The following is a 57671-nucleotide window of genomic DNA, read 5'->3' as shown; positions in this document are numbered from 1 at the left end:
TCGGTTTTGACTTGAGAAGCATTATGTTGATGATTCTATTTTCCATATCACGAAGATATTAATATATTGACTGGTTCTCAGCCTGGAGGCGGAACTTCCAAACCCTTTACCAGAGGCAGCAGCCCTCTCGTAATACATTCCCATTCTTAAGACTGGAAACGAGGCGATTAGTCAGGCTGTATTGCTTTACCCCACCAAACTTTTTTAAACGGTTTGCCTGTTTGCTCATCTAATATTTCGTAATGTTTTAGCTCTACATCTTTCCAGTCAGATAAAAGGTCTAGCAAATATTCTTTAGAGAAAAAATGCATAGTTTGTCCATCATGTTCTAGAAAGTAATTTGGCTCGATTTCGCGTATAGGTGGGTGGCGTTCTGCCCGAACTAAAGCGTCTTCTGTAGAATTAACGTGGAAAACAAATAATCCGTTGGGGCGTACTATTCGGCGAATTTCTTTAAACAACTCGCGTGTAATCTGATCTGAAAACATGTGGATGGCAACATTGGACATGACAGCATCCAATGTTGCACTATCAAAAGGCAAACGTTTTGCCATATCCGCAACTACAAACTGTGCGCTTAGTCCTAGCTTTTTTGCTTTCTCGCGTCCTTGTTGCACTGCTTCATCTGAAAAATCCACACCAATTACTGTGAAACCTTGCCTTACAAGACGTAACACGTCGTTCCCTGTCCCGCAACCAAGGTCAAGCACAGTTTTAACATTGGCGGACTTGAGGAACGGAAGGTGAACTTTCGTCCATTGGGTTCCCCAATCTAGATCGGTGCCAGCATCCTTCCATTTAGCGAAGACTTGATTCCAGTGATCAGATGGTGCGTAAGACATAATCCATTAGACAACTACAGAAATTTCACGACGGTTTTGGGAAATTAGCCACTGCTGTAACTTCGGATCGCCGTATACTTCATCTGCAATAAAATGATCGCCTTCAGGTAGCACTGTCAAATCGACTTTCCCCCCGACTTTGCGTAAGCGCTCAACAAAATTCTCTGTATCCTCAATCGGCAGATTTTTATCCTGTCCACCTTGGAATATTTGAACGGGAATGTTTTTGAGTGCAGCTAGTTCGCTTTCTGCTAATGTTTTTGGTACACGTCCAGACACAGGTACTAAACCTGCGAAGCGATCGGGATGCAAAGCAGCGAGATGCCAGATCCCCGCCGAGCCTAAGCTGAACCCAGCCAATATCACCCGTGCTGGATCGACAGGCTGAGAAACAATCAATTCATCAAGCAAAGTAAGCACATCATCTGCTCGATCTGCCCAAGTCTGTTCAGCCAGAATTTGGGGTGCAGCAAAGACATAAGGCAATGAGTCGGATAAATCTACGAAACGAGGTAAACCCCATTTCAGTAGCACATTCAAATCCGTCCCGCGATCGCGTCCTCCGTGCAGAAAAAGTACTAAGGGCGCAGGTTTGTTGGCATTGTCAGCAACAGGCGAGAACAGATAAGGCAAGGAACCATTGTTGGTGTCGTGACGTTGTTCGACAGGCATTGTTGTGACTCCTAATTTGATTTTGGGATTGGGTACAAGAGGCAGAGGGGCAGAGGAGCAGAGGGGCAGAGGAGAAAAATATTACTGCAATCTCTTCTGCTCCCTCATCTCGCCTTTTACCCTACTCAGTGCTAGTCCTAAGTGAATTAAGAAGTACTCAGCACGGGCTAAACGCCCCGCTACCGCTAACGGAACTCAGCACTCAGCACTCTTCATGCCACTACTAGGTTTTTATCCACTTGTTTAAATTCGGTGTTACTTACCTTGGATTCGATCGCTGTACCCTTGAAGAAATCGGGGTTAGCTTGGGTGTAAAACTTGTAGGGATTGGCGAATACATAGGATTTGAAGTCGGCTTCGGAAATAACGCCTTCTTGAACCAAATCCCAGCTTTCAGCCAAGGGGGAAGTTAAGTCTGGCACATCCCAGTGACCAACATCGGAGGAATAGATGGCGTTGATCTTGACTCCCAGGGGATTGGCTTTGTCATTGAATGCCGTAGCGATCGTGCGATCGTCGGACTCGGAACCAAAGAAGAAACTATTCACCCAGCGATCGCGGATGTCTTCAATTGTTTCAATGCCTGCTGCTGCAAAATCATCCAATTCGCTACCAATCGGCGCACGGCTATGACGGCTGAATGAAGCTCCCAGTACAGTCTTGGTCAATTCATCCTTATCGAGGGAATGTCCTTGAGTAACTTCTGCACCGTAGCGCTCAAATATTTCAAACAACTCATCGGCATTTGTCAACGCTGGATTGTAGTTTTCCAGTGCCTTGATATTGCGCTTCAAGAACCGATCTACCAAATGGATGTAGACGCGGGCACCCCAATCTGCACCACCTTCCAGCATCGCTACGCGCAACTGTGGAAAACGCTTGGTAACACCGCCGAAGAACAGCGCCTTGGCAAATGCTTCCGAACCATCGGCAAAGTGACCAATATGGTTGTTCATGTAGTTACTGATGGAGGAGCGGCCAGTCCAACCCTGACTGCCGTAATGGGTGGTGACAGGTACGCCAAGTTCCACGACCTTGGCCCAGAAAGGATCGTAGTCGTATTCACTATCTAATCCGTAGAAGTCGATATAAGAAGCATACTTGGCGATTTCGGGGAATTTATCGGCTGGATATTTATCAGCGATCGCCTTAATCGGCCGTTTCACCCCACCAGTGATATTAATCACTTTTAAGCCCAGTGTTTTAACTGCAAACTCTAGCTCCTCAATGCCTTCTTGGGGAGTAGTTAAGGGAATGCCAGCAACCGGTGTCAAGCGATCGCTATATTTCCGGTAAATATCAGCATGATAGTGATTAACCGCACGTTGCAGGGCTTGACGGTTCTCTGCACTGGCTCCAGCTGGTGCTAAGACATTGTTGGGAAACAGCACCGAATAGTCCGATCCTTGCTCTGCCTGACGCTCATAGAGGAGTCCGGGGAGGGTGTAAGTAGCGAGATCCAGTGTATTTTTGGTAACTCTAGCCCACCAAGGCGATCGGATTGTGCGGTTGTATTGACGTTCTTCAGGAGTTTGTTGATACCAGTCTTTACCGTTGCTCTTAGAGTTAAGACGAGAAGCTTCAGTCTTGCGTAACTCATCTACAAGTTTCACACCACCGTACTTAGCGATGTAATCCTCAAAAGCTGGCGTGAAATCATTGGTATGAACGTCGGTGTCGATTACTGGATAATCAAGAGTTGCTCTGATTGCAGCAGAGCGTGAGGTCTTCAATCGGCTATATTCAGTCATGTTTTTTCCTTACCTACAGCACAAAAATTACAGGTTTTTTCAGCATCCAATGCTGCTATTGACAAATACATTTCTTGTAGAGACGGCGATTTATCGCGTCTCTCCACAATCGCGTCTCCCTACGATTTTCCGTAAGGCGGCGATCTACAAAAAGTACGCTTTAAAAGGTATGGCATAAGCATCCGTGAAAAATTCATTTATCCTACAGCACTATAAACACAGTGCAGATATGAAAAGTCATTTACGCCAACACCAATCTTTCATCTAGTTGTTTAGCGGTAAAACGATTGGCCGGACGACGCAATCCCAGGTTTTCACGCAAGGTACTGCCTTCGTATTCAGTACGAAACAGTCCCCGTTTCTGTAGAACGGGAACGACTAAGTTAACGAATTCATCCAATCCTGTGGGAAGGATTGGCGGCATGATATTAAAGCCATCTGCTGCACCGTTGTTGAACCATTCTTCTAGCTGGTCAGCAATAGTTTCGGGAGTACCAAGTATGGTGCGATGACCTCTTGCAGTAGCAAGAGAGAGATACAACTGACGCAGCGTAAGACTGCCACGAGTAGCTAAATCTTTGACTAGTTTGAGACGACTTTTGTTAGTGTTGGTGTCGCTGGGTAGTTCGGGAGCTACATCATCTAAAGAATATTTCGACAAATCCACACCCTTGTAATAGTTCTTTAAAATCCCCCAGGCGACATCGGGATGGATTAACGATTGCAAGAATTCGTATTTTTCTTGAGCTTCTGATTCGGTACGGCCAATGATTGGGAAAGCACCAGGCATGATTTTTAGATCGTCTGGCGATCGCCCATATTGTGCTAGCCTACCTTTGACATCAGCATAAAATTCTTGGGCATCGGCTAGGGTTTGATTGGCGGTGAAAATCACCTCAGCAGTGCGTGCAGCTAAGTCCCGTCCCGATTCGGAGGCTCCAGCCTGAACAATCACTGGATAACCTTGGGGCGGACGACCAACGTTTAGAGGCCCTTTTACAGAGAAATATTTGCCTTTGTGATTCAATGTATGCAGTTTATCCGGGTCGAAATAGACACCAGACTCTTTGTCACGGATGAAAGCATCGTCTTCCCAACTATCCCATAGACCTTTCACCACTTCCACAAACTCTTCAGCTCGTTCATAACGCTGGCTGTGTTCTGGGTGATGCTCAAGTCCGAAATTACGTGCGGCATTCTCATTGCCTGTCGTGACTACATTCCACCCTGCCCGGCCCTTACTCAAATAGTCCAACGAAGCAAACTTACGTGCCAGGGTATAGGGTTCTTCATAAGTGGTCGAGGCGGTGGAAATGAAGCCGATTTTTTGGGTTACAGAGGATAAGGCCGAGAAGAGGGTTACAGGCTCAAAATGGGCAATTTTACCATTGCGATGCTGAGTTTCTGGAGCGCTGCCCCAGACTCCTGGACTGTCTGCCAAGAAAACTGCATCGAATAAGCCGCGTTCGGCAGTTTGGGTGATTTCTTTGTAATGCTCGAAATTCAATCCAGCATCTGCTTGTGAATCGGGGTGTCGCCAAGCAGAGACATGGTGTCCGGTAGCTTGAATGAATGCACCTAAACGAATTTTGCGTGTTGTACTCATGCTTTTTTCTTTTCTTAAAATTGCCTTAGCAGTAGCTCTATGGTTGGTATCGCTGATTTGTATATAGCTGGCACGAAGAAAAAGTGAAACCTCGCCTTTGTCAGGATGTTGGTGTAGTGCTAAGAGACATTGCATTTGAGAGTATGAAACCTAGCTCTACTCTTCTTAATTTCCTACACCCCAAAAGCAGTCATCTCAAGGGTTAGCACTTTTCTTCGTGTCATTCGTACATAGCTACGTCAGTAATGAATGTAATTATGGAATGCTCTCTAGCAACCAAGCTTACCGTTCAGTTACCAAATAATTGCTCAAAAATCAAATAACCGAATTGTAAGCAAGTTTAATAGCACAGCAGAATTAAGGATGCTGCTGCTTGGTGCTCGAATTACCATAAATTTATCAAGTAATTTTACTCAGCAGATATGAGCCTACACGATCAATACAAAAAAAGATGTGCTGACAATCACAATCTCATGGAATACTAATTATTAGTTTTACGAATATTAAGTATTGCGAACTATTAGTTTGCAGAGTATATAGTTATGTATGATCCCCAAAGCTTGTTAGATAATACTCTAGTAGTCTGCCAAGGTAACTTTGCTAAGTAAAACCTCTAATTGGTAAAATAGCCAAAAATGGGGTGTAACATGGCGAAAAAGTACATTGTTGACTTGGATGAAGATGAAGTTTCTCAACTGCAATCGATAATTAAGAAAGGTAAGCATAAGGCAAGAACCATAACCCGTGCAAACATTCTTCTGATGGCTTCTGAAGGAGAAACGGATCAAGCGATCGCTAGCACAGTTAGAGCGCATGTTGCGACAGTACAACGGATACGGGAAAAATTTGTCATTGGTGGGTTAGATTTTGCTTTAAAGGATGAAGTTCATCCACCAAAACCTAAAAAATTAGATGAAAAGCAAGAAGCATTTTTAATCGCCACTGCTTGTTCTAATCCACCAGTTGGAAGAGTACGTTGGACAATGCAATTATTAGCGGATCATTTAGTGAACGTTGGTATCATAGATTCAATTTCGGACGAAACAGTGCGTCAAACTTTAAAAAAAATGAAATCAAACCGTGGTTAAAAGAACAGTGGTGCATTCCTGAAATTAATGCAGAATATGTTTTCCGAATGGAAGATGTCTTGGATTTATACAATGAGCCTTATGATCCTAAACGCCCTGTAGTCTGCTTTGATGAACGTCCCTACCAATTAGTAGAAGAAGTAAGACTTCCTTTGCCACCAGAGCCGGAGCAACCTGAACGTTATGATTTCGAGTATAAACGTAACGGGACAGTAAATTTATTCGCGTGTTTTCAACCCTTGGCTGGATGGCAGCATATTGAAGTTACACAGCGCCGTACAAAAGTAGACTTTGCTCTTCAAATGAAAAAGTTAGTAGATATTGATTACCAAGATGCTGATATTATTCGTTTAGTAGTTGATAACCTAAATATTCATACTCCCAGCGCGTTATATGAAGTTTTTCCACCACAAGAAGCACGTCGAATTATTCAAAAGTTAGAGTTCCACTATACTCCTAAACACGCTTCTTGGTGAGCCAGTGCGTTGGGCGGGTTCCCCGACTTGAAGCAACTGGCGAACCCGAAGGGCTGAATCAAGTAGAAATTGAATTATCTGTTTTATCTCGCCAATGTTTAGAACGGCGTATTCCTAATGCAGAAACATTAACTTCTGAGATTGCCGCTTGGGAGAAACAACGTAATCAACAAAAAGCCAGTGTCTATTGGGGTTTTCAAACCAAAGATGCTCGCCGAAAAATGCAGCGTTTATATCCAAGTATAACCTAGCAAAATTGCCTTGGCAGACTACTAGTCAGTGGATGATACTTTTTATCAATCCACTCTTTTGCCACTTTGTCAATGTGTAAGTCCTAAAGTTTTATTTCTGCTTCTAGCTTTGTATCTACGCTAAAATTCTCAAATAACGATTTGGCGTGAGCGATCGCAGTTGTTGCGAGCTGTGAATAGCGTGTATCGGTTTGAGTTTATTGCCTCAAGCCTTATTTGTCCAAATTTGGGTAGAGTCGGTCAACTTCATCCCATGCCTGATTCGCCAAACATTCCAGAGTCATAGCTAGAAAGAGTGGATGGTCATACTTTCCAGCTTCAAAAGACTCAAGGAAGATTTCGATTTGGAGGAATAGGAGTTTGGCGTTCATAGAGTTGCGATCGCGCCTCTTCTCTCATCCGTTTCGATTTCAAAGTAGGGGTCAAGCCCTTTATTGTCGTGGTATCCGGTGAAGGTGCGAATAGTTTCCTTTGGGATTCCATTCTTTCTCAATCGGTTAACAAAGCTCCGTCTCATAGTATGAGTAGAAATACCCTTAGCTTCATACCCTGCCTTCTCCACCGCAGCCATCAAAATGTTGTAAGCGTTTTCCAAACGATTGGTTTAGTGCCACACCTTGAGGGAAATAACCATTCACTATTTGTTTGTGGTTTGTATCGCTCCAAAGACTCCTTCAATATTGGATGTACTGGAATTTCTGTGGTATCGGCTGTCCCGTCTGGTCTATGCTTTCTGATGATTGCAGGAAAGATTTATTCACTTCATTAAATCCGTTTTTATAACAATACCTTAGCCAATTTGCGAGGGTGAGTTAATGTATTAACTCACTTCTCTCGAAGGCTTGGCAAAAACCATAAGTCCTAAAAATTCCTTCCAGGTTTCCTACAAAGTTTTTTAACATATTGCCTGTAGTATAAAGGGTTTGAGCGCCCAAGGTGCCTTGTAAGCTAAACGCTCATGTATAGGTCATTTTGCCATTTTTGTCAAAATTTTTGTAGACTCTTATTTTGGCAAAGGTATTGTATAACCAACTTTGATGCAAACACTGACCAAAGTTTAATTGTTGGCGATTTAGAGCAAGAAATACCCTCAATAAAAAACACGCTCAATGGTGTGGCATCTGACGCGGAGCTAGCCAAAGGATTATCTAATCAAGCTGTCACAAGATCGGGACAAGCCGTAACAGAATCAGCTAATGCTGCAAGAGCGGCTTTGAACGCATCATTGGATGCTAATGGACTAAAACAAATAGTCAATGGTATTCGCTCAAGGGTTAATAACATAGGTCTTGCAATTGGGAGGCTAGAAGCTTCCGTTGAGAACGCGGTCACTAACGCTGCAAAAGCTGTAGGCATACAGCAGTTTTCAATTGAGTAGACTACAAATCTAGTAAACTAAAGATGTAGTAAAAATACTCACGAGTAAATGGCTGCCCCCTACTCAACAGATCTACGCCAACGTGTGATTAATGCTTATAAAGCAAAACAAGGGTGGCAACAACAACTAGCCGATCGCTTCAAAGTGAGCTTATCGTTTATTCAGCGGTTAATACGTCGCTATCGGAACACAGGAAAAGTGGATGCCAAAGTTGATGGAGGTGGAGCGATGTTTACGACGGGTGGTTCCTGAGCGCAGCCGTTGGCGTAGCCTCTCGTAGAGAAGGGCTACGCCTACGCCAAAATAAAAGTTGAGAACTTACCTGCTTTGCAGCAATTAGTAGATGAACAACCGGATGCCATACTAGGAGAATTATGTGAGCGCTATTGCATTCAAAGTGGTATTAGTGTCAGCGTAGCGACGATGCACCGTGCAGTTCAACGATTGAAATTGACAGTTGGCATATCATCTCCAACGAGTAGCCTTGCAAGACTGGGCAATGCTTCAGCGTAAGTTGGGTGAATGTGAACCGATTGTTCGAGTACCTGCCACGTTGCTTTAGCTTCCATCAGCGACAAAAAGACATGCACGAGTTCAGCCGTTTCGTACCCAACCAGCGTTGCTCCTAAAATCAAATTTGTGTGGGTGTCGATGACCATGCGGTAGAAACCCAGATCGTGCCCCCATTCAATGCTGCGAGCGATATGAGCCATCGGCAGAGTGACTTCACGAGCAACAATGCCCTGTTTCTGAGCCTGCTCTAGCGTCATGCCTACCCGGCCCACTTGCGGCTCAGTATAAACGGCATAACCTAATACCCGATCGTTGCGTGTTCGATGTTCGCCACATAGAATGGCTTTCAAGCGACGATAGTCCTCCCAAGAAACATGGGTAAAAGCAGGCTGCTTGGCAGCGTCCCCGATCGCATAAATTCCGGCGCAAGTCGTCTGAAACCGATCGTCGATTTTAATAAAACCCTGTGCATCTAATTCAACGCCTGTCACCGCAGAATTTAATGCTTGAGTATTCGGTTTGCGCCCAGTCGCAATCAGCAATGCTTCTCCATCCAGTACTTCACCATTGTTCAGCGTTAGGGTAAACACACGGTTGGTATAAGCAACCTGCTGAACCGTCACATTGAAATGCAGTCCAATTCCGTCTTGCTCAAAGGCATCAGCAAGCACAGCACTGATATCGGATTCTTCTTGAGCCAGCAAGCGATCGCCCCGCACAATCAATTTGCTTTGGCTCCCTAAACGTGCCATTCCCTGCCCTAACTCCAGGGCAATATAGCCACCGCCGACCACGAGCAACCGGGGCGGAATTTGCTGCAAATCAAAGAAATTTCGGTTGGTTAGATAAGGCGTTCCAGCTAAACCAGGAATATCAGGAATAGTAGAGGATGTCCCTGTGTTGATAACAATGAGCGGAGCCTGCACCGTCACACCTCCTCCACTCACAGTTCGCTCTCCGGTGAAAGCAGCTTCAGCGCAGATGACTCGAACCCCTGCACTCTCTAATCGCCGCTTGGTACCCTGGTTAAACTGGCTGCGAATGCTACGCACACGCTCCATCACCGCAGAAAAATCGACTTCAACCTGCGCGTGTATGCCTAGCTTCGCGGCTTGTCGAGCGCGACCTGCGGCATGAGCAGCAGCTAAAAAGGCTTTAGAAGGTGTGCAACCATAGTTTATGCAACTGCCACCCAACGCATCGCGCTCAAACAAAACAACCTTTCGGCCTGCTTTGGCAAAGTCAGCCGCGAGTGGAACTCCGCCCTGACCACTTCCAATTACAATTACATCTGCTGTTTCCATTGTTACCTCTGTTGATAGCTGGTTATTACAGTTTGTCGAGTCCGACTGGCTTTGATTAAACCGGCTGCCTTCTCGCCAATCATGTTGGTAGTGCTATAAGGGACATCCAAGAATTAAATTACTCAATTCCTACATCAAACACTAGTATCTAATTTCTTCTCCCCCTGCTCTCCCTGCTCACCCAAGCGATTGATTATTTTTTTATTTGGAAGTCCCGTCAGACCAGTGGGTCGCTGCGGGCCGTCGGTGGAGATCGATGAGCGCCTCTTGCGGAACGGGCGGATTGCGTTGTCTTTGGTCGCGTCGCGATCGCCTTAGCCGCGACCTGAGCTTGTGCGCGGGTCTGGGCGGATTGCTGGGCAACCACGAGAGCGGGCGGTGTCAGGAACACTGTAGCCGCAAAGAGCGCGACGAGGAGTAGCGAGAGGAGGATGAAGAGACCTGCGGTGCGGGCTTTGGTTTTGTAATGAACTTTTTCAGTTTGGTCATGGTGTTTTCTCCTTGCTGCAAATTGTCTGTTTCACGACTCAGGCTAAACACGATCGGTAACCGTCAACTTCGACGATGGCCTTTGCAAACTCCTGTGGCGCTTCTTGCGGCAGGTTGTGCCCGACCCCGCCCCGAACGATTTGATGTGCGTATTTGCCCGAGAATTTCCTTGCATAGGAATTGGCATCCGGGTGCGGCGCACCGTTGGCATCACCTTCGAGAGTGATGGTGGGTACGGCGATCGCAGGGGCTGCGGCGAGCCGCTTCTCAAGATCGTCGTACTGCGGCTCGCCTTTGGCTAGGCCGAGCCGCCAGCGGTAGTTATGGATGACGATACCGACGCGATCTGGATTGTTAAAGGATGCGGCGCTACGCTCAAACGTCGCGTCATCGAAGTGCCATTGCGGCGAAGCAAGTTTCCAGATGAGCTTGTTAAAGTCATGCCAGTATTTTTCGTAGCCCGCGCGGCCCCGCTCCGTCGCGAAATAAAATTGATACCACCATTGGAGTTCGGCCTGCGGCGGCAGCGGTGTCTTGTTGGCTTCAGGGCTGCCGATCAAATAACCACTCACGGAGACGAGCGCCTTGCAGCGCTCCGGCCAGAGTGCCGCGATGATGTTCGCTGTTCGCGCTCCCCAATCATAACCAGCGAGGATCGCCCTCTCGATCTTGAGAGCATCCATCAAAGCAATGATATCGACAGCGATCGCCGACTGCTGGCCATTGCGGAACGTCTCGCTCGAAAGAAAGCGCGTTATGCCATAGCCGCGCAGATACGGGACGATCGCCCTGTACCCAGCCGACGCCAACAAAGGGGCGACATCGACATAGCTGTGAATGTCGTAGGGCCATCCGTGCAGGAGGATTACCGGACGACCATTCGCGGGACCAACCTCAGCATATCCGACATTTAAAACACCAGCATCGATCTGCTTCAGTGAGCCGAACGACGTGTTTGTCCCCGACTTCAGCATGGACAGAACTGCTGGTTTTGTTTTGCTCGATTGTGCGATCGCAGAACCGAATATGCCTAGCTGTGTAGTAGCAATGGTCATAGCCGCAGCGCCCAAAAAGCGGCGGCGTTGATGGTTAATTTTCTCGGACATTTATCTTTTTCCAATTGGATTTAACTCAACTTGCTTTAATTGAATCGGCTATCTGTTTATTGTTTTATAATTTAATGTTCATCCCAAGCGATCAAATTATCTCCGGTAACAGCCGATCTCCTCATCTGATACGGGGCAAAGGAACGCTGCCGACACATCTGGGCAAGTTTTGAAGTGAGGACGCGGACTCAGCGCAGCGACCTGAGCGCCGCCCTGAGTTCCTGAGCAAAAATCATTGGCTTTGTAAGCCTCTGCTGCTACCTAGTCGCCGACATACTCGGCGGGTGTGGCAAATCTGACCGCATCATCTGGAAAGAACATGAAAAACCTCCTCCATGTAACGGTCAGCGGCAGCGGTGGACTCTTCTGGACTGCTGCCATTCTGACGCGCACTCAGATAAGGCGCGTACCAGTCCCACCAATGATGCTCGGCGTGAGTTTTCTCGTAGCGATCGTGGTACTCTGCCGTCTCGCCAAGAAGGTTTGCAAGGGTTGCAACATCCATGTCTCGTACTCTCGTAGAGTTCCAAACGCGACCGGGAAGCCGCGCTTGGATTTCCTGGAGCAGCCAGAGGTTCCCATCTGGGTCCTCGAACGAGGCAAATGAGAAATAGGAACGACCTTGCGGGTCGCGCCCCAGGATGCGTGGGTTGTCCACGGCGTTGTTGAAGGGGCCGCCGGCGTAGTGGAAGACCTCGCTCACGTTGACACCACGAGCGATTAAGTCTTCGCGAGCGGCGTCGAGGTCGTCCACGGCGAGGACCAGGCTGTGCGCCGAGCCAGAATTGTTCGGAGTGACTCCCTTGCCGAAGATGATCGAGGCTTCCGAGTTGTACGGCGTCATCTGCACGCCACGGAAGTCGCCATCCACCACGTCGATGTCGAGCCGCCAGCCGAGATTCTCGTAGAATGCTTTCGCGCGGTCAACGTCGGAAACGCTGAACACTACGACTTCGAGTTTCATGTTTTGACTGTTTAGGGACTTGCTGCTCATCTTGTTCTCCTTTAGCTTGATGGGTTTGATGTTCAGATTGGTTAGTTTTCATTCTTCTGCGATCGCCTTTGGCGGGTTGGGCTACCTCCAATCTTCGATTGGAGGAACTCACGAAGTCACTAGTAGTTCGCCAAAGAAACTTTGCGGGGTAAAGGGGAAGGGGGAAAGGTTTTAAATCCCTTACCCTTTCCCCTTTACCCTTTCCCCAGCCCTCACAAGCGCATTTTTGGGTTGGCAGACTACTAGAGCGCAATCTGACCATCGCTCAATTTAGACCACTCAAGTTCTTTGAGTTAACACGCGACTTAGATGTGCGTCCGCCAATGAAAAGTGCGGTGGTTTTATTGCACGCTAGAGTCTGTTTTTACGGTGGTTTGCAGTTGGTGTTTGAGATGTAAAATTTCCGCTGCCCGCTCCCCGACGATCGCGCAGGGAGCCATCGTGTTACCGGTTGTTACTCGTGGCAGAATCGATCCATCAGCAATCCGGAGATTGTCGATTCCATAGACTCTCAGGTTGCTATCCACCATTGACATGGCATCCTGGCCCATCTTTGCGGTACAGGTTTCGTGCCAGAAACTCGTTGCAGCATCCCGAATAAAGCTTTCGAGTTCGGCCCCTTTCAAATTACCTGGCATGACTTCGCGCTTGACAAACGGACGAAGCGGAGCGGAATTACCGACTTCGCGGCAGAGTTCTACGCAGGCGATCGCAGTTTTGAGATCGTCCGCGTGAGACAGAGTGTTTGCATCAATTAGAATTGGGTCGGATGGATCGGCTCCCGTTAGGCGCAGGCGGCCTCGGCTTTTGGGATGGGCGATCGCCCCAAATAACGTCCAGCCTGCACTAGGCAGCCCAAACCGGACGGCATTCTCAGCACTGGTTTTTGGCACCTCGGCCTGACAGACAAATAAATCTGGACTTTTAAGCCCGGACTGGCTGGTTGAGAAAAAGATTGCCTCGGACAAGTTGTTTCTGGGTTCGAGAGCGGTTTCATATTCCCAGACACAATCAAATGCAACGTGGTCTTGAAAATTTTGCCCCACACCGGGAAGGTGCTGCACGACAGGAATTCCAAATCGTCGCAACTCGGACTCATCGCCGATACCGGATTGTATCAGCACTTTCGGCGTATGGATTGCACCACTTCAACTGCCGCACCAATGCGATAGATCGCGTCACGATAAGATATCTCCACGCCAGTAGCACGCTTGCCCTGGAACGTCAGCCGTATGACCAGTGCATGACTGAGAACCGTCAGGTTTGGCCGATCCATATAAGGGTAGACGTAGGAGCGGAATATCGATTCGCGCTTACCATTGCGGACTAGCACATCGCTGATAGAAGCGCCCTTCGCCGCTTCCATCATGCGTCCGTTCGGATTTTCAAAAGTAGGAATACCCACCACCCGCGCTCCTTCGACGGTCGCGGGTGCGATCGCGTTTGGATCTGGCGCAGGCTGGACAAATACTGGCCCTCCCGTTCCGCGATACATTGGGTCTGGCACACCATGTTCTCAAAAGTCGTCTTCATCGCGCCTACCTCGTTTTCAAAATCGAATTAACTCAGGTTGCTTCTTGTCCGTTTCCATCACCGCCTTATGAGCACGATCATTAGCCGCGATTCTGTATAAAGATGCGCCAAGTTATATAAGGAACGAACCGCAAAGGGGAGGCAGCGCGGTCTTCTCTACGAGACGCTGCGCGGTAGCGAGTCATCGAGCGTCTGGGGGTCTCCCCCATGAGCGACTGCCGTCACAAAGGACACAAAGGAAGAAAGAAAATTTGGCGCAGCCTCACAAAGAAATGGTATTAGCCCCGATTTGAGAAAAGGTTCTGCCTAGATCGCGTTTACAAATTGATGCTGAATTCACTGGGGTTACGTGTTGTCTGTGCGTATTGTTCAGTTGTAACGGTAAGGAGTCTGCATTGCCGGATGCTATAGGTTCGAGTTCTGCCGCTCACTTCACCGAGGAAAAGGTGGTCGGTGCCAGCAACTCGTTGCTGATATTCTGCACAAGTTGACCGTCCTTCTCGGTTTCGGTGCCGATCGCGATCCATTCAGGGTCAGCGAGGAATGCACCCCAGCGCTCCTCACGGTCAGCCAAGCTGTCCCAGGCAAGCAGGTAGGTGAGTTGCTGGTTGCTCTCGCCGATTAACGTTGTCCAGAATCCAGCCTGGCGGATGCCATGCTTTTCCCAAATCCGTAACGTGTGGTTCTGGAAGCGTGCAATCAGCGCTGGTAGTCGTCCGGGAATGGAGTGGTAGATGCGTAATTCGTAGATATTTCCTTTTTCAAGTTGGGTCATGGTAGGTGTTCCTTTGTATAGCAATTTGCCATTCGGGTGTGGGGTAAAAGCCGCTATAAGAAGGGTGGACGATCGCGCAATCTTGTTTGAGAGCGTCAGAGCCGTTCTTATGGACGCAAGGCGGTGTCAGTGACCCGCACTCTGGCCACCATCGACGTGAAGGATTTCGCCCGTCACAAAGTTGGCTGATTCGAGATAGAGGATTGCATCGACGACATCGGATATCTCGCCCATATGACCGATCGGGTGCAGAGCATCGAGCTGTGCATGGGTTTCGACAGGATGCATTGGCGTCTTGATAGTACCCAGCGCGATCGCGTTCACCCGGATACCGCCCTTGGCATACTCGATCGCCAGCGATTTGGTCGCGGCATTTAGTCCGCCCTTTGTCAGCGACGCGAGTACAGACGGTACGCCAGCAATCGCGTGGTCAACCAGGCTCGTCGATATCTGCACAACATGACCGCTGCCCTGCTTCTCCATTTCGGCGATCGCCAGTTGCGTCATGTGAAAGAAGCCAGTGACGTTAGTGCCCAGATATACCTCGTAGTCAGCCTCGGTGTATTGGGTAAATGGCTTGGCGATGAATATACCCGCGTTGTTGATGAGCGTGTCGATGCGCCCGAAGCGGGTCACGCCTTCGACGATCGCACGCTCGGCGGTTTTTCGATCGGCGATGTCGCCTGACACTGCGAGGATTGCATCATCATCCGATGGCTGAATTGAGCGTGAGATAGCGACCACTCGATAGTTGCGATCGCGGTACGCCTTGACAAGATCTGCGCCAATGCCCTGCGACGCGCCAGTAATCACAGCGACTTTCTGTTCAATACCCATAGTAAAACTCCTTTATGCGTTTGAGGGGTTAATGAAACAAAGAATGTCAAAAGATTTATGCACTGTGGAAAGTCGCTCCACCGATTGGAGAACCAACAATGCCACCATCAACAAAAAGTTCAACCGACTGGACGTAGGATGAGTCGTCTGAGGCAAGAAAGAGGACTGCTTTGGCAATCTCGTCTGCTTCTCCCAAACGACCTAGTGGAGTTGCTGCTGCCCATTCCGATGTCAGTTCGTCTGCCTTCTTAGGTGGAGTAGACCCACGGCTCCAGATGGGAGTTTTGATTGCTCCCGGTGCGACGACATTGACTCGAATGTTGCGGGGAGAAAGTTCAGATGCCATCGCTCTCGCCATGCCGCGAACACCCGCTTTGCTTGCTGCGTAGGCTGCCCTGCCGGGACTACCCAGCGAACCGATAACAGAACTGTTCAAGATAATTGAGGAGCCATCATTAAGCAGTGGCAGTGCGGCTTGGACTGTAAAGAAAACGCTGGTAAGATTGACGCGAATGATGTTCTCAAACACCCCTTCATCAGCGCTGCCTATGGGTGTAGCTCCAGCAATACCAGCGTTAGCGAAGATGATATCTAGACTGCCGAAGCGTTGACCAATTTTGCTGAAAAGGTCGGCACGGGCATTGGAGTCCGTCACGTCTGCACGATAGGCAACGGCTTTTAAACCCAGTTCTTTAACAGCAGCATCGAGCGTTTTCTGATCTCGACCCGTGATTGCGACTTCAGCCCCTTCGTGAATGAAGAGTCTCGCGGTGGCAAAGCCAATGCCACTGTTTCCCCCGGTAATCAGTGCCTTCTTACCTTCAAGTTTCATAACAATCTCCTTTGGAAAGTGAATGTGTGAATATTGCAAATTACCGTCCGGAAGTGCGGTCTTCCAATACTTGTCGGGTTTTGGGGAAAAGGGGAAGGGGAAAGAAAAAACCTTTAACCTTTACCCTTTAACCTTTTCCCCAAACCTAATGCCGAGTTAAAAATGCACAAAGCGAGCAGTATTGCACCCCGTCACAACAACTTTTGCACCTTCGTCGTCAAACGCTTGAGCCGTTGCCAGTCCACTTTGCAGTTTATGTTTATCGCATCAATCTGTTGTGGAGATTACGCCACAACTTTATCGTTTACAGCAAGTTGATACGCTTCCAGCAGTTTCACATTGTCGATCGATCCGTGATGATGAATCTGTCGCCATCCACCGTCATTTTCTGAGTACTGAAAACAGCGGCTCGTTCTGAATCTAAGTGGAATAATGCGATCTTTAGTTGTAAATTCACCGCGCTCTTCTCCAGCAAAGATGGCTGTCTTTCCACTGAAGTACTCTACAATATCCTCGAACTCAACCCAGACGTTTAACGATCCTGTGAAAAGTTTGGAGTAGAGATCGCGAATCGGTTCATAGCCTCGGAGCATTCCTCCCACCGGATTGTTTAGTTGAACCAGTGGACAGTTGAGCCATATCTGAGTAAGTGTCTCAATCGAGTGCTGATTGAAGGCATAATAGAACGTTTCAAGTGCCGCACGCGCCCCTGCTTCTGATGGCTGAGTCGCTTCATTAAGCAAGTTACGAGCCGTTTTGCCATAGCTCGTGGTGAAATGGTTTATTATAAAGGTCATTGATTTTGCTTTCCTGATAATAAGTTCAGTCAACGCTTCTAATGTTGCAGGTCAGGCTATGGTCGAAGCCATTATGCGGTGGTCATAGTCGGTGCTGGTAGCGACTGGCAGCCATGCTTGAATTTCCTGTGCCATTTTTGCGGCGTTGTTCTTGTACATTGCGATCGCGTCCTTCCCAACGGGCAAATGCAACGGCGGACGTTCTGTATTGGCGAGTTGAATAATCACAGCCGCAAACTTTTTCGGATCGCCAGGTTGGTTCCCGTGTAGCGCATCGGCTCCGCTACGCATCGATCCTACCGTTTCCTGGTAATCGTCGATAATGGTTTTAGCGGCGGTATATGATTTAGCGCTCAGGAAGTCAGTACTAAAAAGACCGGGAGCTACTGCCGTGACGTGGATGCCGAGCGGTGCTACTTCGAGGGCTAACCCTTTCGAGAGACCTTCGATCGCAAATTTAGTAGAGCCATACAATCCCCAGCCCGGAACTGCATCGTAGCCGAACAGCGACGTAATATTGATGACCCGCCCGGATTTTTGCTGGCGCAGGTACGGCAATATCGCACGAGTCACGTTCAGTAACCCAAACACGTTGGTATCATACTGTTTGCGGACTTCGGCATCCGTGGCTTCTTCGATCGCAGTAATCATGCCAAACCCGGCATTATTGACTAAGACATCAACCCGGCCGAAACGGGCAATGCTCTGCTTGACAGCCTCTTGTACCCGATCTTTCTGGGTGACATCCATCTGCACAACGTACAGATCCGGGTGGTTGTGCAGGGTAGCGGCGAGTTGTGCGGGCTGACTGCGAACCGTCGCTACTACTTGGTCGCCTGCTGCCAGGGCTGCTCTGGCAATTTCTAACCCAAAGCCCCTGGAGGCCCCGGTAATGAACCATACTTTCTGCGTTTTCATTGTGTATCCTCGTTTTAGGTGTTGTCTAGTAGTCTGCCGCATTAATTATGCTGGGTTGTAGAGACGCGTTAGCGTAGCTGGACGAAGTACAATTTCGCGTCTCTACAGGGTTTTGGTAAGAAACTAATTAATCAGAACTTATGAGACAGACTACTAGTTTGTTGGCTTTAGCTCTTTCGGTTAGTACATAACTGCTGCACTGATGGTGAGTATCAAAAGGAGCCAAAAGCCTAATATTTTTTGCTTTTTTTGATCCTTAATCGATTGATGTCCCGTTACCGTCCGGGAGCGCGTTTCTTCACTTCTTGGAGCAGCCAACCATTGCCGTTTGGATCGCTGAACGAGGCAAACGAGGCGTAGTCACGACGTTGTGGATCGGGACCAGGTACTCGTCCCTCGGTTCCGGCGTGGTGGAAGACCCCGCCCACGTCGTGGAACACCTCACTCACCTCAACACCCCGCTCAACGAGTTCGGCGCGGGCTGCCTCGATGTCGTAAACGATGAGGTATAGACCCTGAACTGAACCGGGCGCAGCTAATGTAACACCACTGCCGAAGATAATTGAAGCCTCCGAGCCAGGAGGGGTCAACTGCACCACTCGGAAGTCCTCATCGGTGACAAAATCGGCATCCAGCCGCCATCCCAACGTTTTATAGAAGTCCTTGGCTTTATCGACATCGGAGACGGGCAATACCACAACTTCGAGCTTCATGTTTTGACTGTTTAGGGAATTGCTACTCATTTTGTTCTCCTTTAGGTTGATGGGTTTGATGTTCAGATTGGTTAGTTTTGATTCTTGGGCGATCGCAATGCGACCATCGCTCAATTCAGAACACTCAAGTTCTTTGAGCAAAAACGCAACTTAATCGTTCTGCTTTGAATTGTGTGATTGAAGCTCAAAGCACTTCATTACTTGCAGCGATAATGGCTGCCGTCAACTGCTCCATGTCCCAGCGAGCGCGATACCGAATTCCATTAATAAATAAAGCTGGTGCAGTTACTACTCCACTTTGGCGACCACTTTCGATATCTTGATTAATGCGGTCAACATAGACTTTTTTGGAGATATGCTGCAAAAATTGGCAGATGTCGAGACTTAAATCATTGGCATACTCAACGAGATATCCGTTTCCCAATGCCTCTTGATGGGTGAGCAGCATCTCGTGCATCTCCCAAAACTGACCTTGCGCTGCTGCTGCTTCCGCCGCTTCTGCTGCCTTTTGTGCTTGAGGATAGATTGAATGTTCGATAAAGTGACGAAACACTACACAAATCGAATTTTTCTCAGTCAGCCCGGAATTGAAATCTTGCACAATTGCCTGAATCAACTGATGCATTTCCCTGAACTGAAGACATTGGTAATTCCCATATTCCACGAGTACTATCGGGGCATTGAGCATCCCTTGATAGCGATCGCGTTGAGAAGGCGGAACAAAAAGTTGATTAAAATTACTATCTTGATTCATGGGATACTGTATCAAAAAGGGTTGATCACAGCATCAAGGGATTGCCATGACTCCTATCTGTGATTCCTCCCAACTCCGTTTTTTCTATATATTTAGCTTATGAAACTAATTCAGCTTTGTCGCCAACTCAGAGTTGAGTAATTGAAGCGATGAAACAACAGTTGCTTACTATCTCTAAAACTAATCCTCAACCGAACTTAAGTTCAGTTCTCATTAGACATCTGGTGAAAATGAATGTAGAGACGCGAAGTTGTACTTCGTCCCGCTACGCTAACGCATCTCTACAAGGGTTTCAGATAACGCATAATTAATTTCTGGAGATGTCTATTGTTTTCACAACTTCGCAAGTCCCCGCTTCAGTGCGGTAATCACCGCTTGAGTACGATCGCTCACACCTAATTTGCTCAAAATTTTGTTGATGTGAAATTTGACAGTACTTTCAGTAATATTCAAAGCCGCGGCAATATCGTGATTACTCAAGCCAAGCACCATCTGACGAACAACCTCTTGTTCCCGATCGCTCAACTCTGGAATGTTCATCCGTTGCACCAGTTTGGCAGCGACTTCGGAAGGAATATATTGTTGTCCGCTGTGAACGATATGAATCGCATTCAGGAGTGCATCCGGTTCAGCGTCCTTCAGCAGATAGCCTTTGGCTCCGGCGCGTAATGCTCGATAAATATCTTCGTCCCCGTCATAAGTGGTCAGTACAATTATGCGGGCATGGGTGAATTCAGCACAGATGGCAACGATCGCATCAACGCCGCTTACCTGGGGCATCCGTAAGTCGATTAAGGTGACATCAGGCTGGAGTTGCCGATATTGAGCGATCGCTTCGTGCCCGTTGCCCCCTTGACCTACCACCGTCATATCTGGCTCATTCTCAATCATCGCGGCTAGTCCTTGCCGGACAATTGAGTGATCGTCAACAATCAAAACGCGGATTGCTGTAGACGGACTCATGCTGATGCCTCCCGATGTACAGATACGCTCGTTTCTGTTCCTTGCCCCAGTCGGCTCTCAATTGAGAGTTGTGCCCCAATGCGTTCCGCTCGTTCGGTAATCCCCAGTAAGCCAAACCCCCGATTTAGGGTTGTATGATTGGCTTCAAATCCTTGTCCATTGTCTCTAATTCGTAAGCAGAATTGCGTTGGTTCATAAACTAATTCAATCCGAATTTCGTTTGCATTAGCATATCTAATTGAATTTGTAAATGCTTCCTGTGCAATTCTCAGCAGATTATTATCTGTTTCAGGCGGTAACGTATACGGCGTGCCGATAATATCACAAATCAGGCTGGTTTCGGTTGAAGATTGCATTGTAGCTACAAATCGTTGCAGTGCCGTCCAGAGATTGCCATCTTCTAAGGATTGGGGACGCAGCGCTGCAACGGAGCGTCGAGCTTCCGTCAGCCCGGTGCGAGCCAAATCTCGCACGGTATTAATATGTGTTTGAATTGCTTGGGGGTTGGTTGCCACTAATCGAGAAACGGTTCCCATGTGAACCAGAATCCCGGTAAAGGCTTGCGCGAGAGTGTCATGGATTTCGCGTGCCATACGGTTGCGTTCCTCTAAAATTGAGGCTTCTTCGGCACGTTTGCGATCGCTGATATCTGTAATCAGACCATAGTATCCTTTTACTTGACCATTGTCATCGAAATCAGGGATGAGGGAATTACTGATATATTTCTTGCCAAACACACAGGGAATGTCTGCCTCATAGGTTGTGATTTGCCCTGCTAGTGCTTGATTGATGTACGGTTGTACAACTTGATAAGCCGCCTCACCCAAGTTGTCGCAAATATGCTTGCCCAGAATCTCACCTCGACTACGGTGAAACCATTCCTCGTATGTGCGGTTGGCAAACCGATAACGCTGGCCGGCATCTATATATGTAATACAAACAGGTAGAGCGTTCGTAATCACTCGTAATTCCTGTTCTCGCTCGCGCAGTTCTGCTTGGCTTTGCTGTAAAGCCGCCGTCCTTTCAGTTACCTGTTGCTCTAAGGTGCGGTTGTAATTGGCTAAGAGATGTTCTGCTTGTTTCCGCTCTGTGATGTCTTGAAAGGTGGCGATCGCATAAACCACATTGCCCTGTTCGTCAAATACTGGAGTTCCCCATGCCTCAACTGGAATGGTTGCGTTGTTTTGGTGAATTTCTACGTCGTCAACTCTGGTGCGTTCGCCGCTCAAGGCCCTGATGATTGGCAGTTGCTCAGTTGGATATATTCGATCCGTTCCCGCCACATAAAGTTGATAAACCTCTGCGATGTGCTCCGGTGCTACCAAAGGATCGATCTTTTTGCCCATTAACTGAATTCCCCGTTGATTAGCGTAGTGCGGGCGACCAGTCGCATCCACTATTCCAATTCCTACCGGAACCGCTTCTAGAAATTGAGCCATCTGACTTTCGCTAGTGCGTAGCTTTGAATAAAGTTTGGCATTTTCGATCGCAATGGCTGCCTGAGTAGATAGTAGACTTAGAAGTTGCGAGCGTTCTGCTGTAAATGCTCCAGTTACTAATCGATTTTCCAGATACAGCACACCAACAAGTTTACTTTGATTCAACAACGGCAAACAAAGAAGTGATTTCGTTTGGTTCTGCTGAATATATGGCTCATTGATGAAATTACCTTCACGAGTTGCATCATTTAAGATCGCAGATTCATGAGTCCGAATCACATAATTAATGATGGATTCGGGTAAGCGATTTACCATTGAAATCGATTGCAGTACTTGTGTAGTACAGAGATTCACACCACCATTGAGTTCACAAGCAGCTTCAATCGCCCATTCTCCTGCGTTTTCTAAAATCAAGCATCCAGTTTGTGCGCCAGCATTCTCAATTAATATCTGCATCAAAGAATTGAGTAACCGATCCAGTTCAATTTCACGAGAGATGGCTTGAGATGCTTTCATCACCGCCGCTAAGTCTAAAGCGATATCTGAGCTATTAGAAGTAGTTCCAACAGTGGTATGAACTAGTGCGCCAGCCACATTCAGCGATTGAGGAAAAAACTGTGGATAGCGAGTCTCTAAATCTTTGGCTTTTGCGGTTGCTCCCCACCGCTTATAGCAGTAATGGGCTTCCTTCATATAGAGTTGAGCAAACCTTTCTCGACCACGAGCCAAGTAATGTTTGGCAGCTAACTCATAGCTTAAAGCTTCTTCTTGAAGGTACTCGTTTTCTTTAGCACCAAAAATTGCTTGTTCGTAAAACTCCTCTGCCTCAAAAAACTGACCCAAAACTCGTGCTTTCTCTGCCTCAACTAACTGAAACTTATGCAAAAAATTCATGGGGGCATGGTGTGCCCATTTCTGCATTTTTTCCTGGTTGGCGTTAACGCGATTCAACCAAGCTGCTTTTTCAGAGTTTGAAGCATCGGCTAACAAGCTCAGAAATATTAGGGAGTCATAGAAATGAAATAGAGGTACAGAGATTATTGCTGTGGCTGCACTTAAATACTGTTCTGATAAAGTAGCCGTTTTTGCAGCTTGCTCATACTCCCCGAACAGATAGCATAAAATAAGCCTATTTAAGTAAAAGTAGTGAAGGCTAGTTCCATCCTTGACCGCGATCGCCCGTGATAGTGCTTGCTCTTCGTCATAGATACAACCCACTAAGCGACTTGGATTTTCAGATTGACCTCGCAGGTTAAGGATTGTTTGCTGCAACATTGCTAGCCAAATGGAAGCAGTCTCTCGTCTAATTTGATTGGTGGCTTTACGATAAATCGCTGTTTGTTGTTCCAGTTCTGTCAGTTCTTGTCCTGCAAAAAAGGGATAATAACATAGGCTGAATGCACAATAACTGGCAAATTCAAACTCTCCACTTTCTATCCCGCTTTGATAAGCCTCAGTTAAACTAGGGAACGTCTCTTTCAGGTGATCTTTCCAGTGAATGATATGAAAATTCACCATCAGCAATGCTTTGCAGTTACCTTTCTTATTACTTAATCTTTTCGCTAAATTTAAGGATAGTTTGCCAAATAGATAGCCCAGTTCAATGTCTTGTACAACTCCACATAGCATCATGCCATAGGCAGCATAACCGAGAAGCGACCAGATAGCGTTTCCATTGGCGATCGATAAATTCACCATCTTGCACACAATCAGCACCATCAAAGTGGGTGACACATTAAAAGCCGCACCCACTGTGCTGACTAAAATGTGGATTGCTGCCAGTGGCACAGGTTCAGTCATCTCTGGCAGATCGATCAAATCTTCGATTTCCCGCCCAGCGAATTGTGAGGCTGTTTCCTCTAATGCTGCTTGAACGTCTAACTGACTTGGAGCTTCCACTAAACTAATTCCCAAGAGTTGCAGCACTTCCAAGCCAGTTTTAAGTGCTTCTTTAGGGTCTCCCTGCGACAGCCATGCTTGAATTCTGCTATCGTAAGCTTTCACTTTATCGAGCGCCGTCCTCGCACGGTTGACCACTTCTTCTACAAGCCGCTCCATTTCGTCAAAGTGACCACTAAGGTATGCTGCCTCTGCTGCCTCCGAATGCAACGCCAAAGTCAGGTTATAGTTACTCTGCCAACTTTCCACATCAAGGAGTTTAAGCCCTGCATTGAAATACTTGAAAGCTGCTTCATAAGCCGTCGCTGCCAACGCTTTTTGACCTGCTTGCAAATTCAGTTTGGCAATTTCATTCCGTTCAGATTGCTCAGTGATTAACTCGGTTCCATAATTCAGCTGGTCAACAATTTCAAACAACCGCTCTGCTAGCTGCTGTGGCGAAGTCTTTTCAAGTAAATTGCGACCGATTTGCAGATGTACCCCAAGTTTTTCCGACTCATCGATTAAGGTGTATGCTGCTTGCTGAACGCGATCGTGCAAGAACTTATATTCTTGAACTAAGAGGTTTTCGTCTAATTCAGATATAGGTTGAATTAATCCAGCTTGAATGGCTACTAGTAAATCTAGAGAAATTGCTTTAGGAGATTGTTCGCAAACGATCGCTAATGTATTTAGATTAAATTCAGCACCAATACAAGCTGCTAACTGGAGAATTTGCTGTGTGTTTTCTGGTAATTTATTTAACTGGATGAGTAGCAACTCCACCACATTATCGGTAATATCCTGGGCTTGAATATCAGCAATGTTCCATTCCCAGCATAAGTGTTGTGTATCAAAGGTCAGTAAATTTTCGCTATGCAGCATTCTCAAAAATTCACCGGCAAAGAAAGGATTGCCCTCAGTTTTACGCAAAACTAACTCAGCTAAGGGACGAACGATGTCTGCATTCCGATGCAGCGTCTCGGCAATCAACTGATTCAACGGCTCGAGCATTAATGGTGCTAAGATGATTTCCTGAAGCACTGCCCCTTGTTTTCGCAGTCTTTCTAGCGTTAATATCAACGGATGAGTTGGATTTACCTCATTATCTCGATAGGCTCCAATTAAAAATAGGAATTGGGTTTGTTCATCAAGCAGCATCAGCTCGATTAACTTCAGCGTTGCTGAGTCTATCCATTGCAAATCATCTAAAAAGATCGCAAGCGGGTGTGACTCTAAACAAAACACCCGCACAAATTTCTGAAAAATTAGATTGAAGCGATTTTGAGCTTCAGTTGCTCCAACTTCTGATACAGGCGGCTGCTTGCCGATAATTAATTCAACTTCCGGGATGATATCAATGATAATTTGTCCGTTGGTTCCCAACGCTGTGAGCAAGCGCGATCGCCATTGTTGAAGTTGCTCGTCTGGTTCACCCAGTAGTTGTTGCACTAATTTTTGCAGGGCATCTGCAATCGCACTGTAGGGAATATTACGCCCAAATTGATCGAATTTACCCCAAATAAAATAGCCGCGCTTTGCGGTGATTGGTTTATAGAGTTCCTGCACTAATGCTGATTTTCCAATTCCCGCATAGCCAGAAACCAGCATCATTTCGACTTTGAAGGTTGAGTTGTCTGTTAGTTTCTGTTCTGAAGTTTGTTGTACAAGCTTTTCTGAAGCAACGCGACTGTCCTTCTCTGCGGGAGACTGCGCCAACGGACACGCTACGCGAACAAAAGCTGCTAGTAACATTGCAACTTCCCGATCCCGTCCATAAAGTTTTTGGGGAATTTGAAACTGATCCCAAACATCTAAGAGACCCAGTTGAATGCTATTAATTTGCCCGATTTTTTTTAATTGGTCAGCACAAATTTCTAAATCTGCTTTGATACCCCAAGCACTCTGATAGCGATCCTCCGCATTCTTTGCCATTAGTTTCAAAACGATATCTGAAACTGCTTTGGGAATCGTTGCCTTCAGTTCATGAGGCGGAACAGGTGATTTGGCAAGATGGCAATGGACAAGTTCAAGAATGTCTGTTGTGGCAAACGGTAACTGTCCAGTGAGCAGTTCGTAGAACGTTACGCCAAGGGAGTAAAAATCAGTGCGATAATCAAGCAAACGGTTCATGCGTCCGGTTTGCTCTGGAGATAGATATGCAAGAGTGCCTTCTAGAACATGAGGGTTTTTGAAGGTTGGATTGGTGCGGTTAAATCGAGTAGCAATTCCGAAATCAATAAATTTAACGACCCCAGTATCTAGATTGAAGACAATATTGCTAGGGTTGATATCTTTATGAATGACACCAGCAGCATGAATTCTGCCCAGAATACCTGTGAGTTTAATGGCAAGGGATAGAAAAGCTGATAAAGACATAGGGCAGAAATCTGGACGCTGCTGTATCCATCTCTCCAGAGACTCTCCGCCGAAATCTTCTAAAAAAATAATGAGTGTGCGCTGATATTCCTGCTGACTATATGCCTCGATCGCGCCTTCTAAGTTAAGCGATCGCGTAATTTCATATTCCTGCCTGTAGCGAGTGAGTTCCGATGCCGTAGGATAATCCTGTTTAAGAACTTTGAGAATAACAGGCGTGCGATCTGACAACTTGATGCCACGATACACCACAGAATTATTGCTGGAATATATCTGAGCATCAACCGCAACGTCAGGTAGCGTAATCATTCTTATCACCTTGTCAAAGCATAGAAAGAACCGCAAACCCAAATAGAATTAATGCTTATTATTCAAGTTCTACTTTGAGAAGTCAATCTACCTATCGTTCTTCTATCACTCTCAGAAAACAATAATCGAAGCATAAACCTAAAACTATGACTCAATAAAGGTTTGAGGCTTTATTTTCTAATATAAATTCAAAAATGTAGCCAAAACTCGGAAAGCGGAGTCTCCAAATGTTGAGCTTTATTTAGCCTTAGAGAAATTTTGGGCTGGCTGGGAATGCTAAAGAAAGCACCTGATTGTCCTTTTATTTGACAGTTGTGGATAACGTTCATTAGCATCATGCCCAGTTCATCGTACTACTTAGGCTTAGAAAAATGATACCTGTCCTTCCCGGTTACAACCTTATTGAAGCTCTGCATGAAGGTGTGAATACCGTTATTTATCGCGCTTCCAAGCAGTTAGATCAAAGCCTTGCGATCGTTAAAGCCCTGAAAGCTGAGTATCCCAGCCTCGAAGAACTAACCCGACTCAGACATGAATATAAAATCTCACAGAGATTAGTAGATATAGAAGGAATTGTCAAGTCCCTAGCTTTAGAAAATCATCATAACGGTCTAGCCCTAATTTTGGCAGACTTTGGTGCAGAATCTCTGAAAAAGTATATTAGCGATCGCCAATTACCATTAACCGAATTTCTCACAATAGCCATTCAGCTAGCATCCACTCTCACTCAACTGCATCAAGCCAAGATTATTCATAAAGATATTAAACCTGACAATATCGTTATTAACCCAAAAACCGGGCAAGTTAAAATTATCGACTTCAGTATTGCGTCGCGGTTAGAAAAAGAAAATCAAAGTATTAGCAATCCCAATTTATTAGAAGGCACTCTCGCCTATATGTCACCGGAGCAAACCGGACGAATGAATCGGTCAATTGATTACCGTACCGACTTCTATTCTTTAGGTGTTACCTTTTATGAAATGCTGACAGGTTCGCTACCATTTAATGCTGCTGACCCTCTGGAATTTGTTCATTGCCATATTGCCAAAACACCAATAACGCCTCAAGAGTTCAATCCCAAAATTCCTTCAGCGGTTTCTGACATTGTAATGAAATTGTTAGCTAAAACTGCTGAAGATAGATATCAAAGCTCTCTCGGACTAAAAGCCGATTTAGAAACCTGTCTGACTCAGTTGCAGACGGATGGCGAGATTTCCCACTTTATTGTCGGTCAACTAGATTCATACAGCCAATTTTCCATCCCGCAAAAACTCTACGGACGGGAAACAGAAGTTGCTACTTTATTAGAAGCATTCGATCGCGTCAGTTCTGGTACTACGGAAATGATGCTAGTTTCTGGTTACTCAGGCATCGGTAAATCTTGCTTAGTTTATGAAGTTCACAAACCGATTGTGCGCCAGCGGGGTTATTTTATCTCCGGTAAATTTGACCAGTTCAAGCGGAATATTCCTTTTGCTTCTCTAATTCAAGCATTCCAAGATTTGATGCGGCAGTTGCTAACAGAAACCGATGACCAAATAGCAGTTTGGAAATCAAAACTAATAGATGCCCTTGGCTCCAATGCTCAAGTGATCATAGACGTTATTCCCGAATTAGAAGGGATTATTGGCCCGCAGCTAGCAGTTCCTCAATTAGGGTCATCAGAATCACAAAACCGATTTAATCGGGTGTTTCAACAATTCATTCATGTATTTAGTCAACCCGAACACCCGCTGGTTTTGTTTCTGGATGACTTACAGTGGGCGGATTCAGCTTCCCTCAAGCTTATCCAGTTAATTATGACCGACCCAGATAGCCAATATCTATTGCTAATTGGTGCGTATCGAGATAACGAAGTAAGTGCCACTCATCCTTTGATTCAGACCTTGGAGGAGATTCAACAGACTGATGCGATCGTCAATAACATTATCCTCCAGCTTTTGGATATCGCTCACGTCAACCAGTTAGTAGCCGATACTCTTCGTAGTGAGATTTTAAAGGTAAAGCCGCTAGCTGAGTTAGTTTTTACAAAAACCCAAGGCAATCCTTTTTTCTTAACTCAGTTACTCAAATCTCTTTATCAAGATAACTTGTTATCCTTTGACTTTGAACGCGGTTTTTGGCAATGGAATATTGAGTTTATTCAGAGAGTAAATATAACTGATAATGTTGTTGAATTGATGGTCAGTCAAATTCAAAAATTGTCTGAAAAAACACAGAATGTGTTAAAGTTTGCCGCCTGTATTGGAGACAAGTTTACTTTAGATATGTTGGCGATTATTAATAAAACATCTCAGTCAGAAACAGCAGCAGATTTGTGGGAAGCTCTGCAATCAGGTTTGGTTCTACCCCTCAACAATTCCTACAAAACACCGCTCGTTTTCGACTCAGAACAAATGGAGACTGAAAACAAGCGATCCCCCATTACTCATCACCCATCACCCATTACCTATAAGTTCTTACACGACCGGGTACAGCAAGCGTCTTATTCTCTTATTCCAGATGACCAGAAAAAACAGACTCATCTAAAAATTGGTGAATTGCTACTAATACATACCTCGGAAACCGAAATTGAAGAAAACATCTTTGAGATTGTTAACCAACTAAATGTTGGTGCTGAATTCATTACCCAACAGCCTCAAAAAGATAGACTGGCTCAACTGAATCTTATAGCTGGGCAAAAAGCAAAAGCAGCAACAGCGTATGAATCATCTGTTAAATATTTAAATGTCGGTTTGGAACTTCTTGCAGCAGATAGTTGGCAGTGTCAGTATGACATGACACTCAACCTCTATGTAGAAACAGCAGCAGTAGAATTCCTCAACACTAATTTCGAGCGAGCAGAAATACTTTCTAATGTAGTTTTGGCACGGGCAAAAACCCTGCTCGATCGAGTCCAGGTGTATGAGACAAAAATGCAGTTTTATATTGCTAAAAACCAAATGCAAGCTGCCTTAAATACCGGACTACAAGTGCTAAAAATGCTAGGGTTGCCTTTATCAGAAACCCCCCCAACGAGACTGACTAGATTGAATTTAGGAGGAAAACGAATTGAGGATTTAACAGAATTACCAGAAATGACTGATGTTTATAAATTAGCCGCACTGCGAGTCTTGATCAATCTGATTCCTCCAGTTTATATTGCAGCTCCCGAACTTTATCCCCAGGTCGTTTTTAAAATGACCAATCTCTGTCTCAAATATGGGAACTCTCCTCTGTCAGCTTATACGTATGTACTTTATGGAATGTTCCTATGTGGCGCTTTTGAAGACATGGATTCTGGTTATCAATTCGGTCAGCTAGGCTTAAAGCTGTTAAATCAATTCAATGCTAAGGAGATGACGGCGAAAATATATGAAACATTTAATTATTTTATCAGGCATTGGAAAGAACCAGCTATTAATACTATAGAACCGTTAATTGAGGGTGTCCAAAAAGGGCTAGAAACAGGAGATTTAGAATATGCTTCTTATTCGGCTTGTTTTTATTGTACGCATTTGTTTTTTATCGGTGAAAATCTAGAAATAGCTCTCCAGAAACAGGCACATTATATTGCTTTGATGCAAAGAACTAAACAAGAATTTCAAATTATTTATGCTAAGATAGTCCGACAGACAGGTTTAAATTTAGTTAAAAAAACATCGGAACCATATAGATTAATTGGCGAAAGTTTTGATGAAAATAAAATGTTGCCAATTCTGATAAATAGCAATAATTATATGGCTATTTATCCTATCTATGTTTCTAAACTGATTCTGGGTTATTTATTTAAAAATTACGATCGCGCTGCTGAGGATGCCTTGCTGGCAGAAAAATACGAACAAGGTGGACGAGGGTTGATGTATAGAGCCGAACACAAATTTTACTCCTCTCTGACTCTCCTAGCTTTATATCCCAGTGCATCAAAAACCAATCGCCAACAATATTTCAGTCAAGTGATAGCGCAGCAGAAAAAAATGAAGCAATGGGCGTTGCATTCTCCTGCCAACTATCAGCATAAGTACGATTTAGTGGAAGCAGAAAAGGCGCGAGTATTGCAACAAGATGCCAAAGCGATCGCGTTTTACGATCGAGCAATAACTGGAGCCAAAGAACATGGATATATTCAAGAAGAAGCCCTAGCCTTGGAACTAGCAGCAGAGTTCTATTTTGCTTGTGGGAGAGAGAAAGTTGCTAATACCTATCTCAACGATGCCTACTATGGATATGGTTGCTGGGGAGCGAAGGCAAAAGTCAAAGACTTAGAAAAAAGATATCCTCAACTATTTCGGATATCAAAGCGAGAAACAGTTAGTACGGACATAACTCGGATAATTAGCTCTACGGCTGAAAGTGCTTCAGACTTGCTGGATTTAGCCACAGTTATAAAAGCATCTCAAGCTCTTTCTGGAGAAATACTTTTAGGTAATTTGCTAGCTAAATTAATGACAATTGTGTTAGAGAATGCTGGCGCTCAAATAGGCTACCTAATTTTAGAAAAATCAGGAGACTTGCTAATAGAAGCATCAGGAGCAGTAGACAAAAATGATGTAACTGTGCTACAAGGAATCTCAGTATCAACCAGTCAGCAGCTACCAATTTCACTGATTAACTATGTAGCCCGAACTAAAGAAAATGTTGTCCTCAGTAATGCAACTCGTGAAGGAACATTTACCACAGATACATACATCACTACTCATCAACCCAAATCGGTTTTATGTACACCGCTTATCCATCAAGGAAAACTTAATGGCGTCCTTTATTTAGAAAATAATCTCACCATTGGCGCATTTACATCAGATCGCTTAGAAGTATTACAACTGTTATCCTCTCAAGCGGCGATTTCCATTGAAAATGCTCGTCTTTATAAAGATTTAAAATTAGCCAATACTAACTTAGAAGCCAAAGTACAAGAGCGAACTTTAGAGTTACAAGAAAAAAATGTGCATCTGCAAAAAGCAGAAGAAATCGCCCAATCAGCCAACCGCGCTAAAAGTGATTTTCTTGCCAACATGAGCCATGAACTGAGAACACCACTTAATGGAATTTTGGGTTATGCCCAAATCCTCAAGCGTGAAAAAAGTTTAACTAACTCACAAAAAGATGGTGTGAATATTATTCATCAGTGTGGCGACCATCTCTTAAACCTGATCAATGATATTTTAGACCTCTCTAAAATTGAAGCGAGAAAAATGGAACTCCACCTAACGGATTTTCATTTTCCAGAATTTCTCGAAGGTATTGCCGAAATCTGCCGTATCCGCGCCGAACAAAAAGGTATTTGCTTAATTTTTGAACAGATTACTCAACTTCCTATAGGTATCAAGGCTGATGAAAAACGGTTACGGCAAGCTTTGATTAACTTACTTGGTAATGCCGTTAAGTTTACTGAAACTGGAGGCGTGGCTTTCAAAGTCGGCTATCAGGAAGGTAAAATTCGGTTTCAGGTAGAAGATACAGGAATTGGTATGGCACCAGAACAATTAGAAGAGATATTTTTGCCGTTCCAGCAGGTAGGAGATCACAATCGCAAAGCAGAAGGAACGGGATTGGGACTGGCAATTACCCGCCAATTAGTTCAGATGATGGGTGGCGAAATCCAGGTGAAGAGTAACTTAGGGAAAGGGAGTGTTTTCTTCTTTGATTTAGATTTGCCTGAAGTTTCTCAATACGCTGATGTTGTCAAAAAAGAGCAACGAAATATCCAAAGTTTTAAGGGCGAGAAGCGGAAAGTTATCGTGGCAGATGACAGACCAGAAAATCGTGCAATTTTGGTGAAGATGCTGTCGCCTTTAGGATTTGAAATGATAGAAGCAGTAGATGGTCAAGATTGTCTCAATAAGGCATTTGAATTAAATCCAAATTGTATCTTAATGGACTTGATGATGCCTCAAATGAATGGCTTTGAAACGACACGTCGCATTCGGCGATCGCCTGAACTAAAGAAGGTAATAATAATTGGCACTTCTGCCAGCGTTTTTGATTTCGATCTCAACAAAAGTAGAGAGGCGGGTTGCAATGATTTTCTACCCAAGCCTATCCGCATAACAGAGCTTTTAGAAAAATTACGGTATCACTTAGAACTGGAATGGATTTATGAAGATGGGGAAACTCAATTATCTAAAGGTAACAAAGAAGAAAATTCTCAGCAATCGTTGGTAGCTCCATCGGCAGAGGAAGTAGCCACTTTATTGAATTTAGCAATGAAAGGCGATCTCAAAGGTATTGTGGAGCGAGTTACTCACTTGGAAAAAATGGATGTTAAATATGCACCTTTTTCTTTAGAGTTGCGTCAATTAGCTAAAGGTTTTCAAGTTAAAAAAATTCGTGAAGTTTTAAAAAATATAGGAGTAAATTAATGAGTCTTTCCAACATCGAAAATGGCATTATCTTAATCGTTGATGACAACCCGACAAATTTAGGAGTGTTATTCGATTTTTTGGCTGATTCTGGCTTCCAAGTTTTAGTAGCGCAGGATGGCGAGGATGCAATCGAACAGGTCGAATATGCTCTCCCCGATCTAATTTTGTTAGATGTACTCATGCCTGGTATGGATGGGTTTGAAACTTGCCAGCATTTGAAAGCTCAAGAATCAACTAAAGACATTCCCGTAATTTTTATGACGGCGCTTTCTGAGACGGTGGATAAAGTCAGAGGTTTGAATCTGGGGGCGGTGGATTACATCACTAAGCCGCTTCAGCATGAAGAAGTTTTAGCCCGTGTCAAAATCCATTTAAGCATCCGAAATCTGACTAAAAGACTGCAAGAGCAAAATGTGCATCTAGAGCAGGAGATTCAAGAGCGAACTAAGGCAGAGAACGCCCTTTTAAAACTGACATCTGAGTTAGAAGAACGGGTGGAACAAAGGACATCTGCACTTGAGCAATCCAATCAGCTGCTGCAACAGGAAATCCAAGAGCGCATTTGTACAGAACAAGCATTGCAGGAATCAGAAGCACGCTATCGAGAACAAGCCAATCGGCTAGAACTTGCCTTTCGCCAACTTCAAGAAACTCAAAGCCAACTGGTTCATAGTGAAAAAATGTCCGGTCTGGGACAATTGGTGGCGGGTGTCGCCCATGAAATTAACAATCCCGTCAACTTTATCTATGGGAATCTGACTCACGCCTATGAATATACCCAAGGCTTGCTCGACCTCTTGAACCTTTATGCCAAGTACACTCCCTCATCGCTACCTGAAATTCAACAACTGGCTGAAGCGATAGATTTAGAATTTCTGAGTGAAGACCTACCCAAATTGCTGAGTTCGATGAAGGTTGGAGCTGACCGCATCCGCGAGATTATTCAGTCGTTACGGATTTTTTCACACGTGGATGAAGCCCAAATGAAGCCGGTGGATATTCACGCTGGGCTAGATAGCACGCTGCTGATTTTGCACAATCGGTTTAAAACCAGTTCTAACCAACTAGGTATTCAACTCGTTAAAGAGTATGGCGACCTACCCCTTGTAGAGTGTTATGCGGGACAACTCAACCAAGTGTTTATGAATCTATTGGCAAATGCAATTGATGCTTTGGAGGAGTATGATAAAGAGCGATCGCCCCAGGAAATTTACTTTTGCCGCAGTACGATTCGGATTCGCACCGAAGTGACTGACAATGAGTTTGTGACTATTTGGATTGGCGATACTGGCCCCGGTATAACAGAGGAAGTACGCGATCGCCTATTTGACCCCTTCTTTACAACAAAACCCTTAGGTAGAGGCACGGGTTTAGGCTTGTCGATTAGCCAGGAAATTGTTGTCTCCAAACATGGTGGTGAAATAATGTGTATCTCGGCACCTGGTCAGGGAACAGAGTTTATGATTAAAATTCCGATGCGATCGCACCCTTTAGAATTGACTGTGGCTGCACCGTCCTATTTTGCCTAAACCAAAAACTTTGGAAAACGAACGTAAAAACACTTTAGTTGCAAAGCGATCGCTTGTATGAACATTTTAATGCTATCTTCCACCTTTCCCTACCCACCAACGCGCGGAGGAACCCAAGTTAGGACATTTAATTTACTCAAGTACTTGAGTCAACGCCATAATGTCACCCTTGCGACTCAACGCGAGAGCGATGTTACAGACGCAGAAGTAGCAGGATTACGCGATTGTGTAGATCGTCTAGCTATTTTTGAACGCCCGCCAGATTCTCGAACCACCGGAATATTCAAGAAAATAGAGCGATTTGGCAGATTTTTGCAGCAGGGAACACCACCAAGTGTAGTTAACCGCTACTCAGTTGAGATGCAAACATGGGTTAATAACTGGGTGGAAACGGGAAAATGTGATGTCATTACCTGCGAACATAGCGTCAATGAAATTTATGTGCAGCCGCATTTTCAGAAACAGCTAAAAACCATCGTTAATGTTCATAGTTCTGTTTACGCTACCTGTCAGAACCAATTAGCAACAGGCATTTCCGAAAATTCACTCAGAGACAAAATCAATCTGCCACTTTTGTGGCGTTATGAGCAAAACTACTGCGCTAAATTTTCGGCAATTGTGGCGACAACACAAGAAGATAAAATTCAACTACAAGAATTTAACCCTAATAGTGAAATTACAGTTATTCCCAATGGTGTAGATTTAGTTTCTTTTCCTAAGCGTACCACCGATCCCGGAGGACATCGCCTAATTTTTATTGGAGCAATGGATAATTTAGCAAATATTGATGCTGTCTGCTTTTTCAGCAATGAAGTCTTACCAGAAATCCAAAAATTCTATCCCGATACAACTTTCGATATTGTCGGTTCTCACCCAGTGGCAGAAGTTTTAGCACTTGATAAAAAACCAGGAATTAATGTGCTGGGGCGTGTACCTTCGATGGCAGAATATTTACATCGAGCCACCATCTGCGTTGTACCGATGCGGACTGGGTTTGGTATTAAAAATAAAACTTTAGAAGCAATGGCAGCTGGTATACCTGTAGTAGCCAGCGATCGCGGCTTAGAGGGATTAGCTGTAGATGTTGCTAGTCATCTATTACGGGCATTACGAGCCAATAAACCAGCAGAGTACGTCACCGCTATTAGTCAACTATTCGAGCGTCCACATCTGCGTTCAGAATTGTCTCACAATGGCAGAGAACTGGTAGAAAAAGAATTCACTTGGGATATTGCTGGTAAAAGCTATGAACAAGTTTGTCTTGGGAAATAGTAATACTAATTCGTCATTAGTACATATATAAAAATGCTTACTCTGACAAAAATCCCATCACTAACTCTAGATAATTTCTAATTTTTCTTTCTTGTCTCTGTGGGATAAATATGTGTAGAGACGTTGCAATACAACGTCTCTACTCGGTTGTGCAAATGATCTTATCTAAATCGTATTGGTTTTTAGTTAGCGGGGAAATAAGCACGTCAATTATTTTCAAATCTAGTCGAACAACCTAACACAAGTAATTTCTTCTGCTTACGCTTCTTCTTATTTTTGAGAGTAATCAAATAATTATCAACGTAGCGAAAAGCAGCTGCACCGTCGTAATCAGCAATAGCTATAGCTTGTAAGAAAACCTTTGAGGGAATTTCAAACCCTAAAAATTTTTCTGTTAAGATTAATAAATCTTCATCTGTAGCAGGAAAAGTAGTTTCTTCTGCATCTTCGGAATCAGAAAATATATCATCGATTAATGCTTTATACACTTTGTACCTCCCCAAAAGCATAAGATGCAAAGCCTGTAATGAAGTTTAGCTGCTGATCGCGAGTTTGTAAGTTAACAGGGAGTTCAGTACCAGCACATCCGATTTCCCGTAAAATTTCCAAACAATAAGCACCGAGTTGAGTGTATGGAGCTTGCTCCAATTCTTGAGCTACTTCTAGAGCCATCTCCAGATTGACTTGGATAACCGTCTTTACAGGGTTGGTCATAAATCCGCCCTCATAAACTGGATGCTCTAAGTTTTGATCACAACCACAAATAGCGTAACGGTGTTTTTGCGGAATTTATGAAGAGGGGAAATTAAAGTATCAGCGCATTTGCGGTAATGTACCCAAAGTTATGCAAACTAGTCCCAGAGTAGGCAATTTCTATCTAAGTGCGATCGCTTGCCATAATACGTATAAATATCTACAAATATTCTCAGATTATTGCCAATATACTTACTTTGAGTGGGGTAAGCCACAAAGCCCACCCCACAATATTGGATAATTTATTTGTTATAAATCCCTAATATCTAGTTTTGCACAGTAGTTTAACAAGAGAGGCAAGAGGCAGTGTTTCGACTCCTGCTTTCTTCACGCTTTAACCTTAGCTTTAGACCAGACACCATTTTCATCTTCATCATATTGCTGGTGAATAGTCTCCCAAGCAGCTTGTTCGGCTGTGAACTCGTCACTTCTTTCATTGAGTACAGCATTATAGCGCTCAATGAATGTACTCTGAGCTTCATCAGAAAGATGAGCGCGAACTTCAGGAGACAAATCTGCTGGACTGTTGCACTGTCCAGAACAAGAACGAGCCAGAGTTTTCTCAATGGTGTTAATTTCTTCGCCACCAGCACTTTCGAGCAGCAATTGAAACTCGCCAGTGCGATCGCTCGGAACCTTCATCTTCTGGCATCCCCAAAGTAGTTAGAACCGATACTAGACCGGCACCTGCACTACCTGCGATCGCTCCACTAGCAGCCCCCAACAGCACTGCACCAATAGGCCCTGCTCCCACGATTGAGCCCACAAAGGGAATAAACAATACGCCTACACCCGTAAGTAAGCTGAGAAAGGAACCAAAAACTGCTCCTGTTCTCAAGCCTCCGAGAATCACATCTTTCTTACTAATGAAGCCAGCTATTCTCGTTTCCGACTAGAAATTTCTGCCCATGACCGAAATACGATCTCTAGGCACACCCCTGTCTAATAAACGTCGAATTACATCATCAATTTGCTTCTGCTCTTTGAATACAGCAGAAATAGTACGTTCTGCTTTATATACTTCTGGCACTTAAAAACTCCCTGTATTATGTTGCTTTTGCAATAAAGATGACCAATCAATTTTGGATTTTAGATTGACTGCACTCATAACGGGGAACCACGCGGTGGATGAGTTCCCCGACATAAAGGAGCTAGTCGCATAGATGCGTCTCCCAACTTGACGCTAGTCGCCTTAAGTTGTGTTGGCGCACGAACCAATTTCAATTCCAAAATCCAAAATTGGCATCCTAAAGAGGTAGATGCAGGCAGGTTAATTCTTTTACACCACTTAAAAGCAGGAATCAACCCTGCTTTTAACTAGTTTCACAGATAGTCATCCTCAACTCAGATGTTATCAGCTATACACCTACGGGAGTCTTAGCCCCTGCTGCTGGCTGTCTACCATCTGCGTCTATTGCCTCGCCTTCAATAAATGAACGGAGCATCCAAGCTATCTCTTCATGCTGTTCGAGCAGTCCAGTTAAAAAGTCAGCAGTTCCCTGATCGTGGAACTTTTCACCAGACTGATCCACATGGTCTCTCAAATTACGAATAACCTGCTCGTGATCGTCCACTAAATTAGCTACCATCCCTGTTGCTGTGGGCACACTCCCAGCATGTTCCTTGAGGGTAGCAATCTTGAGAAATCCCTCCAATGAGCCAACTGGATAACCGCCCAAAGCACGAACCCGCTCTGCCAAAGCATCAATATTTAGAGTCAGCTTTTGGTAGTGTTCTTCCCAAAGCTGGTGCAAAGAGCGGAACTGAGGGCCAACCACATCCCAGTGGTACTTTTTAGTTTTCACCAACAGTAAATAGGCATCTGCCAAATCTTGATTCAACAGATTAATTACACCTTGACGCTGTTCGTCTGTCAAACCAATGTTTATCGCACGCATTATTTTCCATCCCTAAGCAAACTTATCTATTAATTTGCCAAATTTTCCACCTAATCCACATCAACCAAAGGAAACATTATGAGTTTAGATTAATTATTACATTACATAATTATACCTATGCCTTAATAGGTAGTACTATTCAGTTGATAAAGAATTTAGCAATTAGCTACATTTCCTTATTTTTTATCCGCTAAAAAAATAGAGATATTAATACAATAATAAGTAGTGATGGGTAATTGCATAAATGCAATTACCCATCACTAGCAAAAAATTACCAAGGTATTAAATCTGTTATTTACCTGTAACTTTTTCCAACACTTTCTTTATATTTTCTTCTACAGAGGTAGCACCCTGTGAATTTTCTGGACGCTTCTGCTTGTCAATATCAGCCGCTCCCTGAACCTCATTAAGTCCTTCGTTAGTCTCCTTTTGAGTCTCTTTCAATCCTTCTGGTGGTTCTTTAGCGGCTTTGTCAGTTTTGCGCTGAATGTCAAGTAGTTGTGTAGTACCTTCGGTGGGATTACTTTGGTAGCTATCGATTGCAAAAGCAGGAAAAGCATTAGAGAATAAGACTAGGGCACAAGTAAAAGCCACTACTAAAAAACGTACTGGACGGAAAATAGATAAAACAGAAGTAATCATCTTCATTTGAAATCCTCGATAACAGCTTTAACAACGCAGAACTTTCACTGAAAGAGCGAAGCATATACCTTTACTTACTTAGCAATTTTAAGCAATAATAAAACTGGCAAGCTCCGCTTCAATTTAGAAGTTCTTGAAAAACGAACCTGACGAAGAGATTTTTTTGTATTTCTGCATCGGATTAGTAAGGGATAATAAGCAAATACCACCTTAATTCTTTAGCAAAATCATTAGATTTCATAATTGAAATCCTTCATTTCAGTTCCCTGTTTACACTTTTACTTTGAAAAAGCTAAGGTATGCATCAATCTCTAGAATGAAGTTTACTGCATCTTTAGTTGTAATAAAATCAGTCTCTAGGTATATCGACTTAATCTAGTTTTGTCAGGCTAATGGCTATACTATTTATGTTCAGTTAGCTGGACTTTATCAAATTAAAGGAGTTGAAAGAACATGCACCTTAGAGGACATTTGTAAAGTATCAATTTATATAAAGACTCTCCTTAATCCCCTTTAATAAAAGGAGAAAAATAAATCTTTTTTTTAAACTTGATAAGTCTGCCTTATGACCTCTTCTATTGAATTTACGTGATGGAACATTTCTATTAATTCATGGGATCTTGTTTTTCGCTTTGCCAGTAGTACTTTTAACGGGGTTAAATAATGAACATCTGGGTCATCTCCTAAAGCAACTTCGGCTGCTTGCAAGACTTTTGTCGCATTTTCAAAAATATCTTCGTTTTCAAACCCTTCTTTTGCAGAAAGTTGGTGTAACGCTGCATCGGGTACAGTTGCTCTACCCGACAAGGTTTCATCTAACACCAAACCTTTCAATAATATCAGCAAAGCCGCATAGATTAAAAAATCATCACAGCTATCACAAGCCTTAAATTCGATGCGTCCCACTTCCGCCGGAATGCGGGCGATTTTTGTTAAGGCAGGTATGCTATTAATCAGTTGTTTTTCTTTTTGAACAAAAACCAGAGTAGCTGGTCTTTTTCCAGTTCTGATAAATGTTCGTACCGATAGTCCATCCCATAAACCTCCATTATAAAAGGGAGAGCTATAACTAAAAGGAACGATATAGGGACTGTAATAAGTTAACTTTCTGCCAATATCAATCACATCTTCCGTTGACAAATCTGCCATTGAAATATTTAAATCTGGCCCATAAGATACCATGTGAATATTAGCAGTTTGTTCGTCAGGATAAGCTTCTAACTGTTTAATTTCATAATTGTTTAATGGGGGTTGAGGTTCAAAAGCTGGATTGTAGGGATTGAAACTAACCAAAACTGGTGATAAGCCAAAGTCAGCAGCAACCTTACGTAGCAAGTCAAAACTTTCTGATAATTCAGTAATAGCGCCTTGAATATTAGAATGGATAGTTGTTCTAATTTCAATACCTTTAACATGACAATCTATCACTTCATCAGAATCCGCAAATCTTTCAAATCCCTCGATGTACCATCTCTTCATCTTAATACCCGCATCGCCGACGCGGAGTTGAGGATAGTCACTGGGGTATGTAGGTAGCCTTGCAATAATTTGATTGAAATCAGCAAATTTTGTGTGGAAAAAATCAGCAAACTTTCCTTCTTTGTTAAGGAAAGCGACTTCATGTTCAATGCCAAAGAAAAACATTAATATATACCTTAATTTTTGAGAGTTAACCTAATTTAACTAATGCCAAGCGATCGCAATCCCATAGAGAAGCAAGTAACATCAGTCAACGATTCATTAGAGAAAAGCGTCGGCGATATTTAGCTGGCAGGTTCGCATACTTAGAAAACTCCATCACTCTGTAGCGCAAATTACAGTCTTTAACCTTATAAATATTTGAGATACTCCAATCGAATTTACTTTAAGTAGAAAAATTATCAATAACGGTACAAATGGATTTTACCTTAAGACCGACTGTTGCGATTTGAAAACTTCTCTGATTTATTTTTCTGTGTTGCTTCTACTATCTTCATAGTCACTGGGTAGGGTAGCGTAGTAGTGACTGAGGAAAGCTTGAGACGTGAGTTTATGACAAGTACCGTTCAATCCCCCTACAGCAGCGAACAGATTGCCGCTTGGTTGCGTGGACTGCTTACTATTGCTTGGGCTGATGGTAATTTTGATGACCAAGAACAGGAATTAATTGCTAGCATCACCGAAAATGAATTAGCTCCTAAGATTAAATTCGATTCACTAGAGGTAATTACCCCAGAGGAATTAGCCGCAGCGTTGGGTAAAGGTACACCAGCCGCAGAAAATTTCTTAAGGACAGCGATAATGGTAGCGATCGCAGATGGTACTTATTCTCCCAGCGAAGATGAGGTTCTGCAACTGTTTTGCCAAGCCTTAGAACAGCCAGAGAAGTTACTGGAAGCCCTTCGCCACACTCTGGAACACCCACAGCAAATTACCCCCACTATCGCCAGCACTGGGCTGACAAAGCGTCAAATCAATGCCCTACACCACCTGCAAGACTGGCTCGATGGGCTAGATATCCAAGACCCAAGAGTAGCCCGCTTTTTGTGTAAAATGATTCCCGCCCAGTGTCCCTTTGAGCGGGATGTCACCCTATTTGGACGGAAGATTGTGCATATACCACCGATGTGTAAAATAAACCCGTTATATGAACAACTGGTAGGCTTACGTTTTCGTGCCCTCTCCTATTTAGCAGATAAATGCGGTGAAGATGTTTCACCATACATTTGAGTGGGAGTAGGGAGCAGGGGATAAGAGGCAGGGGAGCAGGGGAGCAGGGGAGCAGGGGAGCAGGGGAGCAGGGGAGCAGCACTTCTCTACGAGAGGCTGCGCTCTGTTACCGAGGATAAGTTGCAGTAAGTTTTTCCCCTCTGCCCCTCTGCCCCTCTGCCCCTTATCCCCAATGCCTAATAAATAGTTCTGTAGTTGAGTGGAAAATCTGACTCTGCTTTTGGGAATACTTGATTTATTCACCTGACTAATCTAGAACTCAGGCATCATCAATATGAAAGGGATTAAACCATCTCTATATTTTGTACCCTTTTCCTTACCTTTGTATTTGCTTTCTGGTTTAACAGCACAGGTACAAGCTCAGTCGTACCATGCCAATAAAACTTGGCAAGTTAGTCAAACATTTAAGCCACCACAGCGGGGAAAACTTCCCGCAAGTGCTGGTGGTTCTACCCGTGGTAGCTCTTGCCTAAAAGGCAAACAACTAATAACTCCCTTAATGCCTCCAGATAAATTAGGGTTGACATTTGCTCAACATCCAACATTTTTCTGGTATATACCTCCATCTCAACTCAAAACCGCCAAGTTTCTGCTCTTGACTGAAGACCAGAATATATTTTATGAAACCTCTTTTACACTTCCAAATAAACCGGGAATTATTAGCTTTAAACTTCCTGATAGTGCCCCTGCACTTGCTGTAGGTAAAACTTATCATTGGTATCTAACAATTGCTTGTAATACTCAAGACTCTAGTGAAAATCCGACTGTAGATGGTTGGGTGGAACGCACTCAGCCAGAAGCAACCTTGTCGCAAGCGTTAGCAAAGGCAAATTTGTACAAGTTGCCCACCATCTATGCAGAAGCTGGGATTTGGCATGAAGCACTGACTAGTTTGGTGCAGCTACGCCAGACTGAGCCAAATAATTTCAAAGCAAAGCTGGATTGGAGACAATTTTTCAAGTCTGTAGGTTTGAATGCGATCGCTTCTGAACCATTGATTGATTGTTGCACACCTAAGAATCAACCACAAAATTAAAAAAGGGTATTGAGCATTGGAAAAACTCCAAACTCCAAACTCCAAACTCCTAACTCAGCACTCAGCACTCAGCACTCAGCACTAAATATTATGTGGGCAAAGCTGAAACCGCACATCTGGCAATGGCGGGGTGTTTTACTTGCTGTTCCCAATATTACAGCTCTGGTGATTGCAATACGCTTGACTGGATTACTGCAATTGTTGGAATTGGCAGCACTAGATCAATTTTTTCTCCTCCGTCCAGGAGAGCCGCCTGATACCCGCATTGTCATAGTTGAGATTAATGAGGCAGATGTCCGCAAGCAGGGACAATGGCCTATGCCTGATGGAAAACTTGCTAGTTTGTTAGAGAAAATCAAACAGCAAAAACCCAGAGCGATTGGTTTAGATATTTATCGTGATTTACCTGTAAATCCCGGTCATCAAGATTTACTTAAGGTTTTCAAATCTACTCCTAATTTGATTGGAGTCCAAAAAGTCTCTGATACGATTGATAGTTCGGCGGTTGATTCATCTCCAGAACTGAAGAAACTTAATCAAATTGGGTCGAATGATTTACCCATAGATGGAGATGGCAAAATTAGGCGAGCATTATTGTACGTAAATTTAAATAATGATGAGATTCTGGAAAGTTTTGGCTTAAAACTCGCATTGTTGTACTTGAAACCTGAAGGTATTACTGCCAAGCCATCGGCAACTAACTCTAATTACTTGCAGTTAAATCGGGGTGTTTTCCCAATTTTTGAAGCTAATGATGGAGGTTACGTCCGAGCTGATGCGGGGAGTTATCAAGTGCTGTTGAATTACCGAGGACGGATACAGCAGTTTACTAAAGTCTCTCTTACCGAAGTGCAAAAGAACCTCATCCCACGAGATTTAATGCGAGATAAGGTGGTATTAATTGGTGCTACTGCTGAGAGTTTGAAAGATTTATTCTATACGCCTTATAGCAGTAATGTCTTGACTGACCCGGAACGAATGGCGGGTGTAACAATTCATGCTAATTTGATTAGTCAAATTTTAAGTGCGGCAATGGAAGGTCGTCCACCGATTAAGTGTTTACCTGAGCCGTTAGAATGGCTATCAATTTTGATTTGGTCAATTATTGGTGCTAGCTTGTGTTGGCTGCAACGCCACAGTAGCAACCAGAAAAACCTCATGGCTGTTAGTGTTTTGTTGGTAGGTGGCGGTTTAATTGGCGGCAGCTTTTTGGCTTTTTTGGCTGGTTGGTGGATTCCCGTGATCCCTTCGATGCTGGCTTTTGGAGGTTCTGCGATCGCACTTACTCAGTATATTGCCCAAAGTGCTACCGAGATGCGAAAAACCCTCGGCCGCTATCTAACTGATGAAATCGTCGCCAATATCCTCGAAACTCCTTCTGGGTTAAAGCTAGGGGGAGAACGCCGAAAAGTTACAGTTCTCGTGTCTGATTTAAGAGGATTCTCAGCTTTTTCCGAACAATTGCCCCCGGAAGAAGTAGTAAAGATTTTGAATCTTTATCTGGGAATAATGACAGATGTAATTAACCAGTATAAAGGCACAATTAATGAGTTTATGGGTGATGGTATTTTTGTGGTGTTTGGTGCGCCAATTAGTCGCAATGATGATTCTCAACGAGCCATCGCCTGTGCTATTGCCATGCAATTAGCAATGGAGCAAGTTAATGAACAAAATCAGCAAATGAATTTCCCAATTCTGGAAATGGGAATTGGGATTAATACAGGCGAGGCTGTAGCGGGAAATGTTGGTTCTCAAAAACGCGCTCAATATACAGTTGTTGGCAGTCATGTTAATTTGGCTGCTCGAATTGAATCTTATACAGTGGGAGGACAAATTTTAATTTCCGAAAATACCTGTAAGGATGCCAATATTGACCTACAAATTGCTGGGCAATTACAAATAGAACCCAAGGGCATAAAACACCCTGTGACAATTTGTGAAATTCGTGGCATTGGTGGTAAATATAATTTATTCTTGCCTAAATATGATGAAGAAATGATCGTTCTTACTCAAAAAGTACCTGTAAAATACTCCATTTTGCAGGGAAAACATGCAGTAGGAACAGTATTTATGGGGGAATTGATTAGCCTCTCAGAAAAAGGAGCGCAACTGCGATCGACACATTCTTTAGAACTTTTGAGTAATCTCAAACTCAAGTTATTGATTGAAGCAGAAATGGCTACAGAAGAAGATATCTATGCCAAGACGATCGAACAGTCTAATATTGACGAGCATCTTTTTCTGCTTAGGTTTACAGCAGTTCCCCCAAAAGCGATCGCAATTCTCAAGGCACTGCGTCAGCTAGGGTGAGATTAAGGTATCAATCTTGAAATGGTAACAAATGGAGGTGTATGTAAATAGGGTAAACCGAAAAAGTAGGTAATCTAGCTTTTTCTAAAACAGTAACAATTGTTGCTGATACAACCAAGCGATCGCGGTAAGATTTTGGACTTAAGCCCGATCTAACTCCAATAACTCATAATTTTCAACGAATAATTAATAATTCGTAATTTCTGCTATGTAGCAACTCACTTGAGTTCTGGAGTTAAAAATATGATTTATTCTAAAACTGAGATTCAATTACATCCTAAGAACAAATGACAAACGGAAACAAATTTCAAAGGTTAGTAGAACTTGCAAATGATTATGGAATTATTTGCGAACCGACACCAGAAGAATGTTTGATTGCATCCTTGCCTGGAGACGATGATTTCTTATTAGCTTTTACTTGGTCTGGTACTGTTGAGGGAGAGCCGCCAGAGCATGAATTAATCGCAATTAGTGTACAAGATATAGTCAAAGAAGTTACCGTTGCAGCTTGGCAAATTCCTTTTTATTTATTCGGAAACGTTTTAAGGCAGGCTCAAATGCTTGTCGCTGCCCACAAAGATTTTGTTAGCTAAAAGACAAAACATAGCTAAAAACTACTATCCCTGTCAACTATCTGTGGCAGGGATTTTTATTTCAACTACTTCTTTCAAAATTTATAAAATATTATCTGTTGAAAGTAAAAAAATAAACAATTAATCTCTTCTTTTATTAATTTTTTTAACTATTTTAATTCTCTTAACTGTCTTAACTGTCTTAACTGTCTCTTAATGTAGTTATTTAACTGTCTGCTTAACTTTTTGATATTCTCTGAAAAGTTAGTATAAAAGCAGACTTATATTTACATGTTGACAAAAATAGCAACAATATATAGTAACCACTTTAGACACTATTTATGCCCTCTCGGTATGGTATATAGGCTCAAATAAGCTATGCAGTTTGGCAAGAAGACATGAGAGTTATTACATAGTCTTAAAGTAAAAATTATAGCTAACTACCGCAGTTACTATTATTTAGTTTCTTAAAGTTTGAGTCATCTTCTTTCATCTTTATCTGCTTGCAATTTACGTAAAATCATGGTTTTATCAAGTTAATAACCAAGTTATAGAAATTGGTTAGCTTGATAGCTATCTAATTGATAGTGAAGTTTAATTTCACTATTTTCATATCAAGTTCGGGTAATTACTGATTATTAAAATGTCTCCGCATCTATGCATCTTTGTATCTATGCGTCAGTTCTAATAAAAAGTTTTCAACCGGGCATGATATTAGTTAGTCGGCATAGTTGGTCAAGAACAAAATTCAAAGACCTGTACATCAAATATCAAATAGCATTCCTGTCCAACAGCAAAAAGAAACGTATCAGTTTTCAAGTTTGAATCTGTGTAAATTAAAGTCAGAAAGGAAAAGACAAATGGTTAATCCCGTAATATTGATTCCAGGACTAGCAGGATCGAGGCTAAAAACACATAATAAAATTCAGTCAGAAGAAGGCGTGACAGGCGGTAAACTTTGGGTTGGTCAAGATATGGCACCACCAGCAGGTCAAAAAAGTCAGAAAGTAGATGAACAAACAGATGTAGAATATCCGCCATCAAATATAGTCGGGCTTAATGCACCAGTATATGCTATCAAAGCAGATCAACCTACTGAAGATCCTGTTGTCACGAATTGGAAAAAAAATCTGAAATTGAAGGATAGTAATGGCATAACCCCAGAAGTAGAAGCAGACCAAAATCCGCCGCTAATAGAAGATGATCCAGACATTCAATTTAATCGATTTGTAGATGGAATACAGGGGATTAAAAATTTAGCTGTTTCTCAAAAGGAGCTAAACGATCTAAAAGCATTAATAGCGATCTCTTCTGGAGAGAATCGTAAAAAATTGGAGAAATCGTACGCAGGTTTGCTAAAAGTAAATTACTTTTCAGAATTAGTAACTGCGTTATTAGACACTGATGAGTACCGAGGCGAAGCAGCTCTGTTGCCCGCAAATTTGGTAGCCCTTCCTTATGATTGGCGAATAGGCCCAACAGGTTTGGAACAGCGATATCAATATTTCTCTAAACTCAAGAGTACTATAGAGGAATTATACAAACCCAGCTTAATCCCACTTAAACTAGCTACACCTGTGGTAATAATAGCCCACAGTATGGGAAATAGGGTGACGCAATATTTCTTGGAGTGGATCAAAAACGATCCCTCCGCAGGACAAGCATGGATAGATAAACATATAAAACGATACATAGCAGTTAGCCCACCGTGGATAGGTGCGCCACTAGCAATTCGTTTGCTATCAACAGATGATGGATTTAATTTAGGAGGAGCAAGTTTATCGGGCATAAAAAAGGCATTACAATCCTTTTCTAGCATTCCTTCGCTATTACCAGTAACAACAGCCCAGTACAAGTATTTCAACACAACAGATTTTTCGTTTATCAGAAATGAAGGTGTTGCTGAATCACAAACAATCGCTCCTGGTGACTTTAGACCGGAAACAACCGAAAACATATTACAACTTGGAGGAGCCCAAAGTACGACGCTGAAATATATCAACGATTATTATAAACAAGATCCGAATTTCAGTGATGGAGAATTCGGGAGTAAAGCGGTAAAAAGCCCACCCGTCAAGAACGTAGATGTCATTTATTCAACTGGTTTTAACACACCAGTAGGAGCATACTACTATCAAGAAGGAGAAGAACTCAAAGTAGCGAGTTATTTGGGTACACCCGAACAGCCTGTGGAGGACGGAAACTTCGTTGTCATCAACGGAGTAAGATTGGAAAAAGGGGATAAAACAAAACAACTGATATCAGATGATGGAATCAATAATTCAGGAGATGGAGTAGTTGCATACGGAAGCTTGGCATACTTTAGGACATGGCAGCCAAACCCAGATGTACCAGGCCAAACAATAACTCCACATCCATTTCCTAAACCTCAAGGGACTGAAGCTCCAGAATTAGTAGAAAAAGGGATTGATTTAAGCCATAACGCAATTCTACGACACCCAGACGTGATTGCAAAAATTTTCAGTTTATTGGGGGTATCAAAAGTAACACCAACACTTGTTAAGGCATAAATTTTCAGAAGATTGATTGAAGGTGGACTGAAGGGCGATGCCTGCACCGGGCTGCGCTTATGCAAACTCTTAGCAAAGAGCGATCGCCTTTCTTTTTTTCAAGGAATGCTTTCAATAGACCTCTTGCAAAAGTGCCTTTTGCAAGAGGTCGGGAAAGGGGGAAAGGTTAAAGGGGAATGTTAATTCTATCCCTTTTCCCTTTAACCCTTACCCTTTACCCGACTTATGCAAGAACTCTAATAACTTACCTGAACTTCATCTTTTGACTAAATTCAATCAGCAAAATCTGCAATTGCTTTCTCAAAAGCTGCTTTTATTGTCTCAAAAGCAGCTTTTTATTTCTCATTTTGGTATATTCAGCAGGCAAAAGCAGCTTTTTATCCCTCATTTCGGTATATTCAGCAAGCAAAAGCAGCTTTTTATTTCTCAAAAACAGCTTTGACTTTCTCCTTTTGACATATTCGGCAAATAGAACGATTTTTAACTGTCTGCTACTCGTTTCGTAATCAAAACGATAGCCTAAGAGAATCCAGCAACTTACACAATATTGCCTCATGTTACCCAAACCCAAAAAACACTGGACACCCCAGCACTGGGCAAGTTGGAAACCCTTTGGCATCGGCGAACAGTACCCCAACAACTACTGGGAAGTATTTCGCGCAATTTGGTTATCTCGTAAGAAACTACCATACACGTGGAATATCCTAAATAAAGGTGTCTGCGATGGTTGCGCTCTCGGAACAACCGGAATGAAGGATTGGACTTTAGATGGGATTCATCTCTGCAATGTTCGTTTGCGGTTGTTGCAGATGAATACGATGCCAGCTTTTGACCCTGTACTATTGGCAGATGTCTCGCAGTTGCAAAAGCAAAAAAGTGCCCAATTACGAGACTTGGGAAGACTCCCGTACCCGATGATTCGTCAACGTGGGGAAAAAGGCTTTTGCCGTGTTAGCTGGGATGAAGCTTTAGGGGTAATTAGCGATCGCATCCGCACTACTACACCAGATCGTCTCAGTTTCTATGTTACCAGTCGCGGTACTGTCAACGAAACTTATTATGCGACCCAAAAAGCTGTGCGGGCAATGGGAAGCAATAATATTGATAACGCTGCTCGCATTTGCCATTCTCCCAGTACATCGGGGCTGAAAGCTGCTTTGGGTGCAGGGGCTACTACTTGTTCTTATAAAGACTGGATTGGTACTGATTTATTAGTCTTCATTGGCTCCAATGTTGCCAACAATCAGCCAGTCACCGTTAAGTATCTCCATTACGCTAAAAAAGCTGGCACAAAGATTGTAGTTATTAATACTTACCGCGAACCAGGAATGGAGCGCTACTGGGTTCCCTCTATTGTGGAAAGTGCTGTTTTCGGTACAAAGTTTGCCGAAGACTTCTTCTTAATCAACATGGGCGGGGATATCGCATTTTTAAATGGCACTATTAAACATATAATTGCTAACAACTGGGTAGACCAGTCATTTATAGATTTATACACAGATGGCTTTGCTGAACTTAAAGCATCGTTAGAAAGTCAATCTTGGGAAGAATTAGAGCGGCTTTCTGGGACATCTCGCGAGTCAATGTACGCCTTTGCCAAAATGGTCAAAGAAGCGAATAAAGCCGTATTTGTTTGGAGTATGGGCATTACTCAGCATGAATGCGGTGAAGATAATGTGCGAAGTATTATTAATCTAGCTCTCACCAAAGGATTTGTCGGTCGGGAGGGCTGCGGTTTAATGCCAATTCGCGGTCACTCTGGGGTGCAGGGTGGTGCAGAGATGGGATGTTACGCGACAGTTTTTCCTGGTGGTAAACCCATCACTCCAGAAAATGCTGCCCAATTGACTCAACATTGGGGCTTTGAAGTGCCAGCAAGTAAAGGTTTAATTGCTCCAGAAATGATTAATGCTGCACATCAAGGGAATTTAGATGTGTTGTTTTCTGTGGGAGGGAATTTTTTAGAAGTGCTGCCAGAACCAGATTATGTGGAAGCGGCGCTGAAGAAAATACCACTGCGAGTACACATGGATATTGTTCTCTCCAGCCAAATGTTGGTGGAACCTGCTGATACTGTGGTGCTTTTACCTGCGACGACTCGCTACGAAATACCAGGAGGAGTTACAGAAACGAACACCGAACGCCGGGTAATTTTCAGTCCAGAAATTCCGGGGCCGCGCATTGGAGAAGCGCGTCCAGAGTGGGAAGTGTTTTTAGAATTGGCAAAGCGGGTAAAACCAGATTTGGCAGATAAGCTGGCTTTTGCTGACACAGCTGCTATCCGTCAAGAAATTGCTCAAGTCGTCCCGCAATATGCTGGTATTCAACATTTACAGCAAGCTGGCGATCAGTTTCAATATGGTGGCTCACATTTGTGCTTTGGTTGGAATTTCCCGACAGCCGATGGTAAAGCACATTTTGGCGTATTATTACCACGCCAAAGAGAATTACCAGAAGGTTATTTTTTATTAGCAACCCGCCGAGGCAAACAATTTAATAGTATGGTGCAGGAACGCAAAGATGCAATTACTGGGGCGATGCGAGAAGCAGTGCTAATGAATGCTGCTGATGCTGTACAGTTGGGTTTAAAAGATTGCGATCGCGTCATTCTTAAGAATGAATTAGGCGAGTTATTATGTCAAGTCTATATTGCGCCAATTCAGTCAGGAAACTTGCAAGTACATTGGCCAGAAGGGAATGTGCTACTAGATAAAAGTAAGCGATCGCTCGAAGGTGTGCCTGATTATAATGCGATCGTGCGTTTGGAAAAAATCTGAATCAACGAAAATCTGCGGGAATCCCATCCCAGATACCCACAGATTGCCACAAAATCAAATCTACAAATCTCCAACTTTCATTGTTTGAGCAGGTGGCAGGTTCACATCTTTTGCCAAACCGACTGTTTTCAACAATCTAATTGCCCACCAAGTCATGTCGATTTCCCACCAGCGCCAACCACATTTGGCTACATGAGGATAGGCATGGTGATTATTGTGCCACCCTTCGCCATAGGTGAGAATCGCTGCCCACCAAAGATTACGAGAATTATCATTGCTGGCAAAACTGCGGTATCCCCACATATGAGTGACTGAGTTGATAAACCAAGTTGTATGCCAGAGAATCACAGTTCTCAAGAACACACCATAGATTACAAATGACCAACCGCCAAGTGTATAAAGTAAGAATGCAACTGGAATTTGCAGCAATGGAAAGTAGCGATTGAGCCAACGGTAAAAGGGATCTCGCGCTAAATCGGGAGCAAATCGCTGGTAGCGCTCATAATCAAAGAATTCTGGACGGGGATAAAAAATCCACAGTATGTGACTCCACCAAAAACCTCTGCGGGCAGAGTAAGGATCTTTGTACTCGTCTTCGGTGTGAGCATGATGCAAACGATGTCCAGCTACCCAGAAGATCGGCCCTCCTTGTAAAGATAGCGCACCCAAAATGGCGATCGCATACTCTAACCACCGAGGTACTTTAAAGCTGCGATGACTCAGCAGCCGATGATAGCCTAAACAAACTCCGATGCTGCCAAACAGCCAGTGAAGTAATAGAGTCACACCCAATGCAGGCCAGGAGAAAAACCAGGGAGACAGTAATGCCAGTGCATGAATAGTAGCGAAAAAAGCCACCGTTGACCAACTAAGACGCAGAGGATAGGGATTCTCCGGTAGAGTAGGCGATGAATTGAATCTCACAAATCCTTCCTCAACCACAAAAAGTAAAAAAATCAAAGCATGTGTGACTTTTGAGAGCCAGTTGCTACCTTGTGGAAACGCTAACTAAGAACGAACAAGTCGGCAGAGCTACAAGGGCGTACTGCCGAAGTGGTCTGTCCCATCAATTTTGATGGTTATGTATGTTTGTAGTCAGGAATTTAGTCCTTGATTTTTTCAGTGCGCTTTGTGCTTACTACAAACCTCTCAAAACTTTTAGGACAGACTACTAGATACTGTAATCCAGTGCAATCATTCCTAGTGCCTCACTTTCAGAAGCACGTTCTGTGCTACCAAGCTGTTCTTGGCGAGTAACCAAGTCAAAGACATGCTCACCAATCACTGCCTTCACATCTGCCTCTAGTTCATGAATAACATCTCTATTTAGAGTAAAGACATAGTTTGCCTCATCCACAATCTTCTGAATCATTGCTTCATCTAGAGGTAAAAAATTCAATGCTTGACGGTACTGCTCTTTAAATTCCCGTTTAGCTTCCGGGGTAGGAATCTGTTCAAATTCATGCATTGCAGTACCGCTATCGCTTGGTAAATCCATTGCGGATCGAGCAATCTTTCTCAATGCTTGCCCACCCGATAAATCTCCCATGTAGCGAGTATAAGCATGAGCAATCAGTAACTCCGGTTGTGTGTTGCCAACCTCACGAATCCGGTTAACATATACCCGACAGGCTTTAGAAGGAACAATCTGCGATCGCCAGTTTTCACCATAATAGAAGGCTAAATCTTTCTCTAAATTTCTCTGGCGATGCAGTTCGGGAAAGTACATCATCCCAACGATCGGGTGATGCTGATACCACTGTAGTTCTTCTTCCAAAGCGCTGTAGACAAAGTAAAGATCCGCCAATAACTTACGAAAAAAGCTCTTTTCCACTATCCCTTTGAGAAAGCATTTCATAAACGCCGTGTTTTCTACCATTGTGTGCGAATGTTTAGTACCTTCTCGCAAGCGAACATCTAAATGGCTGCTCATGGTGAAACCCTTATTGCTAAAAATTTTATTATTTTTGGTCAAAAGTCCCATTCGCCCAATCGTGAGGCTGGAGAAAGATTTCGGTGAGTTGTGCTTCCGGTGTGCCTGGTTCTGGCTCATAGCAATATTCCCAACGTGCCAGTGGTGGTAGAGACATTAGAATAGATTCTGTTCTCCCATTGGTTTGCAGACCAAAAACCGTTCCCCGGTCGTATACCAGATTAAACTCTGCGTAACGACCCCGACGGTACAGTTGAAACTGGCGCTGGCGTTCTCCATACTCTATTTCCTGGCGTCGTTCTACAATCGGCAAATAAGCGGGTAGAAATGCTTGACCGCAAGACTGAACAAAGGCAAAAATATCTTCCCAGTTCCGAGATACTGTTCCTACTTGTTGACTATAAAGTGCTGCTGGACTATCTGTTTGAGAACCGACATAAAGCTTGCCGCTAGCATCCTGATAATCAAAGAAGATACCACCAATACCCCGTTGTTCTTGGCGATGCCCCAAGTAAAAGTATTCATCACACCAAAGTTTAAAGGCTGGATAATACTCTTCATGGTGGACATCACAGGCATTTTTTAGCGTTTGATGAAAGTGAATTGCATCCTCTGCAAAGGCGTAGTATGGCGTTAAATCAGCCCCACCACCAAACCACCAAATTGGGCCTGCCTCAAAGTAACGATAGTTGAGATGTACTGTTGGTACGTAGGGATTACGGGGATGCAACACCATTGAGGTTCCCGTGGCAAAAAACTCATGTCCGGCGGCTTCTGGCCGTTGAGCCAAAATTGCCGGCGGTAGGCTATTTCCCCAAACTGCCGAAAAGTTCACGCCACCCTGTTCAAATACCCGCCCTTCCCGAATCACGCGGGTACGTCCTTCTCCGCCTTCTGCTCGTTCCCAATGGTCTTGTTGAAAGCGTGCTTTTCCATCAAGTTGCTCTAAGGCTGTGCAAATTTCATCCTGTAAATTCTGCATCAATTGCTGCGATCGCACCCGTGAATCCTTGGGTATGGTGTTGGTAGGTGATGCCAGCAATGTTGTGTTATTTCTAGATTCTTGCAGAGAATTATCGGAATGACGACCCATCTTAAAACCTCTGAAACTCTGAGTAAAGGTAACTGTTATCGTTAAATTACTATATAGTTATTAAGCTAATTTAAGCCAGGGAAGTTTCAAAACTTAATAAATTATCTAAACCCCAGTCTTCAAAGGCTTTCTCTGGGGATTGTTGAATACCGAACATTCCAAGTTTTTCCCACGGCTACAACGCTGTGTAGGTTAAAACTTAAAAATTGCAGAAATTGAGAGCAGTTCTGGGTCGAAACTGGTGAAGCTGATTCGCAAACTACCTTTGATTGCAGCAATTGTTTGGAATCTAATATTCTTAACTGACTATATAGCTAGTTAGATATATAATAAAAATGGCAAGTTACCCTTGTCAATTTAATTCCACAATTTCATTCACATCCATAAAACAATGACAACGCTCTTAAAACAGCGCAGTAACAACAGTCTATGGGAAAGATTCTCTAACTGGATCATTAATACTGAAAATCGACTGTATGTAGGTTGGTTTGGAGTGCTACTGATTCCAACAGCCTTGACTGCTGCGATCGTCTTTATCCTTGCATTTATTGCAGCACCTCCTGTAGACATAGATGGCATTCGAGAACCTGTATCTGGTTCACTTCTCTATGGCAATAACATCATTACTGCTACTGTAGTTCCAACTTCAGCTGCTATTGGTTTGCATTTTTACCCAATTTGGGAAGCCGCTTCTCTGGATGAATGGCTATACAATGGCGGCCCTTACGAACTGATTGTGTTTCACTTTCTCATTGCTATCTATGCTTACATGGGTCGGCAATGGGAACTGAGCTACCGCTTAGGAATGCGTCCTTGGATTCCTGTTGCATTTTCTGCTCCTGTTGCTGCTGCAACAGCTGTGTTGTTAATCTATCCGATTGGACAAGGTAGTTTCTCAGATGGGATGATGCTTGGTATCTCTGGAAGCTTCAACTTCATGATTGTGTTTTCACCAGAACACAATATCCTCATGCATCCCTTTCACATGCTAGGTGTAATCGGAGTTTTTGGAGGTGCTTTGTTTTCCGCTATGCATGGCTCTCTGGTAACATCGACACTGGTACGTGCAACAACAGAGATAGAATCAGCCAATCTTGGGTACAAGTTTGGTCAAGAAGGAGAAACCTACAACATCGTAGCGGCACATGGTTACTTTGGGCGGTTAATCTTCCAATATGCCAGTTTTAATAATTCGCGTTCTTTGCATTTTTTACTAGCCGCTTGGCCAGTGATTGGCATCTGGTTTGCTGCTCTCGGTATCAGCACTATGTCATTTAACTTGAATGGGTTCAACTTCAATAGCTCCATCCTGGATAGCCAAGGGCGGACAATTAATACCTGGGCAGACCTCGTTAATAAAGCGAACCTGGGGATTGAAGTGATGCATGAACGAAATGCTCACAACTTCCCTCTAGATTTGGCATCTGGTGAGCCTCAATCAATCGCTCTGGTAGCTCCTGTAATTAACAGCTAGCTTTTGCCTAAATGTCTTTTGGCTCTATTAGCACCCTCGTTTGAGGGTGTTTTCCTATTGAGGGTAGCGGATATTTTTATTCAAAAAACTGCTGTTTTGCTCCGAAGAACTTTTAGGCTTTCAGCCTGCTGTTGTACGCGCTCACTGATGCGATCGCACGCTAACTCACAAAGCTCAAAAATCATGGGATCGGCAATCTCGTAATAGGCACTAGTGCCTTTGGGCTGACGAGATAAAATCCCTGCCTGAGTTAATACTTTCAGATGCTTAGATAGATTTGCCTGCCCTAAACCAGTAGCCTCGGCAATTTCCATCACATTCATTGAACCTGACTTAAGACAGGTCAAAATCTGTAATCTACTTACCTCTGATAAAACTTTGAAGTAGTCAGCAACCGCCACGAGAACAGCTGGATCGGCGTTGGGTGGCTTAGTTTTTGGCATAGAAAGATTTAATAGTCAGCACAATATTTGCTTAATAACTAATTAGTAGTATAGCTAATTGTTAATCCGCATAGATAGGGGTGCTTTGCGATCGCTTATCTTCAATCATGAACCTTACCATCGGGCGCGATCGCTCCCTGAAAATCAACGTCAGTGAGAATTGCTCCGGTTAAGTCTGCTCCTTGCAGATTAGCCTTTCGTAGAATAGCACCATTTAAATCCGCATAGCTCAGGTCTGCTCCTTGTAAATTAGCTTGACTGAGATCGGTTGCTAAATCGCCCCATTGTGTTGTATTACTCAAATTTGCCCGACACAGCTTTGCTCCAGCTAAGTTGGCATGATGCAGTGAAGCGGCTCTGAGATCGGCGTAACTTAAATCTGCCCCAGTTAAAATCGCATATCCCAAGTCTGTGCGTTGATTGGAACTGGGACGGAAATCTGCTTGAATTAGCAGAGAACCAGAGAGGTTTGCACCATTCAAATTAGCACCACATAAACTAGCTTTGATTAAGTTGGCTTTTTCTAGGCGTGTCTGAACCAGTTTTGCGCCAGTCAAATCAGCCTCCCGCAGAATGGCGCAATACAAATCAGCTTCACTTAAGTCTATTCCCCACAAAATCGCTTCACTCAGGTTTGCCTCCCGCAAACATGCTTGGTTAAAGTTGGTTTTACCTAGCCGTGTCTGACGTAAATCGGCATTGCTAAAATCTGCACCTCTGAGGTTTAAATTCGTTAGCTCTGCTTCTTGCAGATTTACTCCCTGAAAGCTTTTTTCTCCAGCAGCATAACGTCTGAGAATTTCATCTACATCCATATTACTACCTTCAATTTACAACTGGAGCGCGTTTTCCTTCTGGACAATATTATCTTAAAATTGCACCAAGACTACCGCAAAGACAAGTATCTCTGCGGTAGTTATGAGTTAAGCACTATTAAAGTAGAGCAAAAACAGCCAGGTCTAACTTAATTTGCTACTTTCAGTTATCCCCAATTTTAGATACCCATTGAGAGTTATTGGACTTACCTAACCCATCGCTTCCACTACACTCAACATGAAATTAATCCGTTGCTCAAACTCTAGATTTTTGATCGACGCAACAAATTCATCCGTTTCACCAGGAAGTTGATAGTCGGAGGGCACTTGAATTATGCTTCCATCCTCCATTCCTTGTGCCAGCAGAAACCAAATGTCTAATTTGGCATTGGGACTTAGACTATTATAGGTTTGGCTGATATCGTTAGCTGCACCATTAATGATGTCACGTTGTGCTTGCAGTTGCTCTTCTTTAGACAAGTCCAAGAATTTGTCAAACACTGCTTTGGCAGGAGCTTCAACGCTTGGAGGAGGTGCTGGTTGTAGCTGCTCTTTAAGATCGAGATAACCGAACCAAAGTAAGGCTAGCTGAGTATCTACATCAAAGCGTTGAAAAGTTTCTAAAGCTGGTCTTGTTGCTTCATCAATTGTGTAAGTCATAAAAAACTCCAACTAAGTTAAGGATGTTCTGCTTTCAGTACTTCATACAACTTAACGAACAAATACAGATAGATAACCCTACTTAGGGTAGGTATAGGACTTATTACATAAGACAGATAGAGATAACTGAAATTGCTAGTTACAAAAATGCCTGCTTCGATGTATATGAAAGCTAAGTAACGTCTGTGACTCTAAGAGGATGTTTGGAAAGTCAAAAAAAGCTCAAGTAACGGTACTCTGTCAGTAGAAACAAATGCGACAGCGTTAATTGAGCCATGTCTAAATC

44 protein-coding genes and 3 pseudogenes are annotated in these 57671 nt (G+C 43.7%); 14 read left to right on the top strand and 33 right to left on the bottom strand.

What is annotated here, in order from left to right; translation table 11 throughout:
• Positions 1–167: 167 nt before the first annotated feature.
• From V7K53_RS25355 to V7K53_RS25340, 4 genes are all read right to left on the bottom strand, one after another.
• Complete coding sequence (locus tag V7K53_RS25355; protein WP_335200290.1) at positions 168–842, bottom strand: class I SAM-dependent methyltransferase; 675 nt, start codon at positions 840–842, stop codon at positions 168–170.
• A gap of 6 nt (positions 843–848) precedes the next feature.
• On the bottom strand, positions 849–1514 hold the full coding sequence (locus V7K53_RS25350) for a dienelactone hydrolase family protein (protein ID WP_335200289.1): 666 nt from the start codon (positions 1512–1514) through the stop codon (positions 849–851).
• A 212-nt stretch (positions 1515–1726) separates the two neighbouring features.
• The gene (locus tag V7K53_RS25345) at positions 1727–3265 is read right to left on the bottom strand and encodes an amidohydrolase family protein (RefSeq protein WP_335200288.1); all 1539 of its coding nucleotides are present in this window, start codon (positions 3263–3265) and stop codon (positions 1727–1729) included.
• Positions 3266–3506: 241 nt separating this feature from the next.
• Complete coding sequence (locus V7K53_RS25340; protein WP_335200287.1) at positions 3507–4871, bottom strand: LLM class flavin-dependent oxidoreductase; 1365 nt, start codon at positions 4869–4871, stop codon at positions 3507–3509.
• Positions 4872–5518: 647 nt separating this feature from the next.
• On the opposite strand from V7K53_RS25340, the pseudogene V7K53_RS25335 reads away from it, so the two are divergent.
• A pseudogene (locus V7K53_RS25335) lies at positions 5519–6686 on the top strand (IS630 family transposase).
• Between the two features lie 212 nt (positions 6687–6898).
• On the opposite strand, the gene V7K53_RS25330 reads toward V7K53_RS25335, so the two are convergent.
• The gene (locus tag V7K53_RS25330; protein ID WP_335200286.1) at positions 6899–7057 is read right to left on the bottom strand and encodes a hypothetical protein; all 159 of its coding nucleotides are present in this window, start codon (positions 7055–7057) and stop codon (positions 6899–6901) included.
• Positions 7054–7281, bottom strand: a complete 228-nt coding sequence (locus tag V7K53_RS25325; protein WP_335200285.1) for a hypothetical protein — start codon at positions 7279–7281, stop codon at positions 7054–7056. The genes V7K53_RS25330 and V7K53_RS25325 overlap by 4 nt, the downstream gene beginning before the upstream one ends.
• Before the next feature lie 519 nt (positions 7282–7800).
• Here V7K53_RS25325 and V7K53_RS25320 point away from each other — a divergent pair.
• Positions 7801–8064: a hypothetical protein gene (locus tag V7K53_RS25320; RefSeq protein ID WP_335200284.1), complete on the top strand. Its 264-nt coding sequence runs from the start codon at positions 7801–7803 to the stop codon at positions 8062–8064.
• A gap of 48 nt (positions 8065–8112) precedes the next feature.
• Entirely contained in the window at positions 8113–8316 is a 204-nt protein-coding gene (locus tag V7K53_RS25315; RefSeq protein WP_335200282.1) for a hypothetical protein, read from the top strand.
• A gap of 185 nt (positions 8317–8501) precedes the next feature.
• On the opposite strand, the gene V7K53_RS25310 is transcribed toward V7K53_RS25315, so the two are convergent.
• From V7K53_RS25310 to V7K53_RS25240, 15 genes are all read right to left on the bottom strand, one after another.
• Positions 8502–9881 (bottom strand): dihydrolipoyl dehydrogenase family protein, encoded by a 1380-nt coding sequence (locus V7K53_RS25310; RefSeq protein WP_335200280.1) that lies wholly within the window; start codon positions 9879–9881, stop codon positions 8502–8504.
• A 527-nt stretch (positions 9882–10408) separates the two neighbouring features.
• Positions 10409–11476, bottom strand: coding sequence for an alpha/beta fold hydrolase (locus V7K53_RS25305; protein ID WP_335200278.1), 1068 nt, complete (start codon positions 11474–11476; stop codon positions 10409–10411).
• A gap of 304 nt (positions 11477–11780) precedes the next feature.
• A complete protein-coding gene (locus V7K53_RS25300) occupies positions 11781–12440 on the bottom strand; it encodes a VOC family protein (RefSeq protein ID WP_335200276.1) in 660 nt (219 codons plus the stop codon).
• Positions 12400–12732 (bottom strand): hypothetical protein, encoded by a 333-nt coding sequence (locus tag V7K53_RS25295; protein WP_335200274.1) that lies wholly within the window; start codon positions 12730–12732, stop codon positions 12400–12402. Before V7K53_RS25295 ends, V7K53_RS25300 begins: the two co-directional genes overlap by 41 nt.
• A 79-nt stretch (positions 12733–12811) precedes the next feature.
• On the bottom strand, positions 12812–13594 hold the full coding sequence (locus V7K53_RS25290; protein ID WP_335200273.1) for a GMC family oxidoreductase: 783 nt from the start codon (positions 13592–13594) through the stop codon (positions 12812–12814).
• On the bottom strand, positions 13588–13965 hold the full coding sequence (locus tag V7K53_RS25285; protein ID WP_335200272.1) for a GMC family oxidoreductase N-terminal domain-containing protein: 378 nt from the start codon (positions 13963–13965) through the stop codon (positions 13588–13590). Before V7K53_RS25285 ends, V7K53_RS25290 begins: the two co-directional genes overlap by 7 nt.
• A gap of 465 nt (positions 13966–14430) precedes the next feature.
• Positions 14431–14778, bottom strand: a complete 348-nt coding sequence (locus V7K53_RS25280; protein WP_335200271.1) for an NIPSNAP family protein — start codon at positions 14776–14778, stop codon at positions 14431–14433.
• A 126-nt stretch (positions 14779–14904) separates the two neighbouring features.
• Positions 14905–15615 carry an SDR family NAD(P)-dependent oxidoreductase gene (locus tag V7K53_RS25275; RefSeq protein ID WP_335200270.1) on the bottom strand — a complete coding sequence of 237 codons (711 nt, stop codon included), beginning with the start codon at positions 15613–15615 and terminating at the stop codon, positions 14905–14907.
• A 55-nt stretch (positions 15616–15670) separates the two neighbouring features.
• The gene (locus V7K53_RS25270) at positions 15671–16447 is read right to left on the bottom strand and encodes an SDR family NAD(P)-dependent oxidoreductase (RefSeq protein ID WP_335200269.1); all 777 of its coding nucleotides are present in this window, start codon (positions 16445–16447) and stop codon (positions 15671–15673) included.
• A gap of 284 nt (positions 16448–16731) precedes the next feature.
• Entirely contained in the window at positions 16732–17244 is a 513-nt protein-coding gene (locus tag V7K53_RS25265; protein ID WP_335200268.1) for a YybH family protein, read from the bottom strand.
• A gap of 51 nt (positions 17245–17295) precedes the next feature.
• Positions 17296–18162: an oxidoreductase gene (locus V7K53_RS25260; RefSeq protein ID WP_335200267.1), complete on the bottom strand. Its 867-nt coding sequence runs from the start codon at positions 18160–18162 to the stop codon at positions 17296–17298.
• Between the two features lie 275 nt (positions 18163–18437).
• Entirely contained in the window at positions 18438–19016 is a 579-nt protein-coding gene (locus tag V7K53_RS25255; RefSeq protein ID WP_335200266.1) for a VOC family protein, read from the bottom strand.
• A 43-nt stretch (positions 19017–19059) separates the two neighbouring features.
• Positions 19060–19629, bottom strand: a complete 570-nt coding sequence (locus V7K53_RS25250) for a DsbA family protein (protein WP_335200265.1) — start codon at positions 19627–19629, stop codon at positions 19060–19062.
• Between the two features lie 333 nt (positions 19630–19962).
• Positions 19963–20592, bottom strand: coding sequence for a response regulator transcription factor (locus V7K53_RS25245; protein WP_335200264.1), 630 nt, complete (start codon positions 20590–20592; stop codon positions 19963–19965).
• Entirely contained in the window at positions 20589–26597 is a 6009-nt protein-coding gene (locus V7K53_RS25240; RefSeq protein ID WP_335200263.1) for an AAA family ATPase, read from the bottom strand. The genes V7K53_RS25245 and V7K53_RS25240 overlap by 4 nt, the downstream gene beginning before the upstream one ends.
• 371 nt (positions 26598–26968) lie before the next feature.
• On the opposite strand from V7K53_RS25240, the gene V7K53_RS25235 reads away from it, so the two are divergent.
• Genes V7K53_RS25235 through V7K53_RS25225 form a run of 3 tightly spaced genes read left to right on the top strand, consistent with a single transcriptional unit; the run spans position 26969 to position 35739 of the window.
• Positions 26969–32935, top strand: coding sequence for a hybrid sensor histidine kinase/response regulator (locus tag V7K53_RS25235; RefSeq protein WP_335200261.1), 5967 nt, complete (start codon positions 26969–26971; stop codon positions 32933–32935).
• Positions 32935–34467 (top strand): hybrid sensor histidine kinase/response regulator, encoded by a 1533-nt coding sequence (locus V7K53_RS25230; protein WP_335200260.1) that lies wholly within the window; start codon positions 32935–32937, stop codon positions 34465–34467. The genes V7K53_RS25235 and V7K53_RS25230 overlap by 1 nt, the downstream gene beginning before the upstream one ends.
• Positions 34468–34524: 57 nt before the next feature.
• Positions 34525–35739, top strand: coding sequence for a glycosyltransferase family 4 protein (locus V7K53_RS25225; RefSeq protein WP_335200259.1), 1215 nt, complete (start codon positions 34525–34527; stop codon positions 35737–35739).
• A gap of 206 nt (positions 35740–35945) precedes the next feature.
• Here the strand turns inward: V7K53_RS25225 and V7K53_RS25220 are convergent, their stop codons facing one another.
• The 6 genes and pseudogenes from V7K53_RS25220 to V7K53_RS25195 all read right to left on the bottom strand — a co-directional run bounded on the left by V7K53_RS25220 (position 35946) and on the right by V7K53_RS25195 (position 40676).
• The gene (locus V7K53_RS25220; RefSeq protein WP_335200258.1) at positions 35946–36227 is read right to left on the bottom strand and encodes a hypothetical protein; all 282 of its coding nucleotides are present in this window, start codon (positions 36225–36227) and stop codon (positions 35946–35948) included.
• A complete protein-coding gene (locus V7K53_RS25215; RefSeq protein WP_094352841.1) occupies positions 36220–36453 on the bottom strand; it encodes a hypothetical protein in 234 nt (77 codons plus the stop codon). Before V7K53_RS25215 ends, V7K53_RS25220 begins: the two co-directional genes overlap by 8 nt.
• Before the next feature lie 366 nt (positions 36454–36819).
• Positions 36820–37372: pseudogene (locus V7K53_RS25210) on the bottom strand (ChaB family protein).
• Between the two features lie 478 nt (positions 37373–37850).
• Entirely contained in the window at positions 37851–38390 is a 540-nt protein-coding gene (locus V7K53_RS25205; protein ID WP_334846547.1) for a Dps family protein, read from the bottom strand.
• Positions 38391–38681: 291 nt separating this feature from the next.
• The gene (locus V7K53_RS25200) at positions 38682–39038 is read right to left on the bottom strand and encodes a hypothetical protein (protein WP_335200257.1); all 357 of its coding nucleotides are present in this window, start codon (positions 39036–39038) and stop codon (positions 38682–38684) included.
• Positions 39039–39575: 537 nt separating this feature from the next.
• Complete coding sequence (locus V7K53_RS25195) at positions 39576–40676, bottom strand: glutamate-cysteine ligase family protein (protein ID WP_335200256.1); 1101 nt, start codon at positions 40674–40676, stop codon at positions 39576–39578.
• 387 nt (positions 40677–41063) lie between these two features.
• On the opposite strand from V7K53_RS25195, the gene V7K53_RS25190 reads away from it, so the two are divergent.
• The 6 genes from V7K53_RS25190 to V7K53_RS25165 all read left to right on the top strand — a co-directional run bounded on the left by V7K53_RS25190 (position 41064) and on the right by V7K53_RS25165 (position 50967).
• Positions 41064–41741 (top strand): Mo-dependent nitrogenase C-terminal domain-containing protein, encoded by a 678-nt coding sequence (locus V7K53_RS25190; protein ID WP_335200254.1) that lies wholly within the window; start codon positions 41064–41066, stop codon positions 41739–41741.
• Positions 41742–42015: 274 nt separating this feature from the next.
• A complete protein-coding gene (locus V7K53_RS25185) occupies positions 42016–42777 on the top strand; it encodes a DUF928 domain-containing protein (protein WP_335200252.1) in 762 nt (253 codons plus the stop codon).
• 90 nt (positions 42778–42867) lie between these two features.
• The gene (locus V7K53_RS25180; RefSeq protein WP_335200350.1) at positions 42868–45087 is read left to right on the top strand and encodes a CHASE2 domain-containing protein; all 2220 of its coding nucleotides are present in this window, start codon (positions 42868–42870) and stop codon (positions 45085–45087) included.
• A gap of 287 nt (positions 45088–45374) precedes the next feature.
• Positions 45375–45680 (top strand): hypothetical protein, encoded by a 306-nt coding sequence (locus V7K53_RS25175; protein WP_094352832.1) that lies wholly within the window; start codon positions 45375–45377, stop codon positions 45678–45680.
• An 839-nt stretch (positions 45681–46519) separates the two neighbouring features.
• Positions 46520–48190, top strand: coding sequence for a lipase/acyltransferase domain-containing protein (locus V7K53_RS25170; protein WP_335200250.1), 1671 nt, complete (start codon positions 46520–46522; stop codon positions 48188–48190).
• A gap of 554 nt (positions 48191–48744) precedes the next feature.
• A complete protein-coding gene (locus V7K53_RS25165) occupies positions 48745–50967 on the top strand; it encodes an FdhF/YdeP family oxidoreductase (protein WP_335200248.1) in 2223 nt (740 codons plus the stop codon).
• A gap of 60 nt (positions 50968–51027) precedes the next feature.
• Here V7K53_RS25165 and V7K53_RS25160 read toward each other — a convergent pair whose 3' ends face one another.
• The 3 genes from V7K53_RS25160 to hemF form a co-directional block, all read right to left on the bottom strand.
• Positions 51028–51891 (bottom strand): acyl-CoA desaturase, encoded by an 864-nt coding sequence (locus V7K53_RS25160; RefSeq protein ID WP_335200247.1) that lies wholly within the window; start codon positions 51889–51891, stop codon positions 51028–51030.
• A gap of 247 nt (positions 51892–52138) precedes the next feature.
• Positions 52139–52900, bottom strand: a complete 762-nt coding sequence (locus V7K53_RS25155; RefSeq protein ID WP_335200246.1) for a biliverdin-producing heme oxygenase — start codon at positions 52898–52900, stop codon at positions 52139–52141.
• Between the two features lie 28 nt (positions 52901–52928).
• Positions 52929–53993 (bottom strand): oxygen-dependent coproporphyrinogen oxidase, encoded by a 1065-nt coding sequence (gene hemF, locus V7K53_RS25150; RefSeq protein ID WP_335200245.1) that lies wholly within the window; start codon positions 53991–53993, stop codon positions 52929–52931.
• A 139-nt stretch (positions 53994–54132) separates the two neighbouring features.
• Here hemF and V7K53_RS25145 point away from each other — a divergent pair.
• Both V7K53_RS25145 and psbA read left to right on the top strand, forming a co-directional pair.
• Positions 54133–54315: pseudogene (locus tag V7K53_RS25145) on the top strand (magnesium-protoporphyrin IX monomethyl ester (oxidative) cyclase); the annotation flags it as partial.
• Positions 54316–54384: 69 nt separating this feature from the next.
• Positions 54385–55467: a photosystem II q(b) protein gene (psbA, locus tag V7K53_RS25140; RefSeq protein ID WP_335200244.1), complete on the top strand. Its 1083-nt coding sequence runs from the start codon at positions 54385–54387 to the stop codon at positions 55465–55467.
• Between the two features lie 80 nt (positions 55468–55547).
• On the opposite strand, the gene V7K53_RS25135 is transcribed toward psbA, so the two are convergent.
• The 3 genes from V7K53_RS25135 to V7K53_RS25125 all read right to left on the bottom strand — a co-directional run bounded on the left by V7K53_RS25135 (position 55548) and on the right by V7K53_RS25125 (position 57385).
• Positions 55548–55910 carry an ArsR/SmtB family transcription factor gene (locus V7K53_RS25135; RefSeq protein WP_335200243.1) on the bottom strand — a complete coding sequence of 121 codons (363 nt, stop codon included), beginning with the start codon at positions 55908–55910 and terminating at the stop codon, positions 55548–55550.
• 101 nt (positions 55911–56011) lie between these two features.
• Positions 56012–56725, bottom strand: coding sequence for a heterocyst differentiation pentapeptide repeat protein HetL (hetL, locus tag V7K53_RS25130; protein ID WP_335200242.1), 714 nt, complete (start codon positions 56723–56725; stop codon positions 56012–56014).
• 210 nt (positions 56726–56935) lie between these two features.
• Positions 56936–57385, bottom strand: a complete 450-nt coding sequence (locus V7K53_RS25125; protein ID WP_335200241.1) for an orange carotenoid protein N-terminal domain-containing protein — start codon at positions 57383–57385, stop codon at positions 56936–56938.
• Positions 57386–57671 lie beyond the last annotated feature (286 nt).

The sequence above is a fragment of the Nostoc sp. genome (genome assembly GCF_036917355.1).
Lineage (GTDB): Bacteria > Cyanobacteriota > Cyanobacteriia > Cyanobacteriales > Nostocaceae > Nostoc.
The sequence above is the reverse complement of the archived record's forward strand: the minus strand, read 5'-3'. Positions and strand labels throughout refer to the sequence as shown.

Coding starts and splice junctions, on each gene's coding strand:
- V7K53_RS25355 (WP_335200290.1), bottom strand. CDS start 842: ATGTCTTACGCACCATCTGATCACTGGAATCAAGTCTTCGCTAAATGG.
- V7K53_RS25350 (WP_335200289.1), bottom strand. CDS start 1,514: ATGCCTGTCGAACAACGTCACGACACCAACAATGGTTCCTTGCCTTAT.
- V7K53_RS25345 (WP_335200288.1), bottom strand. CDS start 3,265: ATGACTGAATATAGCCGATTGAAGACCTCACGCTCTGCTGCAATCAGA.
- V7K53_RS25340 (WP_335200287.1), bottom strand. CDS start 4,871: ATGAGTACAACACGCAAAATTCGTTTAGGTGCATTCATTCAAGCTACC.
- V7K53_RS25330 (WP_335200286.1), bottom strand. CDS start 7,057: ATGAACGCCAAACTCCTATTCCTCCAAATCGAAATCTTCCTTGAGTCT.
- V7K53_RS25315 (WP_335200282.1), top strand. CDS start 8,113: ATGGCTGCCCCCTACTCAACAGATCTACGCCAACGTGTGATTAATGCT.
- V7K53_RS25310 (WP_335200280.1), bottom strand. CDS start 9,881: ATGGAAACAGCAGATGTAATTGTAATTGGAAGTGGTCAGGGCGGAGTT.
- V7K53_RS25305 (WP_335200278.1), bottom strand. CDS start 11,476: ATGTCCGAGAAAATTAACCATCAACGCCGCCGCTTTTTGGGCGCTGCG.
- V7K53_RS25300 (WP_335200276.1), bottom strand. CDS start 12,440: ATGAAACTCGAAGTCGTAGTGTTCAGCGTTTCCGACGTTGACCGCGCG.
- V7K53_RS25295 (WP_335200274.1), bottom strand. CDS start 12,732: ATGGTCAGATTGCGCTCTAGTAGTCTGCCAACCCAAAAATGCGCTTGT.
- V7K53_RS25285 (WP_335200272.1), bottom strand. CDS start 13,965: ATGTATCGCGGAACGGGAGGGCCAGTATTTGTCCAGCCTGCGCCAGAT.
- V7K53_RS25280 (WP_335200271.1), bottom strand. CDS start 14,778: ATGACCCAACTTGAAAAAGGAAATATCTACGAATTACGCATCTACCAC.
- V7K53_RS25275 (WP_335200270.1), bottom strand. CDS start 15,615: ATGGGTATTGAACAGAAAGTCGCTGTGATTACTGGCGCGTCGCAGGGC.
- V7K53_RS25270 (WP_335200269.1), bottom strand. CDS start 16,447: ATGAAACTTGAAGGTAAGAAGGCACTGATTACCGGGGGAAACAGTGGC.
- V7K53_RS25265 (WP_335200268.1), bottom strand. CDS start 17,244: ATGACCTTTATAATAAACCATTTCACCACGAGCTATGGCAAAACGGCT.
- V7K53_RS25260 (WP_335200267.1), bottom strand. CDS start 18,162: ATGAAAACGCAGAAAGTATGGTTCATTACCGGGGCCTCCAGGGGCTTT.
- V7K53_RS25250 (WP_335200265.1), bottom strand. CDS start 19,629: ATGAATCAAGATAGTAATTTTAATCAACTTTTTGTTCCGCCTTCTCAA.
- V7K53_RS25245 (WP_335200264.1), bottom strand. CDS start 20,592: ATGAGTCCGTCTACAGCAATCCGCGTTTTGATTGTTGACGATCACTCA.
- V7K53_RS25240 (WP_335200263.1), bottom strand. CDS start 26,597: ATGATTACGCTACCTGACGTTGCGGTTGATGCTCAGATATATTCCAGC.
- V7K53_RS25235 (WP_335200261.1), top strand. CDS start 26,969: ATGATACCTGTCCTTCCCGGTTACAACCTTATTGAAGCTCTGCATGAA.
- V7K53_RS25230 (WP_335200260.1), top strand. CDS start 32,935: ATGAGTCTTTCCAACATCGAAAATGGCATTATCTTAATCGTTGATGAC.
- V7K53_RS25225 (WP_335200259.1), top strand. CDS start 34,525: ATGAACATTTTAATGCTATCTTCCACCTTTCCCTACCCACCAACGCGC.
- V7K53_RS25215 (WP_094352841.1), bottom strand. CDS start 36,453: ATGACCAACCCTGTAAAGACGGTTATCCAAGTCAATCTGGAGATGGCT.
- V7K53_RS25205 (WP_334846547.1), bottom strand. CDS start 38,390: ATGCGTGCGATAAACATTGGTTTGACAGACGAACAGCGTCAAGGTGTA.
- V7K53_RS25200 (WP_335200257.1), bottom strand. CDS start 39,038: ATGAAGATGATTACTTCTGTTTTATCTATTTTCCGTCCAGTACGTTTT.
- V7K53_RS25195 (WP_335200256.1), bottom strand. CDS start 40,676: ATGTTTTTCTTTGGCATTGAACATGAAGTCGCTTTCCTTAACAAAGAA.
- V7K53_RS25190 (WP_335200254.1), top strand. CDS start 41,064: ATGACAAGTACCGTTCAATCCCCCTACAGCAGCGAACAGATTGCCGCT.
- V7K53_RS25185 (WP_335200252.1), top strand. CDS start 42,016: ATGAAAGGGATTAAACCATCTCTATATTTTGTACCCTTTTCCTTACCT.
- V7K53_RS25180 (WP_335200350.1), top strand. CDS start 42,868: ATGTGGGCAAAGCTGAAACCGCACATCTGGCAATGGCGGGGTGTTTTA.
- V7K53_RS25175 (WP_094352832.1), top strand. CDS start 45,375: ATGACAAACGGAAACAAATTTCAAAGGTTAGTAGAACTTGCAAATGAT.
- V7K53_RS25170 (WP_335200250.1), top strand. CDS start 46,520: ATGGTTAATCCCGTAATATTGATTCCAGGACTAGCAGGATCGAGGCTA.
- V7K53_RS25165 (WP_335200248.1), top strand. CDS start 48,745: ATGTTACCCAAACCCAAAAAACACTGGACACCCCAGCACTGGGCAAGT.
- V7K53_RS25155 (WP_335200246.1), bottom strand. CDS start 52,900: ATGAGCAGCCATTTAGATGTTCGCTTGCGAGAAGGTACTAAACATTCG.
- hemF (WP_335200245.1), bottom strand. CDS start 53,993: ATGGGTCGTCATTCCGATAATTCTCTGCAAGAATCTAGAAATAACACA.
- psbA (WP_335200244.1), top strand. CDS start 54,385: ATGACAACGCTCTTAAAACAGCGCAGTAACAACAGTCTATGGGAAAGA.
- V7K53_RS25135 (WP_335200243.1), bottom strand. CDS start 55,910: ATGCCAAAAACTAAGCCACCCAACGCCGATCCAGCTGTTCTCGTGGCG.
- hetL (WP_335200242.1), bottom strand. CDS start 56,725: ATGGATGTAGATGAAATTCTCAGACGTTATGCTGCTGGAGAAAAAAGC.
- V7K53_RS25125 (WP_335200241.1), bottom strand. CDS start 57,385: ATGACTTACACAATTGATGAAGCAACAAGACCAGCTTTAGAAACTTTT.